53 protein-coding genes (2 of these 53 cut by a window edge) are annotated in these 55,592 nt (G+C 62.4%); 29 read left to right on the top strand and 24 right to left on the bottom strand.

All coding sequences use genetic code 11. The annotated features are described in order from the left end of the window. The 3 genes in view from ABXR19_RS04650 to ABXR19_RS04640 are tightly spaced (at most 11 nt apart) and all read left to right on the top strand, a layout consistent with a single transcriptional unit that may run on beyond the window. Positions 1–131 carry the final stretch of a CapA family protein gene (locus ABXR19_RS04650; protein WP_354599927.1) on the top strand. The gene continues 826 nt to the left of window position 1, outside the view, so 131 of the gene's 957 nt are visible here — the last part of the coding sequence; the start codon falls outside the window, past its left edge; its stop codon occupies positions 129–131. Between the two features lie 11 nt (positions 132–142). Then, positions 143–622 carry a hypothetical protein gene (locus ABXR19_RS04645; protein ID WP_354599926.1) on the top strand — a complete coding sequence of 160 codons (480 nt, stop codon included), beginning with the start codon at positions 143–145 and terminating at the stop codon, positions 620–622. Next, on the top strand, positions 612–1,028 hold the full coding sequence (locus tag ABXR19_RS04640; RefSeq protein WP_354599925.1) for a hypothetical protein: 417 nt from the start codon (positions 612–614) through the stop codon (positions 1,026–1,028). The genes ABXR19_RS04645 and ABXR19_RS04640 overlap by 11 nt, the downstream gene beginning before the upstream one ends. 125 nt (positions 1,029–1,153) lie before the next feature. Here ABXR19_RS04640 and ABXR19_RS04635 read toward each other — a convergent pair whose 3' ends face one another. Beyond that, positions 1,154–1,810 carry a hypothetical protein gene (locus tag ABXR19_RS04635; protein WP_354599924.1) on the bottom strand — a complete coding sequence of 219 codons (657 nt, stop codon included), beginning with the start codon at positions 1,808–1,810 and terminating at the stop codon, positions 1,154–1,156. 124 nt (positions 1,811–1,934) lie between these two features. Here ABXR19_RS04635 and ABXR19_RS04630 point away from each other — a divergent pair, with 124 nt between their 5' ends. Then, on the top strand, positions 1,935–2,660 hold the full coding sequence (locus tag ABXR19_RS04630; protein ID WP_354599923.1) for a YebC/PmpR family DNA-binding transcriptional regulator: 726 nt from the start codon (positions 1,935–1,937) through the stop codon (positions 2,658–2,660). 64 nt (positions 2,661–2,724) lie between these two features. Further along, complete coding sequence (locus ABXR19_RS04625; RefSeq protein ID WP_354599922.1) at positions 2,725–3,588, top strand: DMT family transporter; 864 nt, start codon at positions 2,725–2,727, stop codon at positions 3,586–3,588. Positions 3,589–3,701: 113 nt separating this feature from the next. Here the strand turns inward: ABXR19_RS04625 and ABXR19_RS04620 are convergent, their stop codons facing one another. From ABXR19_RS04620 to ABXR19_RS04595, 6 genes are all read right to left on the bottom strand, one after another. Beyond that, the gene (locus ABXR19_RS04620) at positions 3,702–5,081 is read right to left on the bottom strand and encodes an exonuclease domain-containing protein (RefSeq protein ID WP_354599921.1); all 1,380 of its coding nucleotides are present in this window, start codon (positions 5,079–5,081) and stop codon (positions 3,702–3,704) included. A 96-nt stretch (positions 5,082–5,177) separates the two neighbouring features. After that, positions 5,178–5,360: a DUF3460 family protein gene (locus ABXR19_RS04615; RefSeq protein WP_354599920.1), complete on the bottom strand. Its 183-nt coding sequence runs from the start codon at positions 5,358–5,360 to the stop codon at positions 5,178–5,180. A 24-nt stretch (positions 5,361–5,384) separates the two neighbouring features. Continuing rightward, entirely contained in the window at positions 5,385–7,664 is a 2,280-nt protein-coding gene (locus ABXR19_RS04610; RefSeq protein WP_354599919.1) for a RelA/SpoT family protein, read from the bottom strand. A 36-nt stretch (positions 7,665–7,700) separates the two neighbouring features. Further along, a complete protein-coding gene (rpoZ, locus tag ABXR19_RS04605) occupies positions 7,701–7,907 on the bottom strand; it encodes a DNA-directed RNA polymerase subunit omega (protein ID WP_435594295.1) in 207 nt (68 codons plus the stop codon). A gap of 20 nt (positions 7,908–7,927) precedes the next feature. Continuing rightward, positions 7,928–8,536 (bottom strand): guanylate kinase, encoded by a 609-nt coding sequence (gmk, locus tag ABXR19_RS04600; RefSeq protein WP_354599918.1) that lies wholly within the window; start codon positions 8,534–8,536, stop codon positions 7,928–7,930. A 3-nt stretch (positions 8,537–8,539) separates the two neighbouring features. After that, positions 8,540–9,406 carry a YicC/YloC family endoribonuclease gene (locus tag ABXR19_RS04595; RefSeq protein ID WP_354599917.1) on the bottom strand — a complete coding sequence of 289 codons (867 nt, stop codon included), beginning with the start codon at positions 9,404–9,406 and terminating at the stop codon, positions 8,540–8,542. A 92-nt stretch (positions 9,407–9,498) separates the two neighbouring features. Between ABXR19_RS04595 and ABXR19_RS04590 the strand changes: the two genes are divergently transcribed. The 4 genes from ABXR19_RS04590 (at position 9,499) to ABXR19_RS04575 (ending at position 13,615) form a co-directional block, all read left to right on the top strand. Further along, entirely contained in the window at positions 9,499–10,452 is a 954-nt protein-coding gene (locus ABXR19_RS04590) for a serine/threonine protein kinase (protein ID WP_354599916.1), read from the top strand. Further along, on the top strand, positions 10,449–11,375 hold the full coding sequence (locus tag ABXR19_RS04585) for a PP2C family protein-serine/threonine phosphatase (protein WP_354599915.1): 927 nt from the start codon (positions 10,449–10,451) through the stop codon (positions 11,373–11,375). The genes ABXR19_RS04590 and ABXR19_RS04585 overlap by 4 nt, the downstream gene beginning before the upstream one ends. 73 nt (positions 11,376–11,448) lie before the next feature. Continuing rightward, positions 11,449–12,168, top strand: a complete 720-nt coding sequence (gene rph / locus ABXR19_RS04580) for a ribonuclease PH (RefSeq protein WP_354599914.1) — start codon at positions 11,449–11,451, stop codon at positions 12,166–12,168. Between the two features lie 253 nt (positions 12,169–12,421). After that, the gene (locus ABXR19_RS04575) at positions 12,422–13,615 is read left to right on the top strand and encodes an MFS transporter (RefSeq protein ID WP_354599913.1); all 1,194 of its coding nucleotides are present in this window, start codon (positions 12,422–12,424) and stop codon (positions 13,613–13,615) included. 150 nt (positions 13,616–13,765) lie between these two features. On the opposite strand, the gene ABXR19_RS04570 is transcribed toward ABXR19_RS04575, so the two are convergent. From ABXR19_RS04570 to ABXR19_RS04545, 6 genes are all read right to left on the bottom strand, one after another. After that, positions 13,766–14,275: a hypothetical protein gene (locus ABXR19_RS04570; protein WP_354599912.1), complete on the bottom strand. Its 510-nt coding sequence runs from the start codon at positions 14,273–14,275 to the stop codon at positions 13,766–13,768. A 121-nt stretch (positions 14,276–14,396) separates the two neighbouring features. Continuing rightward, positions 14,397–15,794 (bottom strand): NAD(P)/FAD-dependent oxidoreductase, encoded by a 1,398-nt coding sequence (locus ABXR19_RS04565; RefSeq protein WP_354599911.1) that lies wholly within the window; start codon positions 15,792–15,794, stop codon positions 14,397–14,399. 101 nt (positions 15,795–15,895) lie between these two features. Then, the gene (locus ABXR19_RS04560) at positions 15,896–16,312 is read right to left on the bottom strand and encodes a hypothetical protein (protein WP_354599910.1); all 417 of its coding nucleotides are present in this window, start codon (positions 16,310–16,312) and stop codon (positions 15,896–15,898) included. Then, positions 16,305–16,985, bottom strand: coding sequence for a 7-cyano-7-deazaguanine synthase QueC (gene queC, locus ABXR19_RS04555; protein ID WP_354599909.1), 681 nt, complete (start codon positions 16,983–16,985; stop codon positions 16,305–16,307). Before queC ends, ABXR19_RS04560 begins: the two co-directional genes overlap by 8 nt. Positions 16,986–17,141: 156 nt before the next feature. Next, positions 17,142–18,218 (bottom strand): AI-2E family transporter YdiK, encoded by a 1,077-nt coding sequence (gene ydiK, locus ABXR19_RS04550; protein ID WP_354599908.1) that lies wholly within the window; start codon positions 18,216–18,218, stop codon positions 17,142–17,144. A gap of 161 nt (positions 18,219–18,379) precedes the next feature. Continuing rightward, positions 18,380–18,664, bottom strand: a complete 285-nt coding sequence (locus tag ABXR19_RS04545) for a hypothetical protein (RefSeq protein WP_354599907.1) — start codon at positions 18,662–18,664, stop codon at positions 18,380–18,382. 241 nt (positions 18,665–18,905) lie between these two features. Here ABXR19_RS04545 and ABXR19_RS04540 point away from each other — a divergent pair, with 241 nt between their 5' ends. From ABXR19_RS04540 to ABXR19_RS04515, 6 genes are all read left to right on the top strand, one after another. Beyond that, positions 18,906–19,508 carry a hypothetical protein gene (locus ABXR19_RS04540; RefSeq protein ID WP_354599906.1) on the top strand — a complete coding sequence of 201 codons (603 nt, stop codon included), beginning with the start codon at positions 18,906–18,908 and terminating at the stop codon, positions 19,506–19,508. A gap of 107 nt (positions 19,509–19,615) precedes the next feature. Then, a complete protein-coding gene (locus tag ABXR19_RS04535; protein ID WP_354599905.1) occupies positions 19,616–20,299 on the top strand; it encodes a protein-L-isoaspartate(D-aspartate) O-methyltransferase in 684 nt (227 codons plus the stop codon). A gap of 87 nt (positions 20,300–20,386) precedes the next feature. Continuing rightward, positions 20,387–21,082 carry an ATP-binding cassette domain-containing protein gene (locus ABXR19_RS04530; protein WP_354599904.1) on the top strand — a complete coding sequence of 232 codons (696 nt, stop codon included), beginning with the start codon at positions 20,387–20,389 and terminating at the stop codon, positions 21,080–21,082. Positions 21,083–21,097: 15 nt separating this feature from the next. Beyond that, positions 21,098–22,027 carry a SufB/SufD family protein gene (locus ABXR19_RS04525; protein ID WP_354599903.1) on the top strand — a complete coding sequence of 310 codons (930 nt, stop codon included), beginning with the start codon at positions 21,098–21,100 and terminating at the stop codon, positions 22,025–22,027. A gap of 40 nt (positions 22,028–22,067) precedes the next feature. Beyond that, positions 22,068–23,657, top strand: coding sequence for a bifunctional aminoglycoside phosphotransferase/ATP-binding protein (locus ABXR19_RS04520; protein WP_354599902.1), 1,590 nt, complete (start codon positions 22,068–22,070; stop codon positions 23,655–23,657). Between the two features lie 17 nt (positions 23,658–23,674). After that, positions 23,675–26,134 (top strand): Lon protease family protein, encoded by a 2,460-nt coding sequence (locus tag ABXR19_RS04515; protein ID WP_354599901.1) that lies wholly within the window; start codon positions 23,675–23,677, stop codon positions 26,132–26,134. 89 nt (positions 26,135–26,223) lie between these two features. Here ABXR19_RS04515 and ABXR19_RS04510 read toward each other — a convergent pair whose 3' ends face one another. Then, positions 26,224–27,261 carry a hypothetical protein gene (locus ABXR19_RS04510; RefSeq protein ID WP_354599900.1) on the bottom strand — a complete coding sequence of 346 codons (1,038 nt, stop codon included), beginning with the start codon at positions 27,259–27,261 and terminating at the stop codon, positions 26,224–26,226. A 96-nt stretch (positions 27,262–27,357) separates the two neighbouring features. Here ABXR19_RS04510 and ruvB point away from each other — a divergent pair, with 96 nt between their 5' ends. Next, entirely contained in the window at positions 27,358–28,407 is a 1,050-nt protein-coding gene (gene ruvB, locus ABXR19_RS04505) for a Holliday junction branch migration DNA helicase RuvB (protein WP_354599899.1), read from the top strand. Positions 28,408–28,478: 71 nt separating this feature from the next. Beyond that, on the top strand, positions 28,479–29,192 hold the full coding sequence (locus tag ABXR19_RS04500) for a UPF0149 family protein (RefSeq protein ID WP_354599898.1): 714 nt from the start codon (positions 28,479–28,481) through the stop codon (positions 29,190–29,192). A 177-nt stretch (positions 29,193–29,369) separates the two neighbouring features. Here ABXR19_RS04500 and ABXR19_RS04495 read toward each other — a convergent pair whose 3' ends face one another. Further along, the gene (locus ABXR19_RS04495) at positions 29,370–31,994 is read right to left on the bottom strand and encodes a M16 family metallopeptidase (RefSeq protein ID WP_354599897.1); all 2,625 of its coding nucleotides are present in this window, start codon (positions 31,992–31,994) and stop codon (positions 29,370–29,372) included. A gap of 274 nt (positions 31,995–32,268) precedes the next feature. Here ABXR19_RS04495 and ABXR19_RS04490 point away from each other — a divergent pair, with 274 nt between their 5' ends. The 8 genes from ABXR19_RS04490 (at position 32,269) to ABXR19_RS04455 (ending at position 43,837) form a co-directional block, all read left to right on the top strand. Next, on the top strand, positions 32,269–32,394 hold the full coding sequence (locus ABXR19_RS04490) for an SEC-C metal-binding domain-containing protein (protein ID WP_354599896.1): 126 nt from the start codon (positions 32,269–32,271) through the stop codon (positions 32,392–32,394). Positions 32,395–32,510: 116 nt separating this feature from the next. Then, positions 32,511–33,965: a sensor histidine kinase gene (locus tag ABXR19_RS04485; RefSeq protein ID WP_354599895.1), complete on the top strand. Its 1,455-nt coding sequence runs from the start codon at positions 32,511–32,513 to the stop codon at positions 33,963–33,965. Beyond that, positions 33,962–34,597: a response regulator transcription factor gene (locus tag ABXR19_RS04480; RefSeq protein WP_354599894.1), complete on the top strand. Its 636-nt coding sequence runs from the start codon at positions 33,962–33,964 to the stop codon at positions 34,595–34,597. The genes ABXR19_RS04485 and ABXR19_RS04480 overlap by 4 nt, the downstream gene beginning before the upstream one ends. Before the next feature lie 111 nt (positions 34,598–34,708). Next, entirely contained in the window at positions 34,709–35,206 is a 498-nt protein-coding gene (locus ABXR19_RS04475; RefSeq protein WP_354599893.1) for a GlcG/HbpS family heme-binding protein, read from the top strand. Between the two features lie 56 nt (positions 35,207–35,262). Further along, positions 35,263–35,988 (top strand): ankyrin repeat domain-containing protein, encoded by a 726-nt coding sequence (locus tag ABXR19_RS04470; protein ID WP_354599892.1) that lies wholly within the window; start codon positions 35,263–35,265, stop codon positions 35,986–35,988. Between the two features lie 254 nt (positions 35,989–36,242). Continuing rightward, positions 36,243–39,563, top strand: a complete 3,321-nt coding sequence (locus tag ABXR19_RS04465; RefSeq protein ID WP_354599891.1) for a DEAD/DEAH box helicase — start codon at positions 36,243–36,245, stop codon at positions 39,561–39,563. Between the two features lie 324 nt (positions 39,564–39,887). Next, positions 39,888–41,066, top strand: a complete 1,179-nt coding sequence (locus ABXR19_RS04460; RefSeq protein WP_354599890.1) for a BaiN/RdsA family NAD(P)/FAD-dependent oxidoreductase — start codon at positions 39,888–39,890, stop codon at positions 41,064–41,066. 422 nt (positions 41,067–41,488) lie between these two features. Next, on the top strand, positions 41,489–43,837 hold the full coding sequence (locus ABXR19_RS04455) for a DUF6600 domain-containing protein (protein ID WP_354599889.1): 2,349 nt from the start codon (positions 41,489–41,491) through the stop codon (positions 43,835–43,837). A gap of 200 nt (positions 43,838–44,037) precedes the next feature. On the opposite strand, the gene ABXR19_RS04450 is transcribed toward ABXR19_RS04455, so the two are convergent. From ABXR19_RS04450 to dusA, 4 genes are all read right to left on the bottom strand, one after another. Further along, positions 44,038–44,376 carry a zinc ribbon domain-containing protein YjdM gene (locus tag ABXR19_RS04450; RefSeq protein ID WP_354599888.1) on the bottom strand — a complete coding sequence of 113 codons (339 nt, stop codon included), beginning with the start codon at positions 44,374–44,376 and terminating at the stop codon, positions 44,038–44,040. A gap of 196 nt (positions 44,377–44,572) precedes the next feature. Beyond that, complete coding sequence (locus ABXR19_RS04445; protein WP_354599887.1) at positions 44,573–45,790, bottom strand: exo-beta-N-acetylmuramidase NamZ family protein; 1,218 nt, start codon at positions 45,788–45,790, stop codon at positions 44,573–44,575. Beyond that, positions 45,787–46,335 (bottom strand): DOMON-like domain-containing protein, encoded by a 549-nt coding sequence (locus tag ABXR19_RS04440; RefSeq protein ID WP_354599886.1) that lies wholly within the window; start codon positions 46,333–46,335, stop codon positions 45,787–45,789. Before ABXR19_RS04440 ends, ABXR19_RS04445 begins: the two co-directional genes overlap by 4 nt. After that, positions 46,332–47,339 (bottom strand): tRNA dihydrouridine(20/20a) synthase DusA, encoded by a 1,008-nt coding sequence (gene dusA, locus ABXR19_RS04435; protein WP_354599885.1) that lies wholly within the window; start codon positions 47,337–47,339, stop codon positions 46,332–46,334. The genes ABXR19_RS04440 and dusA overlap by 4 nt, the downstream gene beginning before the upstream one ends. A gap of 78 nt (positions 47,340–47,417) precedes the next feature. On the opposite strand from dusA, the gene ABXR19_RS04430 reads away from it, so the two are divergent. Continuing rightward, positions 47,418–47,903, top strand: coding sequence for a hypothetical protein (locus ABXR19_RS04430; protein WP_354599884.1), 486 nt, complete (start codon positions 47,418–47,420; stop codon positions 47,901–47,903). Next, positions 47,903–49,033 (top strand): methyltransferase, encoded by a 1,131-nt coding sequence (locus tag ABXR19_RS04425; protein WP_354599883.1) that lies wholly within the window; start codon positions 47,903–47,905, stop codon positions 49,031–49,033. The genes ABXR19_RS04430 and ABXR19_RS04425 overlap by 1 nt, the downstream gene beginning before the upstream one ends. A gap of 131 nt (positions 49,034–49,164) precedes the next feature. Here ABXR19_RS04425 and ABXR19_RS04420 read toward each other — a convergent pair whose 3' ends face one another. The 5 genes from ABXR19_RS04420 to ABXR19_RS04400 form a co-directional block, all read right to left on the bottom strand. Beyond that, positions 49,165–50,538, bottom strand: a complete 1,374-nt coding sequence (locus ABXR19_RS04420; protein WP_354599882.1) for a DcaP family trimeric outer membrane transporter — start codon at positions 50,536–50,538, stop codon at positions 49,165–49,167. 48 nt (positions 50,539–50,586) lie between these two features. Beyond that, positions 50,587–51,339: an amino acid ABC transporter ATP-binding protein gene (locus ABXR19_RS04415; protein ID WP_354599881.1), complete on the bottom strand. Its 753-nt coding sequence runs from the start codon at positions 51,337–51,339 to the stop codon at positions 50,587–50,589. A 5-nt stretch (positions 51,340–51,344) separates the two neighbouring features. Then, a complete protein-coding gene (locus ABXR19_RS04410) occupies positions 51,345–52,100 on the bottom strand; it encodes an amino acid ABC transporter permease (protein WP_354599880.1) in 756 nt (251 codons plus the stop codon). Positions 52,101–52,164: 64 nt separating this feature from the next. After that, positions 52,165–52,932, bottom strand: coding sequence for an ABC transporter substrate-binding protein (locus ABXR19_RS04405; RefSeq protein WP_354599879.1), 768 nt, complete (start codon positions 52,930–52,932; stop codon positions 52,165–52,167). Positions 52,933–53,140: 208 nt separating this feature from the next. Then, the gene (locus ABXR19_RS04400; protein WP_354599878.1) at positions 53,141–53,287 is read right to left on the bottom strand and encodes a hypothetical protein; all 147 of its coding nucleotides are present in this window, start codon (positions 53,285–53,287) and stop codon (positions 53,141–53,143) included. Between the two features lie 315 nt (positions 53,288–53,602). Here ABXR19_RS04400 and ABXR19_RS04395 point away from each other — a divergent pair, with 315 nt between their 5' ends. Together ABXR19_RS04395 and ABXR19_RS04390 are read left to right on the top strand one after the other, a co-directional pair. Then, on the top strand, positions 53,603–54,523 hold the full coding sequence (locus ABXR19_RS04395) for a LysR substrate-binding domain-containing protein (RefSeq protein WP_354599877.1): 921 nt from the start codon (positions 53,603–53,605) through the stop codon (positions 54,521–54,523). Between the two features lie 160 nt (positions 54,524–54,683). Further along, positions 54,684–55,592 carry the 5' end (the start) of an EAL domain-containing protein gene (locus ABXR19_RS04390; RefSeq protein ID WP_354599876.1) on the top strand. The gene runs 1,653 nt beyond the window's last position, so only the first 909 of its 2,562 coding nucleotides appear in the window; its start codon is at positions 54,684–54,686; its stop codon lies off the right edge, out of view.

Here is a 55,592-nt window from a genome sequence, read left to right as displayed (position 1 = left end):
AGGGCGTGGCCCACTGGGACACGGTCGAAGCGCGCATGAATGACGAGGGCGTGCCGCATCCAGCCCTCGATGCGCAGACGCCTTGCGGCAAGCGCGGGGACAAGGCTGTGAGCCTCTGCGCCATTCGCTAGCAAGGATGCGAATGAATCTTCTCAGCTCAATTCTGACTCTGGAAAATCGTAGTAACGATGGAGAGCGGACACTCGGCTCTGCGCTTGAACTCGCGGTTGCCGAGTGGGGCTCAGGCTCCTGCGACAGAGAGTTGCGGCTTCATCTGGCCTTCCTGAGTTGGTACTGCATGCTGGAACCTCCGCACCTTACGGGTTTTGATGAAACCCTCGCGCCCTTCGCCGATCTACCCGGACTGTTTGTCGAGGTCTACACAACATTCGAACAGGGAATCCTGGACGACCCTGAATGTCTCTATGCTTTTGGACTGATGGCCACGCTCAGCCCTTGGCTGTTGGGTGAAAACGAAGCCACTTGGAAAACACGCAGTACTGCATTTAGAACGCGTTATCGACAACTCTGCCCTGACGGTTTGAATCCTGTTGTTTTTAACGGAAGAGGGGCTTATGGCGCATATTTCCGACATCAGCTGAAGACGCCCGGTGGCTTTTGACTCTCGTAGCCTTCTTCTCGAATCCCCAAACGAACTGCGCCGCCCATGGAAACTCATCACGCTGGCCATCGGCCTCGGCTGGCTGATCTACGGCGCACTGTTTTACGAGATCGGCGACTGGGACGTCGGCGTCAGTCTGATCATGGCGGGGCTGACTTACCTCACCGCCGCCCCCTCGGCCCGCGCCCTGTGGCGACGCGAGTGGACGAAGCTGCCGCTGATTCTCTTCTGCTACTGGTTCGCCGTGGATGGCAGCTACCTGCTGTGGCACACGGTGCTGGGCAATCCGATCTATCGCGAGGCGAATTTTTACGCTTCCAGCGCCTTGTACTGGTTGTGCGGCTTCATCTGGCTGCCACGCTGCAGTCTGGCCGAGCTGAAGAATTTCAAGAGCATCCCCTTGTAGAGCCGCACCCAGCCTTGCTTTACAGACAGGCTCATCGCTCCGGCAAGCGGGGCGCAGCTCTTCAAGCAATCATGCGAAAAAAACGGGCGCGGTTAACGCGCCCGAATGAGGAGTGCTGCAGAAAACTATTTGCTGCCGCAAGCCGCCGTGCATTGATTGAAGCTGGCATTGCAGCCGTCACCACGGCCACAGCTGTACAGGCGATTGCCGCAGCCTTGCATGCAGGTGTTCCAGGCCGGGCTGGCCGTGGCGGCATCCGTATTGATGACATTGCCTTTGCCCTTGGCAGACGGACGCGACAGGGCTCGGCCGCCGGCACAGGAGGCAAGCTTCAGCTCACGCGCCGGGCCAGGCAGTTGCGAGGCGCTGTCGGCGACCATCGCCAGGTCCATTTCGATGCCTTCGAGCGCGCCGGCCTTGAGGATTTTCGACCGGGTCAGCGTATCCACCGCCCAGCAATCGGCGCGACGGGCGTTCTCGGCGCTGCGCTCGCGATCAATCGGCAGGCCCAGACGCGTCCACGCGCATTCGTGGGCGTACAGAAAGGCGCGAGTTTCCGGCAGCAATTGCGGCAGGCGGGTCGGGTTGTAGAAAATCACCCGATTGCCTTCGACCAGACGGGTTTCGACGATCACCGGCAGGGCCGGATCCGCTTGGCTGACGATGGCCTTTTCACGCGAATCGATGCAGCCGCCGAAATTGAAACTCACCGTATCGGCCGCCATGGCGGTCTGGGCAAACAGGGAACACGCGCAGATCAGGGCGCCAAGCAGTCGGGTCATGGTCAATCTCCAATTTTGGTGGGGCTAATCTAGCAGGCATGGATGATCGGCCTGCGGGCCGGCTGATCGGCGGTTGTATAATCCGGACCTTTGTACCTTAGCTGAATTTTTAACAGGGGAAATCATGGCGGGTCATTCCAAATGGGCCAATATCCAGCACCGCAAGGGGCGTCAAGACGCGCGCCGGGGCAAGGTCTTCACCAAACTGATCAAGGAAGTCACCGTAGCCGCCAAACTGGGCGGCGGTGACATGAGCTGCAACCCGCGCCTGCGTCTGGCGGTGGAAAAGGCCAAGGCCGAGTCCATGCCCAAGGACAACATCGAAAACGCGATCAAACGCGGCACCGGCCAGCTCGACGGCGTGGTGTACGAGGAAGTGCGCTACGAGGGTTACGGCATCGGCGGCGCGGCGGTGATGGTCGACTGCCTGACCGACAACAAAGTGCGCACGGTGGCTGATGTGCGCCACGCCTTCAACAAGTATGGCGGCAACATGGGCACCGACGGCAGCGTGGCCTTCCAGTTCAAGCACTGCGGCTCGCTGATTTTTGCGCCTGGCACGAATGAAGACGCATTGGTGGAAGCCGGCCTCGAAGCCGGTGCCGACGACGTGGTGAGCAACGACGATGGCAGCTTCGAAGTCATTACCGGGCCCTGGGAATTCACCAACGTGAAGGAAGCCCTCGAAGCCGCGGGCTTCAAAGCCGAGTTCGGCGAAGTGACGATGAAGGCGCTGAACGAGACCGAACTGGCCGGTGAAGATGCCGAGCGCATGCAGAAGCTGATCGACATGCTGGAAATTCTGGACGACGTGCAGGATGTGTACACCTCGGCGGTGATGGACGCGTGATTGGCTTGTCGCGGATGAAAAAAGGCGACGCGCGGCGTCGCCTTTTTACTTTGTCGGATTCCTGATGCTCGAACGCCTCCTCGCCCCCGTCTTCGTCTTGCTCTGGAGCACCGGTTTCATCGGCGCCAAGTACGGCCTGCCCTATGCCGATGCCCTGCACTTCCTGAGCGCGCGCTATGTGCTGGTGATCGCGCTGATGGGTCTGGCGGCGCTGATCTTCCGTGCGCCCTGGCCAAAGGATACGCGCAGCGTCGCGCATATCGCAGTGGCCGGCGTGCTGATACAGGCGAGCTATCTGGGCGGCGTGTTCCTGGCGATCCAGCTGGGTTTGCCGGCGGCGCTGACGGCCCTGATCGTCGGCCTGCAGCCCATCCTTACCGCGCTGGCGGCGGGCGGGCTGCTGGGCGAGCGGGTTACGCCGCGCCAGTGGCAGGGTCTGGCGCTGGGCTTCGTCGGCGTGACGCTGGTGGTGACGCACAGCCGTGCGCCGGGACTGGCCAGTCAGTGGTCAGCCGTCGCAATGGTGTCGGCGGTTGTGGCCCTGCTCGGGATTACGCTGGGCACGCTGTACCAGAAACGTTTCTGCCCGCGCTTCGACTTGCGCACGGGCGCGGTGATCCAGTTTTCCGCGAGCTTGCTGGTCACGCTGCCGCTGGCTCTGCACTTCGAACCGCGCGCCATTGTGTGGAGCGGCTCTTTCGTGTTCGCGCTGCTGTGGCTGGTGCTGATGCTCTCGCTCGGCGCCATCAGCCTGCTCAACATCCTGATCCGGCGTGGTTCGGCGGTGAAGGTGACGAGTCTTTTCTACTTGACACCCAGTGTCACGGCGGTGTGCGCCTGGGCCTTGTTTGACGAATACATGTCGCTGCTGGCCGTGCTGGGCATGGCATTGGGCGCATTCGGCGTATGGCTGGCACGTGCCCGCTGAGCCGCACCGCGCTTACCTCTACAGCATGCCTGCCTGAAGAGGTTTTCTGGCAGGGCCTGAGCAGCACGACAGGCTGAAGAAGTCCGCTGCATGCGGCTCTTCAGCCTGATTCCTTACAGGGCCTGAACTTGCGTCAGGTGTTCAGGCGCCGCCAGCCAGCGGCTGATGATCCGGTAGATGTCAGCGTCGAAGCGCCGCGCCGGCGGCTTCTCCAGCAGACTGGCGAGTGCGCTTTCGCTCTGTGCGCTACCCAGCAAACACCATTGATCGACGACGTGAGTTTCGCTGCGCGCGCTGCCGGCATGATGTTCGCGCACGAGGATGGCGCCAGGGAACGGCCAGGGCTTCATGCGCAGCGCTGCCAGTGCGGTAGCCAGGCGCGCATCATGGATTTCCGGCGCCTCACGCCCCACGCACACCCCATTGCAGCGCCCCAGATGCACGGCCTGACAAGGGCCACCACCGCGCTCCAGGCCGAGCCGGCTAGCGCACAGCTTGTGTTGCCGGGATAGTTCCTGCAGGGCAATCGTGGCTTCGCGCTCGCCGCGCAGGCAGCCGAAAATATCCTGCCAGTCGGCCGGATCACTGCCGGCCAGATCGTCCAGCACCAGCACCGGCGCCTGCGTGGCGCGGCGCATCCAGCGCCAGCCCAGCGCGCGGGTGCGGGCCTGATCGCGCAGACTACGCAGCAATTGCAGTTCCTTGAGCTGGGCACCCAGCTCGCCGGCACAAGGCCAGGTTTCCACATCAGCGACAGCGGCGGCGACTTTCTTGTTCTTCAGGCTGTGGCGGGTGTTGGTGAAGAAACCCAGCACCTGCGAGCGCAGATCGCGCGCATAACCAATGTCCAGCAACTGGCCGGTAGCACTGCGATAGACCCAGGCGCCGGGGGAATCGGGCAGCGCTTCCAGATCACCACGCGGCAGGCGCGGCATGTCATTGCCGATGGAGTGCGCCTTGTCCCAGGCCTTTTGCAAACGCTCCCGGTCGGCACGTTTGAGTGAGTCGCCGAGAAAACGCCAGACGATCTGGGCATCATCCAGCGCACGGTGGCGCGCATCGATGGTGTAGCCGTGGCGCTCGATCAGGGCGTCGAGGCCGTGACGCGGAAACTCCGGGTCGAGCGCGCGCGAAAATTTCACTGTGCATAGCACTGGCGCGGTCCACACCAACCCCATGCGATCAAAGGCGGCGCGCAGGAAGTTGTAGTCAAAGCGGGCATTGTGAGCCACGAAGACCACATCGGAGAGCCGCGCCAGTACTTGCTCTGCGAGCATCTCGAAGGGCGGCGCAGCGGCCACCATCTCGTCCGTGATGCCGATCAGATCCTGAATGCGCTGCGGGATCGGCATGCCGGGATTGACCAGCGAGGTCCAGGTCTCGATGAGCTGATCGCCCTCGGTAATCAGGATGGCGATTTCGGTGATGCGATCCCGGCTCGGGTCGGCGCCGGTGGTTTCGAGATCGACGATGGCGAGGCGGGGAAGGTGCATGAGGACGGGAAATTTAGAACGGGAATCCGGGGGTTGAAAAGGATTGGGCTGGACACCGGCACTGTCCGGCCCAGCCCAAAACTTGCAGAGCCCGCCTTAATCCGCCTGATACGGATAAGGCTTCTGCGCGACTTTCGACGCCAGGTTGGCCTGCTGCTCGGCCGGGGTCTGCGGCTTGTCCCACCAAAGGGCACGACCCTTCTTCTGCTCTTCAAGCTCTTCGGGATGCTCGGCCATCCAGGCGTTGATGAATTTGGTGAAATCGGACACGTAGGCCATTTTGTTTTCTCTCTGGGGTGATATTCAGCGTTTGTCAGCGGGCTTGTCGCCACTGCGTTCGCGCACGATGCGCACCACGTCGGGGATGTGGCGCACGGCACGCATGATGCGGGCGAGGTGCGGGCGGTTTTTGACCTGGATGGTGAAGTGAATGATGGTCTCAGCACCACGATCACTTTCCATGTTTACATTCTGGATATTGGCTTCCTGATCGGCAATCGAGGCGGCAACACGGGCCAGCACGCCGCGGCGGTGGTGAATCAGCACGCGGATGCCGACGTCAAACAGGCGTTCGGTACCGGCTTCCCATTCGACATCGATCCAGCGGTCGCGCTCGGAGGAATGATTGCGCGTGAGGATGGGGCAGTCGTTGAGGTGCACTTCCAGCCCCTGGCCCTTCTTCAGCAGGCCGACAATCGGGTCGCCGGGAATCGGGCGACAGCAACGCGCCATCTGCACCGCCATGCCTTCACCGCCCTGGATCAGGATCGGCGTCGGAGTGCGCGGTTTGCTGGCGCTGGCCTCGCCGTTGGCAGCCGCCTGCTCATCCTGCAGGTCGGCGAGGCGACGCGCAACCACGGCAGCGAGACGTTTGCCCAGGCCGATATCGGTGTGGATGTCTTCGCGTGCCTTGGCAGAAAACTCTTTGAGAAAGCGATCCCACGCGATGCTGCCGATATCCGCCATGTGCAGGCCGAGGTGCCGGATGGATTGCGACAGCAGGCGCTCGCCCAGATGGGTGGCCTCTTCCTGCTGGACGGTCTTGAGGAAGTGGCGGATCTCGGCGCGGGCCTTGCCGGTGCGCACATACGATAGCCAAGCCGGGTTCGGGTGCGCATGCTGGGCGGTGGTGATTTCGACCTGATCGCCGTTTTTCAATTCGGTGCGCAGCGGGCGCATTTCGCCATTGATCTTGCAGGCCACGCAGCGGTTGCCGACATCGGTGTGCACCGCGTAGGCAAAATCGACCGGGGTAGCGCCGCGCGGCAGGTTGCGGATCTGACCCTTGGGGGTGAACACGAAGACATCGCCGGGAAACAGGTCAATCTTGACGTGCTCCAGAAACTCGGAGGAATCACCGGAGGAGGACTGCAACTCCAGCAGGGATTGCAGCCAGTTGTGCGTTTTGCGCTGCAGATCGGTCAGCGATTCGGCGTTGTCTTCCTTGTACATCCAGTGCGAGGCGACGCCAGACTCGGCCACGGAATGCATTTCGCTGGTGCGGATCTGGACTTCGACCGGCATACCCTGCGGGCCGATCACGGTAGTGTGCAGAGATTGATAGCCGTTGGCCTTAGGCAGGGCGATGTAATCCTTCATCTTGCCCGGCACGGGTTTATACAGCTCGTGCAACGCGCCCAGCGCCAGATAGCAGCTGGCAATGTCTTTCACCAGAATGCGGAAGCCATAAATATCCAGCACCTGTTCGAAGCCCAGGCGCTTTTCGATCATCTTGCGGTAGATGCCGAACAGATGTTTCTCGCGCCCGTACACCTCGGCATCCACGCCCCAGGCGGGCAGGCGCTCGCGCATGTTGGTCATCAGCTTGGCAACCAGTTCGCGCCGGTCGCCGCGTACGGTGCGTAGCGCCTTGGCCAGCACGCGGTAGCGCAGCGGATAGGTGTTCTTGAACGAGAGTTCCTGCAGCTCGCGATACAGCGTATTCAGGCCGAGGCGGTTGGCAATCGGCGCGAAGATTTCCAGCGTCTCGCGGGCAATGCGCCGGCGCTTGTCCGGGCGCACCGCGTCCAGCGTGCGCATGTTGTGCAGGCGATCCGCCAGCTTGATCAGGATGACGCGCACGTCACGCGCCATGGCGAGGAACATCTTGCGATAGTTCTCGGCCTGCGCTTCCTGATAGGTCTTGAATTCGATGCGGTCGAGTTTGGAGACGCCATCGACCAGCTCGGCCGCGATCTTGCCAAACTGCGCCTCGATATCGGCCTTGGTGACGTCCGAATCTTCCATCACGTCGTGGAGCAAACCGCCGATCAGGGCCTGCGCATCCAGATGCCATTGCGACAGGATTTCAGCCACCGCCAGCGGATGCGAGACGTAAGGCTCGCCACTGATGCGGAATTGACCGGCGTGCGCCTGGGTGGCCAGCGCGTAGGCGGCTTCGAGGCGTTCGAGGTCTTCAGGCTTGAGGTAGCGTGCGGCTTGCGCACGCAGGCGGGCGAATTCGACGGCTTCTACGAATTCACTCGCAGCAAGCGCACTGCCCACATGATTTGCAGACAGGGTCGAATCAGGCGGCGTAGCGGCGGGGCTGGCAATGGGGCTGGCAACAGGGCTGGGCTCCATTGTGCTCTCCGGCAGGCTGCGCGCGCCCGGTACGGATCAGGACTGGCTGCGGGTGAGCATCTCGCGGCCGATCTTGCCGGCAGCGATTTCACGCAGGGCGACGACGGTGGGCTTGTCACGATCATTCTCGACCAGTGGGGTGCTGCCGGCCGTGAGCTGGCGCGCACGATAGGTCGCGGCCAGGGTCAGCTCGAAGCGGTTGGGGATCATGTACAGGCATTCGTCGACAGTGATACGGGCCATGATGGCGTTCCTTATAATTTTCAGACAGCAGGGAGAAAACTTGCCGGGTTGCGCAGCCGCATCAGCGGGGTACGCAATCGTGCGGCACGGACGACGGTGGAGAGCTCGTCCAGCGCGACTTGCAAGTCATTGTTAATTATAACGTAGTCGAAGCGATCCACCTGACGCATTTCGTCACGGGCACCGGTCAGGCGCAGAGCAATCACCTCTTCACTGTCGGTGCCGCGCCCGCGCAAGCGCTTTTCCAGCACCTCGAAGCTGGGCGGCAGAATGAAGATGCTGACCGCCTGCGGGAAGATCTGGCGCACCTGCTCGGCGCCCTGACAGTCGATTTCCAGCAGCACATCATGGCCGCCAGCGAGCTGATCTTCCAGCCACTGACGCGAGGTGGCGTAAAAATTTCCGTGCACCTCGGCCCACTCCAGAAACTCACCCCGATCCCGCCGGGCCTGGAAATCAGTGGCATCGGTGAAGTTGTAAGCGACGCCATTGACCTCGCCATCGCGCGGCGCGCGCGTCGTGTAGGACACCGACAGGCGCACCGCCGCATCACGCGACAGCAGGCCGCGTACCAGAGTGGTCTTGCCAGCACCCGAAGGTGCAGCGACGATGAAAAGAGAGCCGGCCATGGATTACTCCAGATTCTGCACTTGTTCGCGCATCTGCTCGATATAGACCTTCAGATCGACCGAAATTTCCGTCAATTTGGGCGAAACGGCCTTGGAACCGAGCGTGTTGGCTTCGCGATTGAGTTCCTGCATCAGGAAATCCAGACGCTTGCCGACCGCGCCACCCTTGTTCAGTACGCGTTCGACTTCGTCCAGATGGGCAGACAGGCGCGTCACTTCTTCGGCCACGTCGGCGCGCTGGGCGAACAAGGTCACCTCCTGCCGGATGCGGTCTTCATCCAGGCTGGCGACGGCTTCGCGCAGCTTGGCGGTAAGGCGCTCGCGGTATTCGGCCACGGCAGCGGGCACGATGGGTGCGGCGACGGCAACACGTTCGCGCATCAGGGCGACACGCTCACGCAGTGAAGTCACCAGTTTTTCGCCTTCACGGGCGCGGGAAGCACGCAATTCTTCAATCGCCGCCTTGGCAATCGCCTGCACTTCCGCCGCCAGTTTGTCGTTTTCCAGCCCGTTTTCGGCCAGTACGCCTGGGTAGCGCAGGATTTCACCAGCGGACATCGGGGCAGCTTCCGGCAAGATCGCGCGCACGCTGGCCTGAGCCGTTTTGAGCTGCTCCAGCATGGCAGTATTGATCGTGAGGCCTGTTGTAGCGGCGCCTACCGCCTGCAAACTCATGCGACATTCCAGCTTGCCGCGTGATACGCTGGCGTTGATCTGCTCGCGCACTAGGGGCTCTGCAAAGCGGAGTTCTTCGACGATGCGGAAGGCCAGATCCAGGTAGCGCGAATTCACGCTGCGCAGTTCGATCTGCAGGGAGGCGTTGCCTACATTACGCGACAATGTCGCGTAGCCGGTCATGCTGAATACCATCGGGATTCTTTCCTGGTACAGGTGTATCCGCCTTTACAGTGTGCGGACAAAGCCTGAAAATCGATTGAACTCGGATAATAACGCCCGGACACATGTCGTCTCAAGTTAATAGCGCCCTGCCACCCGGCTTTCAGCTGGAGCAATACCGCATCGAACAGCAGCTCAGTCTGGGCGGGTTTTCGATCGTGTATCTGGCTACGGATCAGGAAGGCAAGCCGGTCGCGATCAAGGAATATCTGCCGAACTCGCTGTCGCTACGCAAGGCGGGCGAGATCGAGCCGCAGATCGACGAGGAGCATCAGGCCGCGTTCCGTTACGGCATGAAGTGTTTTTTCGAAGAAGGCCGCTCGCTGGCCAAGCTGCTGCATCCGAATGTCGTGCGCGTGCTGAATTTTTTCCGCGCCAACGGCACTGTCTACATGGTCATGCAGTTCGAGCGCGGCCGTACCCTGCAGGATTTCATCCAGCGCAATAAAGGCCATATCAAGGAGCGTTTCATTCGCGGCGTGTTCACCCGCATGCTCAATGGCCTGCGCGAGGTGCATACACACAAGCTGCTGCATCTGGATATCAAGCCGTCCAACATCTACCTGCGCAACGACGGCACACCTGTCTTGCTGGATTTCGGCGCGGCCCGCCAGACCTTGGCGCAGGACCAGCCGATGCTCAAGCCGATGTACACGCCCGGCTTCGCCCCGCCCGAGCAATTCACGGATCGCGACAACCTCGGCCCGTGGAGCGACATCTACAGCACTGGCGCGGCGATGTATGCTTGTCTGGCTGGCGTGGCACCGCAGCGCTCGGATGAGCGCATCAAGAAGGACCTGCTGGAGCCGGCAGTGAAGCGCTGGGCCGGGCAGTACTCGCCGCACCTGCTGGAGACCATCGACTGGTGTCTGGCAATCAACCCGCTGGAACGACCGCAGAGCGTTTACGCCCTGCAAAAAGAACTGCTCACCCGCACCCGCTTCGTCGCGCAGGTGGCGCCTACCTCTCTGCTGGGCAAGACAACCCAGTACTTGCGAACCTTGTTGGGTAAATCATGAAGTTTACGATCTACCAGGAAAGCCGTCCCGGCGCCCGCCCGAATAATCAGGATCGGGTGGCCTACAGCTACACGCGCGAAGCCCTGCTGCTGGTGGTGGCCGATGGCATGGGCGGCCACCTGCATGGCGAAATCGCCGCGCAGATCGCCGTGCAATACATCATCGAATCCTTCCAGCGCGCGGCCAAGCCGCAGATCGCGGACGAGCTGATGTTCCTGTCGCGCTGTCTGGGCAACGCCCATGCTGCAATTCAGGATTACGCCTTCGACAAGAGCCTGCCCGAGGCGCCGCGCACCACCATCGTCGCCTGCCTGATCCAGAACAGCGTGGCCTACTGGGCACACGCAGGCGATTCGCGCCTGTACCTGATCCGCCGTGGCCGCATTGCACAGCAGACCAAGGATCACTCGCGCCTGCAGATGATGCTCGACCAAGGCCTGATCGATGAAGAAGCCGCCGCCCGCCACCCCGCGCGCAACCGCATCTTCAGCTGCCTGGGCGGCACACATTCACCACAGATCGAATTCTCCTCGCCCGTACCTTTGTTCGCCAACGATCTGATCGCGATCTGCAGCGATGGCGTGTGGGGCAACCTCACCAATGAAGACTTCACCGAACGCCTCGGCGAAGCCAACGTCCTTGACGCCTCGCCACGTCTGCTGGATCTGGCCGAAGCCCACGGCGGGCTGACCTGCGACAACCTGTCGATGCTGGCCATGCGCTGGCATGACGACTATGCCGAAGGTCAGGCCTCGACCATCTCCACCGACACCATGCCCATGGACGGAATCACCACCAAGATGGAAGGCTTCAACCGCACCCGCCCCGAAGCCGCGAATCTGAGCGATTCCGACATCGAAAAGGCGATCAACGAGATCAACCTGGCGATTCAAAAGTATTCCAAATTCGACCCGGGCAAATAACTTCGCCGTGACATCAGGAACGGGGCGCTGCGGCGCCCCGTTCCTTTACCCTTCTTCCTTCTCCGTACTCGCCATGACCCGACCCTCAAACCGCCTCCCCGCCCAACTGCGCGATGTGCGCATTACCCGCAATTACACCTGCCATGCCGAAGGTTCAGTGCTGATCGAATTCGGCAACACCAAGGTGCTGTGCACGGCCAGTGTTGAAGAAAACGTGCCGCCGTTCTTGCGTGGCAAGGGCGAAGGCTGGGTCACGGCTGAATACGGCATGCTGCCGCGTTCCACGCATACGCGCATGGCGCGTGAGGCGGCCAAGGGCAAGCAGAGCGGGCGCACCCAGGAAATCCAGCGCCTGATCGGCCGCAGCCTGCGTGCCGTGGTGGACATGAAGGCGCTGGGTGAGCGCCAGATCACCATTGATTGCGACGTGCTGCAGGCCGATGGCGGCACGCGCACCGCGTCGATCACCGGTGCCTGCGTGGCCCTGCACGATGCACTGCAAGGCCTGATCGCGGCCGGCAAGCTGTCGGCCTCGCCGCTCAAGGATTGGGTCGCCGCCGTGTCGGTGGGCATGTTCGAAGGCACGCCGGTGCTGGATCTGGATTACCCGGAAGATTCGGCCTGCGATACCGACATGAACGTGGTGATAACCGGTAGCGGCGGCTTCGTTGAAGTGCAGGGCACGGCCGAGGGCGCGCCGTTTGCCCGCAGCGAACTCGACAGCCTGCTGGCGCTGGCCGATCAGGGCATCCAGCAGCTGGTCGCCTTGCAGAAGCAGGCCGTGGCTGGCTGAAGAATCGCGCTGCGCCTGCCTGTTCAGACAGGCAGGCTGAAGAGGCAGGCTGGGTGAGGCTCTTGGGCACAGTGGTACACAAGCCCACGAACGCCGCCCGGCATGCAGTCCTTCGACCTCAGGATAAGCCGGGCTTCGCCCAGCGGAATCAGGGGCTTTTGCGGGAGATAAGGGGCGGTCGTCCCGGATTCCGCTACGCTGCATCCAGGCTACACAACCAGACTTCATCAGCCCGCCTCTATAGAATCCTGTCATGCAGTTCTCGCGTAACCAGATCCAGATTTTTTCCCTGATCGCCGTATCCATGCTGGCCCACGTCACCATGGGTGGCGGGCGAGTGGCCGCGTCGCTGTTCATGCTCAAGTACAACGGCTCGGAAGCGCTGGCCGGCGTGGCTTACAGCAGTTTCAGTCTGCTGCCGGCAATCCTCTCGCTCCACATGGGGCGCTGGATCGACAAAGTCGGCCCGCGCCGGGTCATGCGTATCAGCCAGATGCTGATGATTGCCGGCCTGTTTACGCCAGCCCTGGCACCCGGGCTGTTCACCGTGCTGGGTGCGGCGATTGTCTGCGGTCTGGGTTTTGCCAGCTACATGCTGGCGGCCAATGTGGCGGTCAGTATCATGCCCTTCGAACGCGAGGGCGAGCGTGTCGGCATGCTCGGCTGGCTGGCCATGGGCAATTCCGTGGCGGCGGTGGGCGGCCCCAGTATCGCCGGCTTCATGATCGATCACGGCGGCTTCGCCTCCGCCTATCTGACCCTGGCCGTGATTGTCTGCGGCAGCCTGCTGGTGTCCTTCTGTGTCGACGTGCCCGGCGGGGTCGGTGCGCAGCGCAAAGCCCAGAGTGGTGGCGGCAGCATCGTGCGGATGGTTTTCAGCAATCCGCGCCTGTTGCGCATCTATCTGCTGACCATGGCCATCTCGCTGGCCTATGACGGTTTTGCTTTCATGACGCCGGTGCTGGGCAATGAGCGCGGCCTCTCCGCCACCACCATCGGCATGATTCTGTCCTGCTTTGCGGTCGGCACTTTCGCGGTGCGCGCCCTGCTGCCCTGGTTGTCGCGGCGCCTGTCGGAATGGCGCATGCTGAGTCTGGCCTTCGCCCTCACCGCCGCGACCTTCTGCCTGCTTCCGCTGGTGCACAATGTCTATCTGCAAGCTGCGCTGGGCTTCATTTTCGGCCTCGCCGCGGGTGTCGGTCAGCCCAACATCCTGAGTCTGATCTACCGCGCCATGCCGCCGGGCAAAGCCGGCGAAGGCGCCGGCCTGCGCGCAATGATGGGCAATTTCATGGGCCTCACCGGCCCGTCCTGTTTCGGCGCGCTGGCCGGCCTGTTCGGCGCCGCGCCAGTCTTCCTGATCATCGGCAGCATTGCCGGCTATTCCGGCTGGCAGGCGCGGCGCGGTTACAGGCTGAGTCAGGAAGAGCCTGAACGGGACGTCTGACTCGCCTTAGATGCTGAATATTTTTCGACAAGCTGACAATTTCAGACAATTTTCGTCTGTCGGAACCCCGTAGGAGCTAGCGAAGCCGGCGATGGTGTTGTGCCCCAATTCACGCCTGAATCGTCAGCTTCGCTAGCTCCTACAAAAATCTCAATCACCACCCGGCCGGCGGAAATCCGCCTCGATCCAGGCGGTGGCATTGGCGATGCTGAACTTGAATTCCGGCCCCACACGCACCTGCGCCAGCTGCTCGCCCGCCGCATTTCGGGCGCTGAGCACCGCATAGGGATCGTCCTCGTCGGGCACGATGTCCAGATTCACATCGATACGCCCGTCGTCCGTGTTGATCGACAGGCTTTTGTGGAGCATCGCGTGCGCGTGCTGTTCGCTGCGCCGGAGCACTTCCGAAGCGGTCTTGACCAGGGTGCTGAAGGCCGATGAATCCAGCGGTTTGGGATTCTTCTTGTCGCGACCCATGGTCCACGGGCCGACCAGCGCGGGCTCCGGTTCGCCGTCCAGAATCATCTCGACGGCCCAGCCGTCGTCATCCTGATTCTTGATCACGCGGGCGGTCCAGCCCTTGTCGCGCCACAGTCGCGGCTCATTGATGGTGGCGGGGGTTTCAGGCTCGAAAGCCTCGTTCGTGCTGTTTGATGTCATGGCCCGGATTGTAGCGTCCGGCGCGCCTTTTCAAGCATACATTGCGCACAGCCAAGCGCAGCGGGTATCTTCAAGGCATCAGCCTGAAGATGCCCGTCAGGCGGGGCTCTTCAGGCAGGCATCAGTCCACAGCCTCCGCTGCGACAGCCGCCAGCGACTCCTTGTGATTGCGCCGACGCCAGGCCCAGGTCTTGATGGCTTGCGGCAGCAAGGTCAGGCAGGAGCAGTAGTAGATGAACTTGAAGCCGAGCAGGCGCGGGCCGACGGGGGTGTTGCGGAAGATGTCGCCAGCCAGGATCGAGACGACGGCCTCCTGCATGCGCCAGACGTTCTGCGGCTGCATGAAGATCTTGCGGATCGCCGGCGAGGTGATGCGATAGATGAACCAGGAGAACATTTTCGGGCCGTGGCCCATGACGCGCTCGAACTGGCGGAAGGCTTTTTCGGCCAGCTTCTTCTCGCCACGCAACCAGAAATCCACCGCCGTGGCGGCTTCGAAGGCGCTGTTCATGGCGAGGAAGACACCGGAAGAAAACATCGGATCAACGAAGGCATACGCGTCGCCGATCATGGCAAAACGCTCACCCCGGCAATAGGCCGAGTTGTAGGAAAAATTGCCGGTGGCGGTGGCCGGCTCGACCATCGTCGCGTCCTTCAGGCGATCCGCCAGACGCGGCACCAGCGCGATGGTTTCCATCAGGAAGTTCGAGGGATCGCTCTTGCGGTTCTTGAAGTAGGCTGGCGAAGCCACCGCGCCGACGCTGACCGTGCCGTCACGCAGCGGGATGTACCAGAACCAGCCATGATCAAACCAGAAAATCGTGATGTTCCCTTCGCGTCGACCCTTGCCGCGCACCGCGCCGGTGAAGTGGCCAAACAGCGCGGCGCTGCTGTGATCCGGGTTACGCTGCTTGATGCCGAACTGGTTGGAAAGCAGCGTATCGCGGCCGCTGGCGTCGATCACGAAGCGCGGGCGCCATTCGGTTTCGCTGCCGTCACTGGCCTTGACCTTGACCAGCGCGCGCTCGTCGCCGCCCTTGCCAGCGTCCATGTCGACGTGGGTGGCGCGCTGGCCTTCAAAGGTGCGCACACCCCGCTTGGCTGCGTGACGGAACAGCACTTCGTCGAATTCCGAACGGCGCACATGAAAGGAAAACGGAAAGGACTTGTCCATCGCATCGGCAAAGACCAGATCGCTGGTGTGATCGTGCCAGGGCGACACGAACTCGACGCCGTACTTGGTGATGCCGATCTTCTCGATCTCGGCGCGCACACCGAGTCGGTCGAACAAGGGCATATTCATCGGCAGCAGCGATTCACCGATGTGAAAGCGCGGGTGCTGCGCCTTTTCCAGCATCACCACGTCATGGCCGCGCTCGGCCAGTATCGTCGCAGCGGCCGAACCAGCCGGCCCGCCGCCGATGATCAGCACATCCGGAGACTGGCTGTTGAAACTCTGTGGCATATCGTTTGGGGAGGCGCTCGTAGCGGCGCTTGATCCCGGCATTGGCTTATCCATGTTCTCTCCTGAAGCTTGGGGCGAAACCCTATTATCAGTCAAAAATCACGGCGGCCTGCGTCCAGGAATGTGCCGCACGGCACAGACACTCGGCATGCGCGTTACGCGCCGGTCCGGGGCAAACTTTCCCGCTTCAGCCGCACCTGCTCGCGCTCCGCTTCGGTCAAGGCCTTGTAGCCACGCCCCAAGGGCCAGCCATAGCCCCAGCGAAAACGTGTCGGCCAGAACGGTGAGCCGCCCACGCGCACCCCAGCCAGCATCAAGGTGGCAATCGCCGGCTCGCCGACGGCGCCGACACAGCGTTCCATCTCACGATCCGCCGCCAGCCGTTCCGCATACGAGCCGCCGGCCCAATAGCTCAGGTCGTGCGCCACACAGCAGTCGCGCCACAGAGTCTTCTGGCTCAGCGTGCCGTCCGGAAACTCGCTGCAGCCATCACTGCTGAATGGCGCAATTTCATCGGCGTGGGCGCCGGCGCAGCTCAGCGCCAGCAAGACCGCCATCCAGAACTCAGGCATAGCGCGTCGGATCGCTCAGCCCGGCTGCTTCAAAGCCGGCACGGCGCAGACGACAGGCGTCACACTGGCCGCAGGCATGGCCTTGGTCATCAGCCTGATAGCAGGAAACCGTCATGGCGTAATCCACGCCCAGCGCCATGCCGCGCTGCACGATCTGGGCCTTGGTCAGATCAATCAGGGGCGCCCGGATGCGCAGACGTGCACCTTCCACGCCAACCTTGGTAGCCAGATTGGCCATCGCCTCGAAGGCTTCGATGAAGGCCGGGCGGCAGTCCGGATAGCCGGAATAATCCACCGCATTCACGCCCACGAAAATGGCATTGGCCTTGAGCACTTCGGCCCAGCCCAGTGCCAGTGAGAGCATTACGGTATTGCGCGCCGGCACGTAGGTGACCGGGATGCCGCCATCCTCGACGCCCGCCGTCGGCACGGCAATACTGGCATCGGTGAGGGCCGAGCCGCCAAATTGACCGAGATCGACATGGCCGACGCGATGCTCTTTCGCCCCCAGCGCAGCCGCCACGCGCGTGGCCGCGTTCAGCTCGGCCGCATGACGCTGGCCATAGGCCACCGACAAAGCATAGGTTTCAAAGCCTTCGGCGCGGGCGATGGCAAGGCAGGTGGCGGAATCGAGTCCGCCGGAGAGCAGGACGACGGCGCGGGGAGCTGACATGAGATGACTTTCGGGAGAACACGCAACAGGGCGCAATTATCCACCTTTCGCGGGGTGGCTTGCTATGAACAGGCCACCTGAAGAGCCGCACCCAGTGGGCCTGTCCGCACAGGCCTGCTGTAGACGCCCGCTGGGCGCGGCTTTACAGCCTACTCCTTACTTGTCGGCGTTGGCGCCGCCCGCCGTCTCGTCATCCTGCAGCCAGGAGCCCATCAGCTTGTAGCTCACCGCCAGCAGCAGCGGGCCGAGAAAGATCCCGAGCAAGCCGAAACTGATCAATCCACCGATCACGCCGGCAAGGATCAACAGCAGAGGCAGATTCGCCCCACGCCGGATCAGCCAGGGGCGCAGGAAGTTATCCAGGTTCACCACGATCAGCATCCAGATAAGCAGGAAAGTTCCCCAGGCTGGCTGATCGCTCCAGTACAGCCAGACGATAGCCGGCACCAACACCGGAACGACGCCGATCTGGGCAATGCACAACATGAACATCAGCGCGGTGAGTACAGCGGTAAAGGGAATGCCGGTCAAAGCCAGCCCGACACCACCGAGCAAGGCCTGCACCAGCGCCGTGACCCCCACGCCGAGCGCCACGCCCCGGATGGCGCCCGCCGCAAGAATGATCATCTCATCGCCACGCCGCCCGCCCAGCTTGCGCGCGAAGCGTTGCAACGCCCCGGCGGCCACTTCGCCGCGCATGTACAGAATGGCCGAGATCGCAATCGCCAGCGCAATTTGCAGCATGATCATGCCCAGACTGCCGACCCGGGTAGCGAACCATTTGGTCATGTCGCCAGCGTAGGGCGCTGCCTTCGCCGTCAAGCCCTGGACACCCATGGAGACACCCTGCGCCCACAGCTCAGCGGCTTTGCTGCCGACATAGGGCAGACCGGCAAGCCAGGCCGGCGCTTGCGGCGCAGCCAGTAATTTCAGCGATCCCGCCAGGGTGATGATCTCGTCGCTGTTATGAATCAGAGTGCTGATGGCCAGCACGAAGGGTAAAAACAGCGCGAGCCACAGCCCCACAATCAGGATGGTTGCGGCCAGCCAGCGCCGCCCGCCAAGCCGGCGCTGCAGGATCAGCAACAGTGGCCAGGACGCCACCACGATCATCGTCGCCCAGGTGATCGCCATCAAAAACGGCGATAGCACCCACAAGGAAGCCAGCAGCAAAACGCCGGTCAGGCAAATGCTGAGCAAGGTGCGGGCAAGGTCGGGGCGAGATGTCGGCATGGCAAAGGCTCGATCAGGAAAGAGAGCGGCCATGATAAGGGAATCTGCGTGCAGCGGTTGTACGCGCTGAAAAACGGACAAGGCCGCCCGTGGATGTCACGAGCGGCCTTGGGTTCAGACCTGCTGGAGGGGAGGAACAGGCCCGAACTTTTAGCGTGTGCTTACTTCTTCACAGCCGGTGCCGAAGCGGGAGCGGCGGGAGTTGCGACGGGAGCCGCCACTGGTGCGGCTTTGGCTGCCGGAGCGCTGGCTGCTGGAGCAGCTTCGGTCTTCGGCTCAGCCTTTACGACCTTCTTCGACGTGGCCTTGGCCGGCTTCACGCTCTTGGCCGGCTGCGTGGCAGTCACCGAGGTAGCGGCAGCGTTGGTGCCGACAGGCACGTCAGCGGCGAACACCGAAGCGGCAGCAATGGAAGCGATCAGGGCGGCAATCAGGGTCTTGGTCATTTCATAACTCCTTGGATGATTTGAGGGGCGGACGAGAACTTGTTTGCTTGTCCGACGAGTTCATCTTATGAGAGCAAGCTGACCGAAGCCTGAGGCGAAACTTGCGCGAAGCTGACGGCAGCATTTCGGCGAACTAGACTGAAGCGGCAGGGGGCGACAGACCCCCGACTCTTCAGACGGCGTCCGATCCCTCTGGCGATGAGCGAAATTCCCGCACATCCACCCGGCCAAAGGCAGCGCCATGAACCCGAAAATCATCGAACTGCTGGAGCGCATCCACGCCATCGAGGAAGAGCTGGAGCGGGAGGTTCAGCTGCGCCGCGCCGAACTCAACGCCAGCTTCGAGCAGCGCCGCATCTGCTTTGACGAGGCCGTGCTGGCGCAGCAGCGCCGCTTCAGGCAGGGGACGCTGCGCTACCTGCTGGACGGCAGGTTGAGCCACTACCTGACCGCGCCCATCATTTTTTCCGCCATCTTCCCGATGCTGTTGATGGATCTGATGGTGAGCCTCTATCAGTGGCTGTGCTTCCCGGTGTATGGCATTCCACATGTGCGCCGGCGCGATTATCTGATCTTCGACCACACACACCTGGCCTATCTGAACCTGATCGAGATGATCAACTGCGGTTACTGTTCGTATGCCAACGGGCTGGCCTCCTACGTCAAGGAGGTCTTTGCCCGCACCGAACAGTACTGGTGCCCGATCAAGCATGCGCGGCGGGTGTTGCAGGCCCATCCCTATTACGAGAATTTTGTAGATTTCGGCGACGCGGAGAGCTATCGCCGGGAGCTCGAAGCCTTGCGTCTGGCGCTGAGCTTGATCGATGCGCAGGACGGAAAGTGAAACCGCAAACGAGGCCGCCTGAAGAGCCGCTCCCGGCGGGCCTGTTCAGGCTGGCATGCCGCAGAACGAGGCGCCGAAGGGTTGTGCAGACATGATCCGGAGGTGTGATGGATGACGGAAAACTGGCCCGGATGCGGCAATGGATGCTGACGGAAATTGCCGTGGAAACCGCCTGCGTGCGCGAGCAGATCGGCAAGGCGCAGCTTGATCCGCAGGTGATGGACGTGATGGGCGAAGTGCCGCGCCACGTCTTCGTTCCGGCGGCATTTCAGGCCGAGGCCTACCTCAACCAACCGGTGCCGATCGGTTGTGGCAAGACGATTTCGCAGCCCTTCATCGTGGCGCTGATGACCGATCTACTGGACATTCATTCGACGGATAGCGTGCTTGAGATCGGCACCGGGCTGGGTTACCAGACTGCCGTGCTGTCGCGCCTTGCCCGTCAGGTCTATAGCGTGGAACGGCTGGCGGGGCTGGCCCGCGAGGCCCGCCAACGCCTCGACAGCCTGGGCTACGCCAACATCCAGACCCGCGTGGGCGATGGCTACCTGGGCTGGCCAGAGCACGCACCCTTCGATCGGATCATGGTCACCGCCGCCCCGCCGCAACTGCCACCAGCGCTGCTTGATCAGCTCAGGAACGGCGGGCGCATGGTCCTGCCCGTGGGGCCACATGATCATCAGGCCCTGATGCTGGTGCGCAAGGATGCGCAAGGGCAGAGCAGCACGCGCGTAGTCCTGCCCGTGCGCTTTTCGGCGCTGGAGGAGGGCGAAGCCGCTGATTTATTTTGAGCTGTTATTGCGGGCGGCCCGGAAGGGCTCTTGCGAGGCCTGCCTGCGCAACTACGCTCCAATGAGAAGAGCAAGCGGGCCTCTGCGATGGAACCTCTCCTGAAGCTTGTCGGGGTACAGCTGACCCTGCAGGGAAGGCGGGTGCTGGAGGATGTGGATCTGAGCCTGGACGCAGGGCAGATTCATGCCTTGCTGGGGGCTAATGCCGCCGGCAAGTCCAGCCTGGCGTATGCCGTAATGGGCTGCGAGGGCTATCAGCCGGATGCCGGCCAGATCATGTTTGACGGGCTGTGCATTGACGCCCTGCCCGTGCACGAACGCGCCCGTCTGGGCATCACGCTGGCCTGGCAGGAGCCGGCGCGCTTTGAAGGTTTGAGTGTGCGTGATTATCTGCGGATCGGAGCGCACGGGGCATCGGTTGAGGAATGCCTGCTCAAAGTGGGACTGGAGCCGACGGAATATGCCTTGCGGGCCGTCGACAAGACCTTGAGTGGCGGCGAACGCAAGCGCATTGAACTGGCCGCCGTGCTGGCGATGTGCCCGCGTCTGGTGATTCTGGATGAGCCCACGGCGGGGATTGATCTGCTCTCGCTCGATGCGCTGATCGATCTGATTGAAGCTTTGAAAGCGGGCGGCAGCAGCGTCTTGTTGATCACCCATCAGTCCGAAGTTGCGGCACACGCAGATCAGGCGTCCTTGCTGAGTGAGGGCCGCATTGTCTGCCAGGGAAAAACGCCCGACATGCTTGAAATCTACCGCAGGCGCAAACCTTTGCGGTGCTGAAAAAGGGGGATCGAAATGCCTGACTTCCAACCCATCCTGACGCTCTTCAATCTCGCCGGGCAACATCCGCCCGCTATTCCCCAGGCCGCACATCTGGTGGCCTACGGGCAGCAACTGAGCAGCCTGCGCTCGCTGCCGGGCGTAAAGATCGAGGCCGAGAGCAGTGAGGTCTGCATCGCCGCGCACATCACGATTGCGGCCGGCGTGCGCCTGGATCAGCCCGTACACCTGTGTTTCGGCATGTTCGAGCAACACGGCGAACAAGATGTGCACCTGACGCTGACCCTGGAGCCCGGCGCGCAGGCCGAGCTGTGGTCGCACTGCCTGTTCGCCACACCGCAAGCGGCACGCCACGCCATGCATGGGGAATTCCGCTTGATGGAAGGCGCGGTGCTGCGCTATCAGGAAGCCCATTTCCACGGAACCTCCGGCAACATTGAGGTCATCCCGTGCGCGCAAGTGTTGCTGGAAAAAGCGGCGCGCTTCCATGCCGATTTCAGTCTGATCCGCGGCCGTGTCGGCCTTCTGGACATGGATTACCGCGTCGATGTCGGCGAGGCCGGCGTGGCCGAACTACTCAGCCGGGCCTACGGTTTTGCCACGGATGCCATCCGCATCCGTGAGCAGGTCGAACTCAACGGCCCCGGCGCGCGCGGTCTGCTCAAGACCCGCGTCGCCGTGCGCGGACACGCCCACGCCGATGTGTGCGGCATCATGGAAGGCAATGCCGCCGGCGCACGCGGCCATATTGATTGCATGGAGGTTGTGCGCGATCAGGCCACCGCCAGCGCCGAACCGCAGGTGCGGGTGTGTCATCCGCAAGCCAAGATTACTCACGAGGCGGCCATTGGCAGCGTCGACAGCAAGCAGCTCGAAACCCTGATGGCACGTGGGGTGACGCCCGATGAAGCAGTCGATCTGATCGTCCGGGGCATGCTCGCCTGAGTACCGGGCAAGCGCAAGCGATCCTTGCAGGGAGGACGACATGACCATCGAGGCAAGTCTGGCGATGCAACGGAAAATCGTGGAAGCCTTGCACGACCCTCGGCGCTACCCACACCCGGTGAGTAATTTCACGCTGATTGAAACGCACATCTCCTTCGTACTGCTGACTGGCGAGTTCGCCTACAAGATCAAGAAAGCCGTCGATCTGGGCTTTGTCGATTACACGACGCTCGCGCAACGTCGCTTCTGCTGCGAAGAGGAGTTGCGCCTGAACCGGCGCCTTGCGTCGCAACTTTATCTGGAGGTCGTTGCGCTCGGCGGTAGCCCCGACAATCCTCATCTCGCAGCCGAAGACTGGGCTATCGAATATGCCGTCAAGATGCGTCAGTTCGAACAGACAGATTTGCTGGACCAAGTGCTGGCCCGGAACAGTCTGCTAGCCGGGCATATCGACAAGCTGGCGGCAATGCTGGGGGCGTTTCACCGCAACGCCCCTGCGTGTGCCGCCGACCAGAGCTATGGCAGCGCGGCCCTGATCCGGAGCCAGCTGGAAGCCTTGCTTCCCCCTTTCGAGCCCCCGACCGATGCCCGGGACCGCGACTATGGAGCGCTGGAGGTGTGGTGTCGCAAAGAGTATGCGCGCCTGTACGAGGTTTTTGCTCTGCGCAAGAGCTGCGGATTCGTGCGCGAAGGCCATGGCGATCTGCACTTGGGCAACATGGTCCTGCTGGATCGTGAAGTCCTGATCTTCGACTGCATCGAGTTTAATCCGGCGCTGCGCTGGGTCGACATCGCCAGTGACATTGCCTTCCTGAGCATGGATCTGGCTGCGCACGGACGATCCGATTTTGCCTGGCGCCTGCTCAACGCCTGGCTCGAAACCACCGGCGATTATGCCGCGCTGGAACTGTTGCGTTTCTATCAAGCGTATCGCGCACTGGTGCGTACCAAGGTCGCCAGCCTGCGCCTGGCCGACCCAGCCCTGTCCAGCGACGCGCGCCATGCCGCAAAGGCTTCCCATGCCGCCTATATGAATTACGCCTGCACCCTGACGAACCCAGGCGCACGCGCCGTGATCATCACCCATGGCCTGTCGGGCTCCGGCAAAAGCACGCTGGCACGGTCAATCGCCGCTTCGTTGGGCGCGCTGTGCCTGCGCTCGGACGTGGAGCGCAAGCGCCTCAGGCGTCTGCCGTCGATGGCGCACGACGGCAGCAACGTCGGCACCGGCCTGTATGCCGAATCGGTCACGCAAGCCACCTATGATCGGCTGCTGGCTCTGGCCTCCACCGTGCTCGCTGCGGATTACCCGGTGGTGGTGGACGCTACCTTCCTGCGCCGCCCGCAACGCGAGCGTTTCGCCGAACTGGCACGCACCGTGGGCGTACCGTTCATGATTCTCGACTGTCATGCCCCGCGAGGGGTCCTACAACAGCGCATCGCGGCCCGGGCCGAACGGGGGGGCGACGCCTCCGACGCCGATCTCGCAGTGCTCGACTGGCAAATCAGCCATGCCGAGACCTTGGGTCAGGACGAACAGGCGGCCACCGTCACTATTGATACCCTGATGAAAGATCACGGCGGCTCGACAGCAGCCGTCCGCGAGCACCTCAGGCCGAACCTGCCATGACCTCCGGTGTTGCCATCATGAGTCTCCCAGCTCCCCTGCCGTGCCAACAACTCTATCAGGCTTGCGATCCACTGCTGTTCAGCTTCCAGACCACCGCCGAGCTCGAAAGCCTGAGCGAGGTCGTTGGTCAGCTGCGTGCCATGAGCGCCGTGCGTTTTGGCGCTGGCATCCGTCAGGAGGGCTATAACCTCTTCGTGCTGGGTCCCTCCGGCATGGGCAAGCGCACCCTGGTGAACCAGTTCCTGAAAAACAAGAGTCATGGCGAGCCGGACCCCGTCGACTGGTGCTACATCAACAATTTCACCGAGCCGCACAAGCCACAGGCGCTGTGCCTGCCGACCGGGCGCGGTGCCGATCTGCGCCGCGACATGGAACGCCTGCTGGCGGATCTGCGCAGCAGCGTGCCCAACGTATTTGAAGGCAAGGACTATCGCGGGAAGCTGGCCGCCATCCAGAATGAATTCAGCAAGCGTCAGGATCAGGCCTTCAAGGAGCTGGGCGAAACAGCCGCGAAGCAGGGCATCAACTTGCAGCAAACGCAGGAGGGATTCACTTTTTCGCCGGCCCGCAAACAAGGCGACGGAGCCTCCGAGGGCTTCGAAAATCTTTCAGAAGATGAACGACAACGCCTGATCGAATCGATATCCGCCCTGCAGGCCTTGCTGCTGAAAATCCTCGGGCAAGTCCCCTTGTGGCGCAAGGAACGCAACGAAAAAATTCGCCAACTTGATCGGCAAACCATGCTGTCGACGGTCGAACTGCTGATCAAAGAGCTGCGTGCGCGCTATGTCGACCTGCCCGAGGTCCTCCGATATCTGGATATCGTGCAGCAGGACATGGTCGAACACGGCGACGAATTCCGCAAACAGGAGGAGGGGGCCGGAACCTCGGAGCTGGCCGCGCTGGCGCGTGCGAACTTTCACCGTTATCAGGTGAACGTGCTGGTCACCAACGGGCGCAAGCACGGCTCCGCCATTGTCAGCGAAGACAACCCGAGCTACGGCAACCTGCTCGGCCGCGTCGAACACATCTCCCAGTTCGGTGCGCTGGTCACCGATTTCACCCTGATCAAACCCGGCGCGCTGCATCAGGCCAATGGCGGCTATCTCCTGCTGGATATCCGCAAGCTGCTGATGCAGCCTTTTGCCTGGGAAGGACTCAAACGCGCGCTGCAATCGCGCGAAATCCGCATCGAATCACTGGGCCAGATCCTCAGCCTGGTCAGTACCGTCTCGCTGGAGCCGGAGCCCATCCCGCTGGACGTCAAGATCGTCCTTTTCGGCGACAGACTCTTCTACTACCTGCTGGCGCAGTACGATCCGGATTTTGAAGAACTGTTCAAGGTGGTCGCCGATTTCGAGGAACGCATCGAGCGCAATACCGACACCCACCAGCTCTATGCCCGCCTGATTGCCACGCTGGGTCGCAAGGAAGACCTGCAAGCCTGCGACCGTGGCGCCGTGGCTCGCGTCATCGAATATGGTGCGCGCCTGGTAGACGATGCCTCCCGGCTGAGCACCCACATGCGCAGCATCGCCGATCTGCTGCGCGAGGCCGACTACTGGGCCCGCGAGGCAGGCCATCCGGTGGTCGATGCGGCCGATGTTCAGCGCGCCATCGACACCCAGATCCATCGCCATGACCGGCTGCGCTCGCGCCTGCAGGAGGAAATCCTGCGCGGCAACCGGATGATAGACACCGAGGGGGCCGTGATCGGCCAGATCAATGCCCTGTCCGTCATCGATCTGGGCAACTTTGCCTTCGCCCTGCCCGTGCGCATCACCGCCACCACGCATCTGGGCGATGGCGAACTGATCAACATCGAACGCGAGGTCAAACTCTCCGGCGCCATTCACTCCAAGGGCGTGCTTATCCTGTCCTCCTTCCTCAGCGCCCGCTATGGCAAAGACATGCCGCTGGCTTTCTCCGCCAGTCTGGTCTTCGAGCAATCCTACGGCTTCGTCGAGGGTGACAGCGCCTCGCTGGCCGAGCTGTGCGTGCTGCTTTCCAATCTGGCCGGCGCGCCCATCCGCCAGTCGCTGGCGATCACCGGCTCGGTCAACCAGTTCGGGCAGGCGCAGGCCATTGGCGGTGTGAATGAAAAGATCGAAGGCTTCTTCGACATCTGCAACGCGCGCGGACTGAATGGCGAACACGGCGTACTGATCCCAGCCGCCAACATCAAGCAACTGATGCTGCGCTGGGATGTAGTTCTCGCCGCCCAGGCCGGAAAATTCCACATTTACGCCGTGAATCACGTCGACCAGGCCATCGCCTTGCTGACCGGCCTGTCCGCCGGAGAAGCCGATGCGCACAAGGTCTGGCCGCCCGGCAGCCTGAACGGCCGCGTCGCTGCACGCCTGGCTGAGCTGAGCACGCTGCGCAAAACTTTCGCCACACCTGTCGCAAAAAAGCGCAAGCGCCCGCCGAGCAAGACGGACACAAGCCCATCTGTAAAAAATTCAAGTACTGGCTGAAGAGCCGCGCCCGCACAAGGTCTTCAGCAAGCACACCTGTAGAAGCAGGTCTGGTGTGGCTCTGCGGGCATATTCACCGCTGTAGATGCTTACAGCCAGCGCTCGGCGTTATCCAGCTTGAGCTTGCGCGCTTCGCCAAGCAGGGCGCGATCCACCCGCACAGGGAGGAAGGCGCGGCGCTGCGGCGGGTGACGATCAAAGGTGACGAGGTTGTACTCGATCTGCTCGCCACTGGCTGTCTCACTATTGCCGCTGAGCACCACGTTCATGCTGTCCAGGTGGGGTTGGCAACGCTCCAGCTGGATGAAGCGCATTGGCTCGGCCAACACTTCGGCCAGATAGTCGAGCTGGCGGTCGAGCATTTCGGTCGGGCAGCCCAGCTCTTCGAGGCGTGCTTCATTTTCTTCGAGCTTGTGCAGCAAGTCCGCCGATTCCTGCGGGCTGACTTGCGTGCCGGCTTCACTCAGGAAGGAGTCGATACCCGCGCCGCGCCGGGTAAAGGTGGCCAGGCGAGCGGAGAGCAGGTCGCGGTGTTCGGCAAGCTCCTTGCGCAAGGATTGCTCAGCCTGCATGTGTTCGAGGGCGATAAGCGAGAGTTCATCGAGCATGCGTCGACTCACCGATTGCCACAGTCCGGCTTCACTGTTGGCGAACAGGCGCAGGCGATGATGGCTGAAGCTGAGCGTCACATGTGCGACATCCCGCACCATCATCTCGCCCTGCAGACCCACGCCGAAACGCTGTTGCTCGTCGATCTCCATGGCCAGGATGGCGAAGATGGGGTCGAGCGGCACGCTCTGTGCGGCGTAGTTCAGCAAGGGCGGGCAGTGCCCGAAGGTGTCGAGCAGATCGGCCGGCTGCGCAAAGAAGGCGCGCATGCTCGGATCAATCGACCAGGCCAGCGGCCCGACTTCATGCACGGCAGGCAGATTGCTGCGCTGGGCGGCAAGGAATTCCAGGCTACGCTTCACCGGGCCGCTAAGGCGCGCACGATACTGATTGACCAGCGCAAGGCGCGCGTCAGTCATCTTCACCACGTAATCAATGGTGGAATCTACCAGCGCATCGGAAACCCGTTCCTGATCGAGCTGGGGCGTACTCTGGCGGAACCAGTCCAGCAAACCCATGTTGGCAACCCTGTTTTCTCTGAGTGATAAGGGTACACCTTCCCTTGCGGCTGTGCAGCAGGTGTTGCATCCGGCTCAGTGTGCTATGTTCTCTCGATGATCCAGACCGACCAGCTCCACAGCCCGCGCATCGTTTCCGCCGCCGCCACCACGCCGCAGGAAGACGTCATCGAACGGGCGCTCCGCCCCAAGCGTCTGGCCGAATACGTCGGCCAGCAGAAGATCCGCGAACAGCTCGAAATCTTCATCCACGCCGCCAAGAACCGCAAAGAAGCGCTCGACCACGTCCTGCTCTTCGGCCCGCCGGGCCTGGGCAAGACCACCCTGGCGCACATCATCGCCGCCGAGATGGGCGTGAATCTGCGCCAGACTTCCGGTCCGGTGCTGGAGCGCGCCGGCGATCTGGCCGCGCTGCTGACCAATCTCGAACCGCACGACGTACTCTTCATCGACGAGATCCATCGCCTCTCGCCCGTGGTCGAGGAAATCCTCTACCCGGCGCTGGAGGATTACCAGATCGACATCATGATCGGTGAAGGCCCGGCCGCGCGCTCGGTCAAGCTGGATCTGCCGCCCTTCACCCTGATCGGCGCCACCACGCGCGCCGGCATGCTCACCAACCCGCTGCGCGACCGCTTCGGCATCAATGCGCGGCTGGAGTTCTACACACCCGAAGAGCTGGGCTTCATCGTCAGCCGCTCATCGCGCCTGCTCAATGTCGAGATCGAAGACGAAGGCGCGCTGGAGATCGCCCGCCGCGCCCGGGGCACCCCGCGTATCGCCAACCGCCTGCTGCGCCGCTGCCGCGACTACGCCGAGGTCAAGGCGGATGGCCGCATCACCAAATTAGTGGCCGATGCCGCGCTGACCATGCTCGACGTCGATCACCTCGGCCTCGACGTAATGGACCGCAAAATGCTCGGCGCGCTGCTGGAGAAATTCAACGGCGGCCCGGTCGGCCTGGACAATCTGGCCGCCGCCATTGGCGAAGCGCCGGACACCATCGAAGATGTGCTGGAGCCCTATCTGATCCAGCAGGGCTATCTGCAGCGCACCCCGCGTGGGCGCGTCGCCACCCCGGCGATCTGGCGCCACTTCGGGCTGGCCATGCCGAAAGTCAGCGGCGGCGATCTTTTTGAGCTGTAATCGAAACTGGAAAATTGGAAAGCGCCCGCTTCTGGGCGACAATACCCACACGCAACAACGCAGCCACTGCCATGAATCCTGATCTCGAAATCCCCCTGTCTGACGCCGACTTTGCCGAACTCGATACCCTGCTCGACCGCTACCCCGGCTCCTGTGCGCTCGAAGAACTGGACGGCCTGTTCTGCGCCCTGATCATCGGCCCCGAAGCCATCATGCCCAGCGAGTGGCTGCCGGTGGTGCTGGGCGAAGAAGAAGCGGATGAAGTCAGTGAAGAAGACACCCGCCGCGTCTTCGAACTGCTGCTGCGCCACTGGAACGGCGTGGAAAAAGGTTTCCGCGAAGACTGGTCCGGCCTGTCCGCCGAAGAGGGTTCCGAAGCGATGTACTTCCCCTTCCTCGACGACCCGGCCGACAGCGGCTGCCCGCTGGCCGAAGGCTGGGCACGCGGCTTCCGCGACGGCTTGGACTGGCTCGAAGAGCATTACTGGGAGGCGCTGGAACAGGATGAAGAGTGCGTCACCATCCTCAACCTGATCGCCGCTTTCGACACGGGCGAGAAATCGCCCGGCCATCCACTGACCGAACTTGAACGCGACGAGGTGATCAGCCTGCTGGTGGCAGGTCTGCAATACCTCTACGTGTTCTGGCGCCGTTACATGCGCGTGATGGAAGCCCCGCGCACCCCGATCCGCGCCGAAGACGTCCCCGGCCGCAACGAAGAATGCCCGTGTGGCAGTGGCAAGAAATACAAGAAGTGCTGCGGCGCACCGGAGAAGTTGCACTGATTCAGGGCGAGAGCCCTTGTAGGAGCGGCTTTAGCCGCGAAAGCTTTCGCGGCTAAAGCCGCTCCTACGCAAGACAGACCGCGCCGGCTTTTGCCGGCGTTTTTTTGTCAAAGCCAGTCGTAATCACTCAAATAGAAAATCACAAATTCAACGACACGCCTACAACCCAGCACGCACTCAACCCGGTGTTTTTCCGTCGTAGAACGACCCTGCAAACACGAGGCTCAACTTTCCAGGATCGCAGTATTTGCGTACTACCGCATTTAATTCATCCAAGGTCATCCCCGCAATGCGTTCGTCCACAATTGCTGCGAACGAAAAATCGCGCTTGAACCGCAAATTACGCACTAGGCCGGTCCCAAGAGCTCTGTCTTCCGTAAGCGCGAGACGACGAGCTTGCAACAATGCCTTTCGACCGTTCTCCAACTCCAGAACCGAAAACCCGTCAGCAAACATACGTTGCATCTCTTCAAGCACGGCCTGCTCGACCCTTGCACGGTTTTGCGGAGCGTAGATGGCAGACAGATTCAAGGTTGATTTGGACGCGCTTGCACTGCTGGATAAGGACGCGCTGACGCTATACGACAAACCCTCTTTTTGACGCAGACGCATGGCAAGGCGCGAGCTTAAAAAGCCGCCACCGAAAAGATGTGTCGCAACCAGCAGTGCCGGATAGTCGTGATCCTTTTCGCCCACAGGGATGTGCAGACCGCCGAGTAACTGTGCGTTCTTTTTGTCACGAACTTCTATCAAGCGCGTTTTCGCAGGGACGTCCTGGTAAGGGTCCGCAATCGACCTGTAGGCTTGTGCGCTGTACCAACCCGAAAAGGCATCTTGTAGCAGGCGGCTCATTTCATCAGGATCGAAGTCACCCACGGCGCTAGCCCAGGCATGGTCGGCACCGGGAAAACTACGCCAGAACTCGACTAGATCTGTGCGCGAAAGCGCATTGACGCGCGTTTCAAACTCTTTCTCGTCGAGCACATAACGCACATCTCCAGCCTCGCGTGGCGTGAGGTAGCGAGACAAGGCCAAGGAAGCTTGCGTCGATGGTTCCAACGCAGCCGTGCGTACTGCGCCAATGCGGCTGCGTTTTATGCGCTCAAATTCATCTTGCGGGAAAGTCGATTTCCGTAAAATCTCACTCAGCAGCACAACAGCTTCCGCAAAATGTCGGCGGCGCGTGTTTAACGTTACGGTCATGGATTGACCGGTTGCATTGAACGCAACACCGGAATCTAGCTGCTCGAATTTTTTGGCGAGCTGAGTGCGCCCATATTTCTCAGTGCCGCTCAGCATCATATTGCTGATCAGACTAATCAAAGCTCCTTTGCTGGCAAGACTCTCGCTATCTCCCCAGCGCAGATTGAATTCCAGAACCACGCGCTCTCCACGCGTTTTCTTGGGCAACATTGCCAGTTGCAGGCCATTTTTTAGGCTGGCGCGTATGGTGCGCCCATCGATGTTGGCAGGAGTTGAGTCAAAATCTTCGCCAACAGCCACACTAGACTGGGTGGGCAAGGCATCCAGCATAGCGGTCAGATCTGCGCGGCCTGGTACAACCACGGGCGATGAAGCGGGCATTGGAACGAACTCGCCCAGTGTTCGGTTGGCTGGCTTGAAATAGGTTTGCGCTACACGCGTCACATCGGCGGTACTAACCTTGGCAACTTGCTCGCGGAACCAGAAAAACGAACGCCAGTCACCCACGGCGATCGACTGCGACAGGCCAACACCAAAACTGGCCGGATCGTCGAGTTGCCGGTCCAGTCCGGAACGAATTGCCTGCTGCGCACGCGCAATCTCCTCATCGGTAATCGGCTGTTCTGTGATTTCCTCAAGCGCCTGAAGCAGTCGCCGCGTGGCTTCGGCAGGATCATCGTCCCGCCTCAACTGGGCCCCAAACATGGCATAACCAGGATCGTAGGTTTTTGAAATTGACCCCCAAACCGAAGTCGCCTTGCGCTGCTTGACCAAGGCCTCTTGTAGACGTCCGCCCGTAGAAGTAAGCACCTGGCGCAGCACCTCCAGCGCGGGCTGATCGGGGTGCATGGCGGGAGGGACGTGATAAAGCACACTGACCAGCCGGTTTTCACCAACACGCGCCAGTTCGACACGTCGCGGCCCTTCTTGGGGAGGCTCAACCGTGTAGGAAGGCCGCAAGTGACGTGTTGGCTTTAGAATCGCACCAAAGTAGCGATTGATCAAATCCAGCGTTTGTTGTGGCTCAAAATAGCCAGCAACCACCAGCACCGCGTTGTCCGGCTGGTAGTACTTGCGGTAAAAGGCCTGCAAATTCTCAATTGAAACGTTCTCGACATCCGAACGTGCGCCGATTGTCGGTTTGCCATAGGCATGCCAGCGAAAAGCTGTGGCTTCCATAAGCTGCGCAAGCATTCCGCCAACATTATTGTCGCCTCGTTCCATTTCGTTACGCACGACGGTCATCTCAGAGTCGAGATCTTTTTTGGCAATAACGGAGTTGACCATGCGGTCGGCCTCCATGCTCAGAACCCATTCGAGATCCTCGGGAATTGCTGCGAAGGTTTCGAAGTAGTTCGTCCGGTCATACCAAGTGGTGCCATTGGGCCGCATGCCACGCCGAGTCAGCTCTTGGAAAATCTGCGGATTGCTTGGCGTCCCCTTAAAGACAAGATGTTCGAGCAAGTGGGCCATACCCGTTTCACCGGCGCTCTCCATCCGTGAGCCAACGAGATAGGTGACATTCACGCTAATCGTCGGCTTCGACTTATCTGGAGCCAAGACAACGCGAAGCCCATTTTCGAGGCGATATTCGACCATTCCCTCCACTTCCGTCACTCGAGTGACGGAAGCAAGGGCAAGCTCTTGCATAAGGCATATAACCAGAATGCAGCACGCACGAAAAATCATGGGTCCATCCTCGCAACAGGTGGGGAAAACCATACCAGGCTATCCAGATATCTGAAATTCAGAGCGGAGCTGGCCTAGTCTTCCGAAAAGCGATAGGCGATTTTGTCATATTTCATGAAACCGCATTGGTTCTAAGTCAAACGCAGCGATCATCGGAACAAATGCATCAAATCGAGGACTAGCCTTGCTGAGCGAGGCGTCCTACACTCCGATCCGCGCCGAAGACGTCCCCGATCGGAATGAAGATTGCCCTTGTGGCAGCGGCAAGAAATACAAGAAGTGCTGCGGCGCGCCGGAGAAGTTGCACTGATTTGGAGTGCCGCGCACTGAAGACTGAGTGAGTGAACGCCGGCTTTTGCCGGCGTTTTGCTGCAAGCACTCTGCTCGCATGGCTGCACGCGATTTTTCTCGTGCCACAATGCCTGTATGCATCCAATTTTCCTTCGCTTCCGCTGGTGGCTGCTTGTCTGGTGTGTTCTGTCCCTGGCCGGCAGCCTGCTGATCGGGCATGCCCGCCTGAACAGCTTGCGGGAGGCCTTCGAGACCGACTCGCGCATCGTGCACCGCGTACTCAGCCAGCGCGTGTTGCAGCATGAGGCCATCCTCGCCACGCTGTCGCTGCTGCAGACCGCACAGGGCGCCGAGCATGAACAGCGCCTGCCTGCGGTGTATTCGCAGATTCTGACAGTACGCCGCCGCACTGCCGGCGAAGTCTGGCCAAACGCCCGGCTGGCGGCGGCCGAAGCGGCCTCACGCCTCAGCAAACGCCCTGAACTGGTCGAACAGGACTTTGACGTCGGCCGCTACACACTGGTGCTGGCCGGCTTGCCGGCCAGTCACGCCATCAGCATCGGCCTGCGCGAAATGCTGCCCTGGGCGGAATGGCCGGTCGATCCGCAAGGCAGCCCGATGCGTGTGGAATTGCAATACGCCGGCCAGGGTTTCGTGATTCAGCCCGGGCGTCTGCAGACGGGCGGCTGGCAGTTCGATTTCGAGAAGCATCTGGCCGCCGTCAGCCAGCCCTTTGACGTCATCACCGGGCGCAGTGTCGGCTGGGGCGAGCTGCCCTGGCTCGGCATCCTCGGCTGGACCTTGCTGGTGAGTCTGGCGCAGATAGTCGGCTACCACGTGCAGCAACAGCAAGTGGCGCATAAACGCGCCGAGGAACTCCTGCGCATGGGTCAGGTGGCACGTCTGAACTCACTGGGAGAGCTGGCGGCCGGCATGGCCCATGAACTCAATCAGCCACTGACCGCAGTGCTGGCCAATACCCAGGCCGCCAAGCGCCTGCTGGCCGAGGAACCTCCGGAGCTCGACACCGTCCGCGAAGCCATGGCACAGGCGGTGCAACAGGCGCGCCGTGCCAGCGAGGTGGTCAGCCGGCTGCGCCGCGTGGTAGAACGCCCCGGGTCGGCGGACTTGCTGACGACCGTGGATCTGGTCGCCAGCCTGCGCGGCGTGCTTGATCTGCTGGAGCCGGAATGCCGCCGCCGTGGCGTGCGCCTGAACATCGACGCCGATGCGGTCTGTCTGGCACAGGCCGAACCGGTGGCGCTGGAGCAGATCCTCCACAACCTGCTCATGAATGCCTTGCAAGCACTCGGCAATGTGCCGGCAGCGCAGCGCACGCTGCACATCCATATCGGCACTGTGAACGGGCTGGCCACGCTGAGCCTCGCCGACAGCGGACCGGGCATCGCGCCAGACATCCTGCCGCACATTTTCGAGCCTTTCTTTTCCACCCGCACGGACGGCCTCGGTCTTGGCCTGAGCCTGTGCGAGAGCCTGGTGCTGGGCATGGGCGGCAGCTTGCACGCTGGCCATAACAACCCACAGGGCGCGATCTTCACCCTGAGTCTGCCCGTAGGTGTACCGGCATGAGCACGCCTCTTTCGCCCCTGATCCAGCTGATCGACGATGACGCGGCGGTGCGCAGCAGTCTGGCCCTGCTGATCGGAACAGTAGGCCTGCGGGTTGAGACCTGGGCCGAGCCACAGGCCTTCCTTGATGGCTTTGCCCGTGACAGTATCGGCGCCATTCTGCTGGACGTGCGCATGCCCGGCATCAGCGGCCTGAGCGTGCTGGACACGCTCATTGCGCAAGGTGTCGATCAACCCGTCATCATGCTCACCGGCCACGGCACAGTTGATATGTGCCGCCGCGCGTTCAAGGCCGGTGCGGCGGAATTCCTCGAAAAGCCGGTGGATGACGAACTCTTGCTGGAGACCCTGCAGAACGCCGTGCGCCAGCACGTGCAGTCGCGCCAGCGCCACGCGGCCGACCGCGTTGCCCTTGAACGCTACGCCCAGCTCTCGGAGCGCGAACGCGAAGTGCTCGGACTGATCGTAGCCGGCCTGACCAACAAGGAAATCGGGCGCGCCCTGACGCTGTCGCCCCGCACCGTCGAAACCCATCGTGGCAATCTCTTCGCCAAGCTGCAGGCGGAATCCCTGGCCCAGCTGATCCGCCAGTACGCCACCCTGGTGGATGCGGCCGACGGCGCCACTCCGTAGTTGTACGGAGGCTCGCGCGTAGCCCTACGAATGGGCAGCGCAAGTGCAGATCCTTAAAGTGCTCCTCATGGCCTGCGCATCAGCGCGAGTCGAAACCCCGAGGAGAACTCCATGCGCACCATCAAGTCCCTGAGCATCATCGCCCTGCTGACGGCTTCGTCATTCGCCACCGCCCAGACCAGCGTCATCCGCAGCGAGAAAAACATGTCGCTGGAACTGGCCAACCAGATCGCGACCGCCAGTGTCGCCGCCTGCGCGGCCAATGGCTATGCCGTGACCGCCACCGTGGTCGATCGCGCCGGCAGCACCCGCGCCGTGCAGCGCGCCGACAACGCCGGCCCGCACACGCTGGCGGCGAGTCTGCAGAAGGCCTGGACGTCGGCTTCGGCCAAGAATACGACCCTGGCCATGATGGAAGGCGCGCAGAAGAATCCGGCCGCCGCCAACCTGGTGAATATCCCCGGCTACCTGCTGCTGGGCGGCGGCGTACCGGTCAAGGTCGGCAATGAAGTAATCGGCGCGGTCGGTGTCGGCGGAGCCCCCGGTGGCAACCTCGACGAGCAATGCGCCATGACGGCACTGGACAAGGTCAAGGAACTGCTGAAGTAAGCCAAGCCTGCGCAGGAGCGACGCCCTCGCTCCTGCAGCGTCCCCGCAAAGGATCAATGATGAACACGCCCCCGATGATGAAACCCCTGTGTCAGCTGATGCTTGCCGCCGCCTGCGTATCTGGCCTGTGGGCAAGCCCGCCTGCAAACGCCCAGCTTGCACCGGGCGCCGCCGAAGCCGCGCACTACAGCGGCCTGCATCTGGCGGCACACAAGGGTGACCTGGTCAGCCTGCAGAAACTCATTGCCAGTGGCGTCGATCTCAACGCCCGCGATGCCTATGGCCGCACGCCGCTGCACGTAGCCAGCTTCGCCCGCCAACGCGAGGTCATCCGGCTGCTGAGCCAGGCCGGCGCGAATCTTGATCTGCTGGAAAATGATCGCTATGACGCGGTGACCATCGCCGCCGTTGCCGACGACGAGGACAGCTTGCGCCTGCTCCTGACACTGGGCGCCAGCGCCAGACAGGTGACCAGCCGCTACGACGGAACCGCGCTGATTGCCGCCGCCCACCTCGGGCACGCCGGCGTCGTGAAGCAGCTGATTGTGGCCGGCGCGCCGCTGGACCACGTTAACAACTTGCACTGGACCGCCGTGATCGAAGCCATCGTGCTGGGCGACGGTGGGCCGCGCCACCAGGACAGCCTGCGCGCGCTGCTCAAGGCCGGTGCCTCGCTCAAGCTCACCGACCGTCAGGGCTTCACGCCACTGGAGCTGGCACGGGCGCGCGAGTATCGCGAGATGGTGCAGATGCTGACGCAGGCCACGCGCAGCGCGCCCTGAGCCGCAGGGACTCCCCGCCAAGGTCCGGTAGACCTCAATTCTGCAGCCCCTCAGCGGCTCGCGGATTTCGCCGTGCAGCAGGCCAGCTTCATGAGCTGGCCTGCTGCACCGCGCCCCTCCTGCCTCTGCCATCAGCCTGCCCGCACAAGCCCGCCCAGCGAGCTTCTTCAGGCTGCCTGCGTTTCAATCTACGCCCCGGCCTCCCGGACCTGTAGAATTCGTCCTTCGTTTTTTCAGCACCGCATCTCAGCTACATGAATCCTTCTGCACCAGCCCGCATTTTCAAGCGTGAAGACATCCGCAAATGGATCGACGAACGCACGGTTTTGCGAGCCGCCGGCTACCTGAGCGCGGTCAGCCAGCTGCATGTGAGCGATCACGAGGTCAGCGCGCTGGTACAGGGCACCGAGAAGCGGCCTTACACGGTGCGCGTGGCCTTTCATCAGGAAACGCGCAGCCTGAAAGTGAACATGCAATGCAGCTGCCCGGTCGGTGGTTTCTGCAAGCATTGTGCGGCCACGCTGCAGGCGGCGATTGATCAGCGCAGCGAATCCCGCGTGCTGCCGAATCCGGAAGTGCTGGCCTGGATGAAGGATTTCCGCGAGCTGATCGGTGAGCCCGCCCAGAAGGCCGCGGCGAAGAAGACCGATCAGCTGTATTACATCCTGGAGCCGAACGCACACACGGGCGGCCTGGGCGTGGAGGTCCGCAAAGGGCGCCCGCGCAACGATGGCTCCATGCCCGAGGCGGCCGCCAGCTGGAACAACATCGAACGCGCCCTGATCAACCCGCCCAGCTTCGTCAATGACGAGGATCTGACGATCCTGCGCATGCTCTGGCTGATGCGTGATCGCGACGGTTACACCGTCACCTTGCGTCTGGACGGACGCAAGGTGGCAGACGTCCTGCCGCGCATGCTGGCGAGCGGCCGCTGCCTGTTTGATGACGCGCTACGCCTGCCCCTGCATGCCGGGCCGGATCTGATCGCGCGCCTGGCCTGGCGCATCGGCGAGGACGGCCTGACCCACGCTCTGGCTGAAATTTCCGGACGCGGCGCAGCCCGCGTCCTGCCCACCGAGCCGCCCTGGTATGTCGACCCGGATACCGGCGAATGCGGCCCGCTGGATTTGGGCATTGATGCACGCGTGGCCTCCAGCCTGCTCGGCGCGCCGGCCTTGCGCCCGGTGGATGCAGCCATGGTGGCGCGCGAGCTGGGCGAGCTGGCCCCGGCCGTGCCGCGCCCGGACACCAAGGCCGCCGACAGCCTGCGCCAGATCGGCGGCCCGCCGCAGCCGCGCCTCAAGCTGCTGAGCGAGCCGGTCGACCTTGGCCGGCGCTGGCGCGAATACCCGACGATGTATCGCGAATGGATGGATTTCGCCCAGCCCTCGTTCACCTACGAAGGCCTGGAAGTCATGCTCGGCGACCAGCGCGAATACCGTCTGCTCGGCGAAGAGCCGGTGCATCTGGTGCGTGACGTAGCCGCCGAAGTGGCGGCAATGCGCGCGCTCGCCGCGCAGGGCTTCGAAGCCGTACCGCAGGGCGTTTTCCAGTACTGGGCAGTGCCCAAGGAAAAGAACCTGCACGGGCTGGACAGTGAACAGGCCTGGTCGCGCTGGATGAAGCAGATCGCGCCGGCCTTGCGCGCGGCCGGCTGGGTGCTGGAGATCGATCAGAGCTTCCGCCATCACGTGCTGGAAATCGGCGCGCTGTATACCGAAGTCTTCGACGCCGACGCCGGCTGGTTCGACGTCAGCATGGGCTTCGAGCTGGATGGCAAACGCATGGCGCTGGCGCCGGTGCTGGCCACGCTGCTACGCACCCAGCCGCACCTGACCGAGCCCGGCGCGCTCGAACGCCTGGACGACGAGGCGCAGCTGCAGGTGGTCTTGCCTGAAGGCCAGCGTGTGCTGATCACTCTGGCACGGATCCGCCCGGTGCTGCGCACTTTCATCGACCTGTTCGATGGTCAGGAAAGCCTGCGCGTGTCCAAGCTGGATGCGCCGCGCCTCGATGCCCTTGCGGAGATCGGCGACCAGAGCGGCTTGCAGGCCGTACTGGCTGCAAAGCAGCGTCTGGCGGCCCTCTCCAGCATGCCGCCCGTAGAATCCCCGGCTGGCCTGGGTGTCGAGCTGCGCGCCTATCAGCTCGAAGGCCTCAGCTGGCTGCAAACCCTGCGCGAAGCGGGTCTGGCCGGCATCCTCGCCGATGATATGGGACTGGGCAAAACCGCCCAGGCGCTGGCCCATCTGCTCACTGAAAAACTCGCCGGCCGCCTCGACAAGCCTGCGCTGGTGGTGCTGCCGACTTCGCTGGTCTTCAACTGGAAACGCGAAGCGGAAAACGTCGCCCCGGCCCTCTCGGTGCTCGCACTGCACGGCCCGCAACGCGATTTTTCGGCCATCCCGAAACATGACGTGGTGCTGACGACCTATCCGCTGGTGTGGCGCGATGCCGAGGAACTCAAGCAGCACGAATTCCACATCCTGATTCTGGACGAAGCGCAGACCGTCAAGAACGCCGCCAGCAAGGCCGCTGGCGTGGTGCGCCTGCTCAACGCGCGGCATCGCCTGTGCCTGACCGGCACGCCGATGGAAAACCATCTGGGCGAGCTGTGGGCGCAATTCGATTTCCTGCTGCCCGGCTTCCTCGGCGACAGCAAGGATTTCACCAAACGCTGGCGCACACCGATCGAGAAAGGCGGCGATACCGAACGCCGCGAACTGCTGTCCAAACGCATCAAGCCCTTCATCCTGCGCCGGCGCAAGGACGAGGTAGCCAAGGAATTGCCGCCCAAGAGCATCGTGCTGCGCACCGTGGAACTGCAGGGCGGGCAGCGCGACCTGTACGAAATCGTGCGCGCCGCGATGGACGAGAAAGTGCGCGCCGAAGTTGCTGCCAAGGGTTTCAAGCGCAGCCAGATCATCATCCTCGACGCCCTGCTCAAACTCCGTCAGGTGTGCTGCGACCCGCGCCTGCTCTCGCTGGAGAGCGCCAAGAAGGTCAAGGAAAGCGCCAAGCTCGACCTGCTCATGGAAATGCTCCCGGAATTGATCGAAGAAGGCCGCCGCGTCCTGCTCTTCTCGCAATTCACGAGCATGCTCGACCTGATCGTCGAGGCCGTGGAGAAGGCGAAGATTCCCTATGTGCTGCTCACCGGCCAGACTCGTGATCGCGAAACCGCCGTGCGCCGCTTCCAGGATCTGGAAGTACCGCTCTTCCTGATCAGCCTGAAAGCCGGCGGCGTCGGCCTGAACCTGACCGCCGCCGACACCGTGATCCACTTCGACCCCTGGTGGAACCCGGCCGCCGAAGATCAGGCTACCGACCGCGCCCACCGCATCGGCCAGACCAAGCCGGTCTTCGTCTACAAACTGATCGCGGCCGGCAGCATCGAAGAACGCATCGTCGCCCTGCAGGAAAAGAAAGCTGCGCTCGCCGCCGCCGTGCTGAGTGGCGACGCCGAAGGCGATCTGAAATTCACCGAAACCGATCTGGCCAGCCTGTTCGCCCCACTGCCGGATTTGCCGGCCAATCTTGAGAAGCCGGGGCGGCGGGGTAAGGCGGCGTTATAACTCTGAAAAGTCTGCCCTGACCGCAACATCGGCAGGCCCGAACATTCCCTCCCCTTTTAGGGGCGAAGCAAGGAATTCGGGAGGCACGCCTCCCGCTTGCGTAGCCGGCCGGCAGTGCAATGCCGGCAGTGGGGCGCAGAGCGCGGGCGAGGGTGGGGGTAAAAGTCTCAAATCAAGGACGGTCCTCATTGAAAGAGCACACCCCCATCCCAGCCTTCCCCCTAAGAAGGGGAAGGAGCCGATTGGGCCCGGCTTCAACATGAGCGATTCCCGGACAGGCAACGCCCCGCCACCGCTATCATGCAAAACCCTCAGGAGATCAGCGTGACCGAGACTTACGATGTGGTGGTAATTGGCGCGGGCGCGGCCGGCCTGATGTGTGCGGGCGTGGCCGGGCAGCGCGGGCGGCGCGTGCTGGTGATCGACCATGCCGAGGCGCTGGCCGAGAAGATCCGCATCTCCGGCGGCGGGCGCTGCAATTTCACCAATCTGCAGGCAGGCCCGGCGAATTTTCACTCCAGCAATCCGCATTTCTGCCGCTCCGCCTTGTCACGCTACAGCCCCCAGGATTTCCTCGGCCTGATGAAGCGTTACGGCATCAGCTGGAACGAGAAGCACAAGGGCCAACTGTTCTGCGACAACTCCGCGCAGGATGTCATCAACATGTTGGTGGCCGAATGCAATGCCGGCAACGTCGCCTGGCGCCGCCCCTGCAAGGTCGAGGCCCTGCAGCGCGAAGGCGAGGCCTGGCGCGTGGACACCAGTCTCGGCCCGGTCCTCGCCCAATCCGTCGTCATCGCCACCGGCGGCCTGTCGATTCCCAAGATCGGCGCCACCGATTTCGGCCACCGCATCGCACGCCAGTTCGACATCCCGGTGATCACGCCGCGCCCCGGTCTGGTGCCGCTGACTTTTGACGCGGGCAGCGCGCCCTTCGCCGAACTCGCCGGTATCGCGCTGGAGGTCGAGCTGAGCTGCGGCGACGGATTCTTCCGCGAGGATCTGCTGTTCACCCACCGTGGCCTGTCCGGCCCCGCGATCCTGCAGATCTCGTCCTACTGGCATCCCGGCGACGCGCTGCGCATCAAGCTGCTGCCCGATCTGGACGTGGAGGCCGAGCTGCTCGCCGCCAAACGCGGCGCACGCCAGCACGTCGTCAGCGTGGTGGCGCAATGGCTGCCCCGACGCATGGCCGAGTTGCTGGTCGCGCGTGCCGGGCTAGAAGCACAGCCGATTGCCGAAGCCAGCGACAAGGCCTTGCGTGCCTTGGCCGCGAGCATCAATCAATGGGAACTCAAACCCTCAGGCTCCGAAGGCTATCGCAAGGCCGAGGTGACGCTGGGCGGCGTGGATACGCGCGCGCTGGACCAGAAAACCATGATGGCGCGCAGCCAGCTCGGCCTGCACTTCGTCGGCGAAGTCATGGACGTCACCGGCTGGCTCGGAGGCTACAACTTCCAGTGGGCCTGGGCCAGCGGCTATGCGGCAGGGATGGCAGTTTAGGTCTGCCTGCAGAGCCGCATCTGGCTTGGTTCTTCGAGCACGCTTGCCTGAAGAGGTTGGCGTGGAGCGGGTTTCCGGCAGATGTATGGGAGCTAATTACGAACTGTTACATCTGCACGCCAACCAAAATGGTGTTGCCGCGTTAACTTGGAAACCGTAGTTGGACGCGCCCGAGTGGGCTGAGATGCGGTGCGTTGGCAAGGTGTGCCGACGCGGCGGGCCTTTACCCGCCAGGAGAAGCAACGCAGCCAGCGTGCGGCAGCGTGGTTCAATCGGACACGTAGCGCCTTCATCAAATTGGTGAGCGCTGTCAGGTCACTAGAATCTCGCACCCGCCCGGACTTCGCCGACAATCGGAGCGGTCAACTGCGGTTTCCAAGTTCATAGTCAGACACGGCCCGCAGTGGCCAAAGGAGACTTGTATGTGGCTTGCCCGTTTTTCATCGCCTTGCCGGTTCGTGCTGGCCGGATTCTTGTCCTTGCTGTGTCTGCTGGCGCTGCCGGCGCGGGCGGCGGATCGTGACGAACTCGTCGATCCACCCTCACGCGCCTTGCGTCTGAACTATCTCTCGGGTACAGCGAGTTTCGCACCGGCGGACAGCGATGACTGGGAGGCTGCGACGATCAACCGGCCGCTGACTCAGGGAGATCGTCTGTGGGTGGAAAAGGGCGAGCGGGCTGAGCTGCATGTGGGCTCGACGGTGATTCGTCTGGCCGGAGCGACGGGGCTGGAAGTCCTTGAACTGGGCGATGCCGATCTGAAGCTCAAGCTTACTCAGGGCAGCCTGTCGCTGCGCGTGCGCGATTATCCGGATGATGAAGTCATTGAGATCGACACCCCGAATCTGGCTTTTGAAGTTGGCAATCCGGGCGAGTACCGTTTCGACGTCAATCCGGATCGCGATACGACGACGGTGAGTGCGCGGCGCGGCTCAGGCTCGGCCTATAGCGATGATGAGGCGCGGCCGCCGGTGCGTGTGAATACCGGGCAACGCCTGCGTTTTGATGGGCGTGACCTGTTTGTGTTGGAATCTGCCAGCGTCGGCCCGCGTGATGAGTTTGATCGCTGGGTGGCGCAACGGGATGATCGTGAGGACGCTTCGCTGAGCGCCCGCTACGTCTCGCGCGAGATGACCGGTTACGAAGATCTGGATGCTCATGGCGACTGGCGCGATGAGCCGGGTTACGGTGCGGTGTGGGTGCCGCGCATCACGATCAGCAACTGGGCGCCCTATCACCACGGCCATTGGGCCTGGGTGCTGCCGTGGGGCTGGACCTGGGTGGATGACGCGCCCTGGGGGTTTGCACCTTTCCATTACGGGCGTTGGGCCTACTTCGGGAGTCGCTGGTGCTGGGTGCCGGGGCCGATGGTGCGGCGTCCGGTGTATGCGCCAGCGCTGGTGGCCTTCGTCGGTGGGCGTAGCGGGGGCGTGAGCATTTCACTGTCGACCGGCTTGCCCGGCGTGGCCTGGTTCGCGCTGGGCCCGAACGAGCCTTATCGCCCGGCTTACCGGCATCGACCGGAATATCTGGGGCGAGTCAATCCGCATATCACGGTCAATCGCACGGTGAATGTTTACGTCAATCAGCGCGCGCCGCATGCGGTGGCGGTGATGCCGGAGCGAGATTTTGTGCGGGGCGCTGCGACGCGCCCCGGCCAGGTAACGCCGCAGCGCGACCACGATCTGACACGACTGCCGGTCCGCGAAAGCGTATCCATTGCGCCGGTGCGCGAGCGCTCGCGGGACGCGGTGCCGACGCGCAATGTGCCAGAACGGGTTTTTCGTCGGAGTGTTGTCGGCCAGCAGCGGATCTCGCAAGATCGCCTGCGCAGCCCGGCAGAGCGCCAAGGCAACGCCCCCGGTATGAGAGAGGAGCGTTCGCGCGAGAGTGGCGCGCCGCGGTCCGGACCTGAGCGTCGCGAGAATCCGTCAGAGCGACTCCCGGCCATGCGCAGTGAAGGGCCGTCGTCAGAGCGCCAGCCCGTGCGTGAAAGTCGCGAGGAGCGCCGCCTGCCCGGCAGCGATCCCGCAGAGCGTCGTGATGGGCGTCGCAATGATGGGCCGCGTGCCGAGGACAGGAATCCGGCTCGTACGGATCCGCGCCAGCCGGATCAGCCGCGTTCGTCGCAGGACGTTGAGCGCCGGCGTCAACAGCAGGATCAGCAGCAAGAGTCGCAGCGCCAGCAAGGTCAACAGCAGGAGCAACAACGCCAGCAGGAACAAGCTCAGCAGCGTCAGCGCCAGGAGCAAGATCAGCGGCAGCAAGAGCAAGGCCGACGCCAGCAGCAGGAGCAGGAACAGCGACGTCAACAGGAACTGCAGGGCCAGCAGCGGCAACAGCAGGAACAGGAGCAGCAACGTCGCCAGCAAGAGCAGCAGGCCCAGCAGCGTCAGCGGCAGGAGCAAGACCTGCAACGCCAGCGCCAAGAGCAGGAGCAGCGGCAGCAAGAGCAAGGCCGGCGCCAGCAGCAGGAGCAGGAACAGCGACGCCAGCAGGAACTACAGGGCCAGCAGCGGCAACAGCAGGAACAGGAGCAGCAACGCCGCCAGCAAGAGCAACAGGCTCAGCAACGTCAGCGGCAAGAGCAAGACCTGCAGCGCCAGCAGGAACAGCAGCAGCGCCAGCAGGAACAACTGCGGCGTCAGCAGGAGGCGCAGCGGCGTGAGAGTCGTCAGCCTGAAGCTCGGCAGCCCGAGCGGCGACCGGACAAGCGCGGTGATGAGGACGAGGAACGCAAGCGAGGTGGCGGGCGCGGGGAGCGGCGCTAAGCTTGCTCGCAAGTCGCGCCCAGCATCGTCATTCCGGGCTTGACCCGGAACGCAAATCGCAAATCGCAAGTCGCAAGTCGGGGCGATTGCGTTTCTGCTGAGGCCTGCCTGAAGAAGTTCGCTGTGCTTGGTTCTTCAGGCAGGCTGCCGCAACAGGTAGGCTGGGTGCGGCTCTTCGGGTGTGTCGACCGAAAGGTGGATCAGACCTTCTTCAGGAAGCAGGCCTTGAGCATGAATTTGCCTTCGTCCAGCTTGCAGTCGACTTCATGATCGCCGTCACCGACGATGCGGATGCTCTTGACCTTGCTGCCCTGCTTGAGGGTGATGGACGAGCCCTTGACCTTCAGATCCTTGATCAGCACGACGGCGTCGCCATCCTGCAGCACGGTGCCGTTCGAATCGCGCACGATGCGGTCGCCTTCTTCTGCCGCGGCAACGGTTTGCGGAAACTCGTGGCCGCAATCGGCACAGACGTAGTTCTCACCGTCCGGGTAGGTGTTTTCCATGGAACAGACGGGGCAGGCGGGAATGGCGGACATGGCTTCGACTCGTGATGCGTGAAAGAGGCGCGCAGTATACCCGCCTTGCACTCGGGGGCTTTGATCTCAGCAGCCTGGGCCGGACAGGCGCTCTGCGCCTGCTTGTACAGAGAGCCTGTCTGGAGAAGCTCATGCAAACGGCCTCTCCGCGCTATTTGCTTGCAGAGCAAGGCGGAGTGCGGCTCTTCAGGCCGGCTTACTTGTAGAGCAGGAAAGCCTCGCGCTCGGCGGCCCAGCTTTGTTCATCCGGAATCGTGATGGCGTCCAGATCGGCCGGCGTGCTGGACGGGTCGTCGACCCATTCGCGCAGTAGTGGTGAGCCGTTGATGAGATCAATCGCCAGACGCTTGAATTCGTATTCGTAAGGGAAGTCGCGCCACAGCGGATAGTCAGGATAAAGGTTGCGGATGCCCTTGAAGGCCAGTGCCTGCAAGCGCCAGGGACGGAAGGCGGCGTGATCGTAGGCGCCGTCTTCGACGTGGATCTGGAGGCCATTGCACTGCAGGCCGGCGTGCTTGTGAAAGGTCGGCTCGAACCAGCATTCGCGCAGGCGGCAGCCCTGCAACCAGTGCGGGGCGAGACGTTGCATCTCGGTGAGTACGGCGCGGGCTTCGATGTCCGGCGCGCCGAAGAGTTCCAGCGGGCGCGTGGTGCCGCGTCCTTCGGAGAGCGTGGCGCCTTCGAGCATCACGGTGCCGGCGTAGGCGCGGGCCATCGACAGATTCGCCGCGTTGGGACTGGGATTGACCCAGCAGCGCTCGCCCAGCGGCCAGCCGTAGCCGGGCGCCGCTTCGGGTTGCCAGTTCGTCATTTCGATCACGCGATATTCCAGTTGCAGGCCAAGCCGGGCGATGAACCAGTGGCCCAGTTCGCCCATGGTCAGGCCGTGGCGCATCGGCAGCGGGCCAGCGCCGACGAAGCTCTCCCAGCCTTCACGGAGTCTCAAGCCTTCGATGGGGCGGCCGGCCGGGTTGGGCCGGTCCAGCACCCACACCGCCTTGCCCAGCTTCGTCGCCTCTTCCAGCACGTATCTCAATGTGGTGATGAAAGTGTAGATGCGACAGCCCAGATCCTGCAGGTCGACGAGCAGCACGTCGAATGTCGTCATCATTGCCGGGGTGGGCCGCCGCACTTCGCCGTAGAGGCTGAAGACCGGAATGCCCAGCAGCGGATCGAGGTAGTCGGGCGACTCCATCATGTTGTCCTGCTTGTCCCCGCGCAGTCCGTGCTGCGGGCCGAAGGCGGCGGTCAGCGTGATCTCGGGCAGCCGCGCCAAAGCGTCGATGGCGTGGGTCAGGTCCGGGGTGACCGAGGCGGGATGCGCCAGCAGGGCCACGCGGCGACCGGCCAGCGGCGCGCGCAGGGCAGGTTCAGCAATGAGACGGTCGAGGCCGAAGAGGACGGGTTGGGTCATGGTTGTCTGGAGTCGTCTGGAAGTGTGAGTACGAAAGACTCACGGCGGTGGAAATCCGGCCGCTCGCCAGCATGATGCAGCGCCCAGTAGCTGAGTGCACCGTCCCGCGTTTCGATGACGGCGGTGGCACTCAAATGGAATTTTGTTGTGGTAGGCAGTAGTACGCCGGGCAGTTCCACTCGTAGTTCAATGCCCGCGGTGTTTGTGCTGCAGCGAATCTGCGGTGCGGCGGTGGGCTGCCAGGCTACTCGCTGGCGGTAGCCGGAAAAGGCATAGGCGGCCCATTCGCCGGAGGGCGAGAAGTTGAACTCGCGGTAGGCATCGCCTTCTTCGGTCACGAAGAGCTCGCAGCAACTGCGCTGCCACAGCCCGTCTGACGGGCCGGGAGAGGTGATGGGGGCGGGCAGGCGCAGGTCGGCGATTTCGCCCTCCAACCGGTAGCGCAGGCTCAGACTGCCGTCGGCCCGCTGCGTGCAGTCAAACTCGATCTGCAGGCCGCTCGGTGCGGCAACAGATGGATGGGGCTGCAGCACATGCGGCTTCATGCCGCGTCGTCCCTTGCGGAGGCGGGCTTGCCGATCAGGGCCCAAGCTTCGCGCAGCAGCTCGGGCTGCGCGTCGCGCAGATGGTTCGGGTCCGAGAGCATGCGGCGGAATCCGCGCGCGCCCGGCAAGCCATTGGCCAGCCCGAGGAGGTGGCGGCTGATCGCTCGCAGCGGGGTGCCGTGCTCCGTCGCTTCGCGTGCAGCGTAATCGACCATGCCGTCGATGATCGCTTCACGGCTCGGGTTCCAGGCAGGATCGCAGAAAGCGCGTTCCCATTCGATCAGCGCCCAGGGGTTTTGGTAGGCCTCGCGGCCGATCATCACGCCGTCGACATGTTGCAGCTGCTCGGCCATTGCCGCCGTAGTGGCGAGGCCGCCATTGAGCAGGATTTCGAGCTGCGGGAAGTCCTGTTTCAGCTGGTGGGCGACTTCGTAGCGCAGCGGCGGGATCTCGCGATTTTCCTTGGGCGACAAGCCTTTTAGCCAGGCATTGCGGGCGTGCACGATGAAAGTCGAGCAACCGGCCGCAGACACGGTTTCGATGAAACCATGCACAAAAGCGTAGTCCTCGATCTTGTCGATGCCGATGCGGTGCTTCACGGTGACCGGCAGTTTGGTGACTGCACGCATGGCCGCGACGCCCTCGGCGACCAGTTGCGGCTCGTGCATCAGGCAGGCTCCAAACGCCCCGCGCTGCACGCGTTCGCTCGGGCAGCCACAGTTCAGATTGATTTCGTCGTAGCCCCATTCCTCGGCCAGTTGCGCGCAGCGCGCCAGATCGGCCGGTTCGCTGCCGCCCAGCTGCAGGGCGACGGGATGTTCAGCCTCGCCGAAACGCAGGTGGCGCGGAATATCGCCATGCAACAGGGCGCCGGTGGTGACCATTTCGGTGTACAGCCAGGCGTGCGGCGCGAGCAGGCGGTGGAAGTGGCGGCAATGGCGGTCGGTCCAGTCCAGCATGGGGGCGACCGAAAGGCGGCGAGAAGAGAGGGCGGCGGTGTTCATGCCGGCATTTTACGATGGGCAGGCGGGCTCCGGGCGTGCCGGCCTGTTAGCATTGCGCCTTGGTCAAGGAGAATGGCAATGAGCGTGGCAAAGTGGATGGGTTTGGGAATGGCGTGTGTTGTGGTGACGGCTTGCGCCAGCTTGAAAAGCGTGGAGTCTTTCACTCCCGGGACAGTCAGCATCGAGCAGGTGCGCGCCAAAGAAAAACCGGCTGCTGAATGGAAGAACGCAGATGGCACGCTGACGCTGGAATACGACGCCCGACCTGATACCGAGCAGAACCTGATGCTGGACTTCGATGCCAAGGGCAAGTTGGCTGCGGTGCGCGAAGTCATTACGCTGGAGAACATGGCTTTGTTGCGTCCGGCGATGACGAAAATGGAGCTCAAACGCATTCTTGGCAATCCGCGCCATGTATCGAAAGATGGCGTGACCGGCGGCGAGATCTGGGAATGGCCGCTGGAGCCGGCAGACTCAAGCCTTCCGCAGAAGCAGATCACGGTGCTGCTGCATCCCACCGCGGATGGCGTGATGCGCGTTACTCTTTCGGTGCGTTACCCCTGATGCCCGCGAGCAGTGACGCCCCACAAATCCAGTGGCAGGAAGGCGAGCAGGCCTGTTCCGCGCTGTGGCGCTCCGAAAACGGTGCGCCGCCGCCCAAGCGGGTCGAAGTCGTCGATGACAGTCTTAGCGCCGACGCGGCTTATCGCATGGCTTGTGAAGGCACCGCCATGCTGTGGCGTGGCGACTTCCAGAATGCCCGTTTGCTGATCGATGCGCTGAAACGGCGCATTGACCGCAAGCCGCGCAAGATCACCGCCGCCATGCCCGAAGCCTTTCACCTGCACCGTCAGGCGCAGGCGCAGCGCGCCCGCACGCTGGGCATGTTGCTGGTGCCGCTGGCCGCCGATTATTCCTTGCCGCTGCGCCGCGCACCGGAAATCCAGCCGGCCTGCGTCGAAGCCTATGGGCCGGGCGTGGAAGATTCGGTGCTGTCTTTGCGCGAACTGCTGAGCCTGATCAGCGTGCATGAGTGGCGCAAGAAGGGGGTGATGGTGCTGCCATTGGGCTCGCGCATCCATCCGCATTACGGTGTGTTTTCACCGGTGCGTGGCGAGTATCTGGACTTGATCCAGCATGCAGATTTGCCGGAGACCGAGTTGGCTTTCGATATCGGCACCGGCACCGGCGTGATCGCCGCCTTGCTGGCCAAACGCGGCGTCGACTACGTGATTGCCACGGAGCTGGCACCACGGGCGCTGGCCTGTGCGCGGGACAACGTGGCGCGCCTGGGTTATGCCAAACGGATCGAAGTGGTCGAGGCGGATCTGTTTCCGCCAGGCCGTGCCTCGCTGATCGTGTGCAATCCGCCCTGGCTGCCGGCGCGGCCGAGTTCGGCCCTCGAAATGGCCGTCTACGACCCGGACAGTCAGATGTTGCGGGGCTTTCTGAATGGTCTGGCGGAACACCTGACGCCCAAGGGCGAGGGCTGGCTGATCCTGTCGGATCTGGCTGAGCATCTGGGTTTGCGCACACGTTCGCAACTGCTCGACTGGATTGCCGGCGCGGGTCTGCGTATCCAGGGGCGGCGCGATATCAAGCCGCAACACCCGCGCAGCAAGGATGTGGCTGATCCGCTGCATGTCGCCCGGGCCGCCGAGATGACTTCTTTGTGGCGCCTGGGAGTGCTCTGAAAGCCGCGCGCAGCTTGCCTCTTCAGGTAGGTGTCTGAAGAGGTCCGCCAGTCGCGGGTCTTCGAGCAGGTTTGAGTGGATATGAAAAAGCCGGCTTGCGCCGGCTTTTTCATTGCTGCGAACAGGCTTGATCAGTTGCCGAACGAGTAGGTCGCGGCAAAGTTCAGGCGCGGTTCGGTACCGCTGCGGCCATCCAGCGTTTCGCGATGCGACCACATGAATTCGCTGCCCAGTTCGACGTTGGCAATCGGCGCCCAGATCACGCCCACCGTGCCCGATTTCACCGAGCGGTTCGCATCGGCACTCGCGACGGTAATGTACTCGCCGCCGAGGGTGCGCTGCTGACCGTAGGTCACGCTGCCGCGCAGGGTGTCGGAGAACTTCTGCTGCACGCCGACGACCACGCCCAGTTCCTTGGGTAGATAGACTTTACCGTCGCTCACTGTCGAGCCGACCGACTCGTTGAAGAAGCGGCCCATGCCCTTGCCGTAGCTGGCGCTGGCCAGCAGCCAGGTGGTGTCGGTCAGGACGTAGTGACCGCCCAAGCCGATGCCGTAGCCGCGCTTGGATGCTGATACGCCAGACACCGGAGTTGTAATTTCGTTTACGACACCGTTGCCATCAGCTTCATAGTACGTGCTAGAGCTGTCTCCGCTCTTGATCCCGTTCTCAGTGGTCACGCCGCGCAGTGCAACGTGGCCCCAGTCGCTGGCTTTTTCCCAGCGCAGGACCAGGTCCGGCGTACGGGTCATTTCGTCGCCACTGGTGGCGCCGCCATTGGCCTTCATTTCGAGGGCGGCAATGAAGTTGCCGGCGTTCGGCGTCACGTAGGTGTAGCGGATCTGCGGCTGACGCAGCGAGGTGTTGCCGGTCGGGCCGTTGAAGTCGACAGTTTCCGGAGTGGAGTCCAGATCCATGAAGGTGGACCAGGTTTGACCGATCAGCCAGGAACCCAACTGACCGTAGGCGTGACGCAGACGGAACAGGCCGCTGCCGGTGGTGTTGTAGAAGTCGGCCTCGACCTTGGTGGTCAGCGAGCCGAGCTTGGTCGGCGTGAAGGCTTCGACGCCCAGGCGCGAGGCCTTGGTGAACATGTAGGACTCACCACGTTGTGCCGCTTCCGGTGAGCCGGTCAGTGCGATGCTGGGTTGATAGGCTGCGTAGTCGCCGATGCTGGCGTTGTTGCGGCCGCCGAAGTTATGCACGGCATCCAGACGGGCGAAACCGTAGACGCGAACCGAGGTTTCTTCACCAGGACGACGGACCGAACCCGGAATATCACCCTTGACGGCGACTTCCTTGCCCTGCGCTTCGACCTGATTGGCCAGTTCCTTGCGGGCATCGGCTTCTTTGACCTGCGTGGCCTTGAGTTCCTGGATCTGCTTCTGCAGTTCGGCAATCTGCTTTTCCAGCTTGTCGAGAACCGGGTCGGTTGCAGCGAATGCCGAGCAGCTCAGTGCTGCGGCGACAGCGGCGACCAGCGCGCGCTTGCTCATCGTCTTCATGGGTCGTACTCCCTTGCTAAGTCAGTGGTTGGGGTGGTGCAGTGGAACTCAGGCTGCGTGCTTGATCTGCTTCAGGAAAGCCTGGGCACGCGGATGATTCGGATTGCTGAAAAACGCTTGCGGGTCAGTACTCTCTTCAACGATGCTGCCGTGGTCGAAGAAAATCACGCGATCGGCCACTTCACGGGCAAAGCCCATTTCGTGGGTCACGATCAGCATGGTCATGCCGCTTTTGGCCAGGTCACGCATTACCAGCAGCACTTCATTGACCATTTCCGGGTCGAGCGCCGAGGTGGGTTCATCGAAGAGCATGACCTTCGGCTGCATGGCCAAGGCGCGGGCAATTGCCACGCGCTGCTGCTGGCCTCCGGAAAGCTGGTTGGGATATTTGTGGGCGTGGGCGGACAGGCCGACGCGCTCAAGCAGCTCCAGCGCGACCTGGGTGGCCTTGGCCTTTGACCATTTGCGCACGCGGCGTGGGGCGAGGGTGATGTTGTCCAGCACGGTCATGTGGGCGAACAGGTTGAAGCTCTGGAACACCATGCCGACCTCGGCGCGCACCGCGTCGATGTGCTTGATATCGTCATCCAGTTCAATACCGTCAACCACGATGCGGCCCGAGTCGTGCTTTTCCAGATGGTTGATGGTGCGCAACAAAGTGGATTTGCCTGATCCGGACGGGCCGATGATGCAGACAACTTCACCTTCCTTGAAGGTGATTGAGACGCCCTTGAGGGCGGTGAACGCACCCCAGGACTTGTGCACGTTTTCGACGTGAATGATGGGTTTGCCGTCGCGCATCGGGGTCACCGTTTGCCTGTTGCCAGCTTGCGCTCCAGCGCAGCGGCAAATTGGGTGAAGGTGGTGGTCAGCAGCAGGTAGATCGCTGCCACGGTGATGAAGACCGGCACCGGCTGGAAACTTTCGGCCTGAACGCGCGAGCTGATCATCAGCAGTTCGACCACGCCAATGGTGTAGGCCATCGAGGAATCCTTGAGCAGTGCCACCATGTTGTTGGCCAGCGGCGGCAGAGAAATGCGCACGGCCTGGGGAAGCACGATGTCCCAGAAGGTGTACAGCGAGCTCAGCCCGAGCGAACGGGCGGCTTCCACCTGGCCAACCGGCACGGCGTTGATGCCGGCGCGAATGACCTCGGCGTTGTAGGCGCCGACGTTCAGCGACAGTGCGATTACGGCCGTCCAGAATTCCGAAAGCTGAAGTTGCGGGGCAATCGCCGGCACAGCCAGAAAGAAAAACAGGATCTGCAGCAGTAGCGGGGTGCCTCGGATCACCCACACGAAGAGGTCGGCCAGCCAGCGCAGCGGCGGCAGGTGCGAGCGTTTGCCCAGTGCAGCGAGTACGCCGAGGATCAGGCCGAACACGCTGGACCACAGGGTCAGCTGGATCGTGGTCAGCGCACCATCGGAAAATTGTCGGGCGGCCGGGCCAATGGGTTCTGGCAGGGCTGCCAACGGCAGCGCCATCAGCCACAGGATCAGGCCCAGGCCAAGTACCGAACCGACGAGGATCAGCGCGTCGCGATCTTTAAGTTTATGGATCATGTATTTAACAAGTCGGCGGGCAGCACCAGGCTGCCCGCTGTTTCAGCAATGAGTTGTTTCCGGCTCAGTTGGAGCAGGAAATATCTTCCTGGAAGTACTTCTCGGAGATGGCCTTGAGCGTGCCGTCAGCCTTGATTTCGGCAAGACCCTTGTTGAGCTGCTCACGCAGCTCCTGATTTCCCTTGCGCAGAATCATCGCATCGCGTTCCACGAACACCATGTCGCCAGCCTTGAGGCCATCGGAGGCGTTTTTGGCGAGTGCGGATTTGGCCACGAAGCGGTCGGTGATCCAGGCATCCACGCGCCCGCCCAGCAGAGCTTGCAGGGCGTCGGTATCTTTCGGGTAAGTCTTCACTTCCTTGGCCCCGCTGACCTTGCGGGCTGCGTCGGCATAAGTGGTGGCGAGCTGGACGCCGAGGAGCTTGCCTGTCAGTTCACTTGCCTTGAGCGGGCCGCCGGCCTTGGCGACGATCTGACCGCCCGAGCAGTAGTGCGGGTTGGTGAAGTCCACCGACTTCTGACGTTCCTCGGTGATGCCATGGCTGGCGATGGCGACGTCGAAACGATCCTGACGGATGCTGGCGATGAGCGCATCAAATGCCAACGCACGCCATTCGACCTGCAGGCCGAGCTTCTTGGCGACAGCTTCCATTACATCAATCTCATAACCGGTCAGCTTGGCGCCGTGGAAATAATTGAATGGGGGGTAAGCGCCTTCGCTGGCGGCGATGATCGTGCCGGACTGTTTGATGGTTGCCCAGTCACGAGCCTGGGCGCTGCTGGCAGCACAGACGAGACTGACAGCAAGAGCGAGAGTATGAATGGCACGCATGAGGTTCGCTTCTCCGGAAAAGGTATGAAAATCAAACTAAAACAGATACGCAATGGTATGGAAAATGCGCATGCCTGTCCATGCGCAAATCTACTGCTTTGGTTTAATTCCGGGTATGCGGAAAAACGAATGAGAGCCTGTCTCTGCAAGGCCGCAGCAGCCTCTTGGGCGTACGTGATGTGCTCCCTGGAGCTGTGCGGTAAATGCGCTATTGTCCGTGGTAAGCGAACACTGCAATTGCCGCTACGGCATAGGGAATCAGGGTGCAGATGAGCGCGAAAAGCACGTTGCGCGTTTGTGTTGAAAGCTGGAGGCGCGGTTGTGCGGGGATTCGGGTGTGAAGAGCGAGTTTCATGATGGTTTCCTTGCAGAGGGACGTGCATAGCCGGTATGCAGCAAACTGCACGGCATCGCGGAAGTCCTGGATATGGGTAGATTCAGTGCGAGAGGCGGTAACGCGACGGCTCAGGGCACATCGCAGCGTCGCGAAAAGACAGCTCGCGGGGAATCGAGGCAAGGAAACTGTAAACTGCCGTCAGGCGCCTTGCGCTTATCCCGCAGGAAGTGCGGTTGGACATGGGGTCACCTCAGTGGTGTGAAGCTATGTGCTTGAACTATAGGCGTGCTTCTGATCGAATGGGGCTAATTCATTGTTCGGAAATACAAGACAATGCCGGCTCCTCAGAACTATTCAGAGTTGCAGACGTTTCTGGCTGCAGCCGAGCTTGCTTCGTTCTCGCTCGCGGCCAAGCGTCTGGGCTTGGCGCGTTCGACGGTGAGCGCGCAGATCCAGTCGCTGGAACGCGCTCTGGGTCTGCCGTTGTTTCACCGTACGACGCGGCACGTGTCACTGACGGCGGAGGGTGAGCGCTATGCCGCGCGCGCGGCGGTGCTGGTCAGTGGGCTGGAGGAGCTGAATGCCGAATTCTCGCAACGCGCTGGTCGGGTGGCGGGGCGCCTGCATGTGCAGATGACCGAGTCGATTGCCAATACCCTGGTGTTGCCGCGCATGGCTGAGTTCCTGCGCGCTTATCCAGATCTCGCGTTACGTATCTCACTCTCGGAGCGGGCACCGGATCTCGCCGAAGAGGGGATCGATGTGGCCCTGCGCCTGTCGGACAACAAGGATTCTGCCTATCGCTACAAGCGTTTCGGCCAAGTCAGTTTCGTCATGGCTGCTAGCCCGGCCTATCTGGCGCGGTTTGGGGTGCCGCGTCACCCGAATGATCTGTTACGTCACCAGACCATCGATTTCTTTGATGCCGACGCCGGGCGGCCAATTGATTACGTGCTGGTCAAGGGGCGCGAGAAAATCACGGTGACAGCCGATGGGGACCTGGCCGTGGATAACGCGCGTGCCGGTTTGACCTGCGCGCTGGCGGGGTTGGGGATCTACGAGGATTTCGATTTCCTGCTGCGCCCGCATCTGCAGGAAGGCAAGCTGCTGCGGGTGCTGCCGGACTGGAAGCGCCCCGGCCCGGCGGTGCTCGCCTTGTATCCGAGCGGGCGGCAGAACTCGGCTCCGGTTCGGGCTTTTCTGCGCTTCCTGGATGGCGTACTGGGGCCGGCGCTGAGGCCGGTCCGTGAATAGGCGTGTCGCAAGCGGGCATCGCCCGGACAGGTTTTTGATCGCGATCATCGCAGAACGTTTGAGTTTTCGCGGAAATACGGCATTGTTCTAGCTATTCTTCGCTGCCTGAACTATTTGCATGCCGCTTATCTCGCGCCGCACTCTCCTCATTTTTCTGGCTATGGCCGCTTTCGTTGTGCTCGGCTTGGGCGGGATGGTTGCGTGGACGGGCATGCGCACCGATGTGGATGCGATGAATCAGCGTTCCGTACCGGCTTTAATGGCGGTCAGTGATCTCAATGCCAGCTTCAAGGGCGTGCGCTCTTTGTTGCTGGCGATGGCGATTGAGAAGGACCCCGGGGTGCGGGCTCTCCTGAATGAGCAGGTGGGCGCACATGTTGGTCGTTTGTCGGCGGCGGTCAGTGGTCTGCGTGGTTTGGGGCTGGCATCTGCTTCGCTTGATGAAGTCTCGGGCGCGTTTTTCAATGCAGTAAGGGAAACCGCCATCGTCGCGCGAAACGGGGAGCGCGATGCAGCGGCCGCATTGCTCTACTCGTCGGTGATTCCGGCCGAGCAAAACATGGCAGCGTATGTCGATGGGGTCCGCCGAGACTTGCTGGCGCAGCAGAAGGCGCTGGATAAGAGCCTCAGTTACGGCGGCATGACACTGTTTGCGTATTGTCTGATTGGCATAGCCATGGGCCTGGCGTTGCGCCATATCCTGTTGCCTTCGGTGGCTGCGCTGATGCCGGCACATGAAGATGAGCTGGTGTCGCGGGAAATCGCCTTGATGATGCACACCTATACCGGCAGTGTGATCATGGCCTCGCTGGTGACCTCGGTCGCGCTGGTCGCGGTGTTTCTCGGCCATCCGGATCGTTTGGCTCTGTATTGCTGGTGGGCCGTATCCTTGGGCGTGCTGGCAACGCGTCTGGCCGGCTATCTGCGCTGGTTCCGGATGCGGGACACCGATTTCAGCGGGATTGCGGCGATCCGGAATTTTGGTGCCGGCAGCGTTGCCTCGGCCTTGACCTGGGCGGTGTTCCCTTTCCTGTTTTTTGCTGAGGCAACTCAGGTCCAGCGCATGGCG

Origin of the sequence: Uliginosibacterium flavum (assembly GCF_040566545.1) — a bacterium.
GTDB lineage: Bacteria > Pseudomonadota > Gammaproteobacteria > Burkholderiales > Rhodocyclaceae > Uliginosibacterium > Uliginosibacterium flavum.
This window is presented reverse-complemented; position numbering and strand designations above follow the sequence as displayed.

What these genes read in the sequence shown, in the direction of transcription:
- ABXR19_RS04645 (WP_354599926.1), top strand. Translation starts at nt 143, where the DNA reads ATGAATCTTCTCAGCTCAATTCTGACTCTGGAAAATCGTAGTAACGAT.
- ABXR19_RS04400 (WP_354599878.1), bottom strand. Translation starts at nt 53,287, where the DNA reads ATGAAACTCGCTCTTCACACCCGAATCCCCGCACAACCGCGCCTCCAG.
- rph (WP_354599914.1), top strand. Translation starts at nt 11,449, where the DNA reads ATGACCCGACCCTCAAACCGCCTCCCCGCCCAACTGCGCGATGTGCGC.
- ABXR19_RS04590 (WP_354599916.1), top strand. Translation starts at nt 9,499, where the DNA reads ATGTCGTCTCAAGTTAATAGCGCCCTGCCACCCGGCTTTCAGCTGGAG.
- ABXR19_RS04450 (WP_354599888.1), bottom strand. Translation starts at nt 44,376, where the DNA reads ATGTCCGCCATTCCCGCCTGCCCCGTCTGTTCCATGGAAAACACCTAC.
- ABXR19_RS04515 (WP_354599901.1), top strand. Translation starts at nt 23,675, where the DNA reads ATGAGTCTCCCAGCTCCCCTGCCGTGCCAACAACTCTATCAGGCTTGC.
- gmk (WP_354599918.1), bottom strand. Translation starts at nt 8,536, where the DNA reads ATGGCCGGCTCTCTTTTCATCGTCGCTGCACCTTCGGGTGCTGGCAAG.
- rpoZ (WP_435594295.1), bottom strand. Translation starts at nt 7,907, where the DNA reads ATGGCCCGTATCACTGTCGACGAATGCCTGTACATGATCCCCAACCGC.
- ABXR19_RS04545 (WP_354599907.1), bottom strand. Translation starts at nt 18,664, where the DNA reads ATGACCAAGACCCTGATTGCCGCCCTGATCGCTTCCATTGCTGCCGCT.
- ABXR19_RS04635 (WP_354599924.1), bottom strand. Translation starts at nt 1,810, where the DNA reads ATGACCCGACTGCTTGGCGCCCTGATCTGCGCGTGTTCCCTGTTTGCC.
- ABXR19_RS04540 (WP_354599906.1), top strand. Translation starts at nt 18,906, where the DNA reads ATGAACCCGAAAATCATCGAACTGCTGGAGCGCATCCACGCCATCGAG.
- ABXR19_RS04585 (WP_354599915.1), top strand. Translation starts at nt 10,449, where the DNA reads ATGAAGTTTACGATCTACCAGGAAAGCCGTCCCGGCGCCCGCCCGAAT.
- ABXR19_RS04535 (WP_354599905.1), top strand. Translation starts at nt 19,616, where the DNA reads ATGGATGACGGAAAACTGGCCCGGATGCGGCAATGGATGCTGACGGAA.
- ABXR19_RS04455 (WP_354599889.1), top strand. Translation starts at nt 41,489, where the DNA reads ATGTGGCTTGCCCGTTTTTCATCGCCTTGCCGGTTCGTGCTGGCCGGA.
- ABXR19_RS04410 (WP_354599880.1), bottom strand. Translation starts at nt 52,100, where the DNA reads ATGATCCATAAACTTAAAGATCGCGACGCGCTGATCCTCGTCGGTTCG.
- ABXR19_RS04510 (WP_354599900.1), bottom strand. Translation starts at nt 27,261, where the DNA reads ATGGGTTTGCTGGACTGGTTCCGCCAGAGTACGCCCCAGCTCGATCAG.
- ABXR19_RS04420 (WP_354599882.1), bottom strand. Translation starts at nt 50,538, where the DNA reads ATGAAGACGATGAGCAAGCGCGCGCTGGTCGCCGCTGTCGCCGCAGCA.
- ABXR19_RS04565 (WP_354599911.1), bottom strand. Translation starts at nt 15,794, where the DNA reads ATGGATAAGCCAATGCCGGGATCAAGCGCCGCTACGAGCGCCTCCCCA.
- ABXR19_RS04475 (WP_354599893.1), top strand. Translation starts at nt 34,709, where the DNA reads ATGCGCACCATCAAGTCCCTGAGCATCATCGCCCTGCTGACGGCTTCG.
- ABXR19_RS04530 (WP_354599904.1), top strand. Translation starts at nt 20,387, where the DNA reads ATGGAACCTCTCCTGAAGCTTGTCGGGGTACAGCTGACCCTGCAGGGA.
- ABXR19_RS04440 (WP_354599886.1), bottom strand. Translation starts at nt 46,335, where the DNA reads ATGAAGCCGCATGTGCTGCAGCCCCATCCATCTGTTGCCGCACCGAGC.
- ABXR19_RS04615 (WP_354599920.1), bottom strand. Translation starts at nt 5,360, where the DNA reads ATGGCCTACGTGTCCGATTTCACCAAATTCATCAACGCCTGGATGGCC.
- ABXR19_RS04610 (WP_354599919.1), bottom strand. Translation starts at nt 7,664, where the DNA reads ATGGAGCCCAGCCCTGTTGCCAGCCCCATTGCCAGCCCCGCCGCTACG.
- ydiK (WP_354599908.1), bottom strand. Translation starts at nt 18,218, where the DNA reads ATGCCGACATCTCGCCCCGACCTTGCCCGCACCTTGCTCAGCATTTGC.
- ABXR19_RS04480 (WP_354599894.1), top strand. Translation starts at nt 33,962, where the DNA reads ATGAGCACGCCTCTTTCGCCCCTGATCCAGCTGATCGACGATGACGCG.
- ABXR19_RS04445 (WP_354599887.1), bottom strand. Translation starts at nt 45,790, where the DNA reads ATGACCCAACCCGTCCTCTTCGGCCTCGACCGTCTCATTGCTGAACCT.
- ABXR19_RS04415 (WP_354599881.1), bottom strand. Translation starts at nt 51,339, where the DNA reads ATGCGCGACGGCAAACCCATCATTCACGTCGAAAACGTGCACAAGTCC.
- ABXR19_RS04575 (WP_354599913.1), top strand. Translation starts at nt 12,422, where the DNA reads ATGCAGTTCTCGCGTAACCAGATCCAGATTTTTTCCCTGATCGCCGTA.
- ABXR19_RS04630 (WP_354599923.1), top strand. Translation starts at nt 1,935, where the DNA reads ATGGCGGGTCATTCCAAATGGGCCAATATCCAGCACCGCAAGGGGCGT.
- ABXR19_RS04395 (WP_354599877.1), top strand. Translation starts at nt 53,603, where the DNA reads ATGCCGGCTCCTCAGAACTATTCAGAGTTGCAGACGTTTCTGGCTGCA.
- ABXR19_RS04525 (WP_354599903.1), top strand. Translation starts at nt 21,098, where the DNA reads ATGCCTGACTTCCAACCCATCCTGACGCTCTTCAATCTCGCCGGGCAA.
- ABXR19_RS04485 (WP_354599895.1), top strand. Translation starts at nt 32,511, where the DNA reads ATGCATCCAATTTTCCTTCGCTTCCGCTGGTGGCTGCTTGTCTGGTGT.
- queC (WP_354599909.1), bottom strand. Translation starts at nt 16,985, where the DNA reads ATGTCAGCTCCCCGCGCCGTCGTCCTGCTCTCCGGCGGACTCGATTCC.
- ruvB (WP_354599899.1), top strand. Translation starts at nt 27,358, where the DNA reads ATGATCCAGACCGACCAGCTCCACAGCCCGCGCATCGTTTCCGCCGCC.
- ABXR19_RS04495 (WP_354599897.1), bottom strand. Translation starts at nt 31,994, where the DNA reads ATGGTCGAATATCGCCTCGAAAATGGGCTTCGCGTTGTCTTGGCTCCA.
- ABXR19_RS04425 (WP_354599883.1), top strand. Translation starts at nt 47,903, where the DNA reads ATGCCCGCGAGCAGTGACGCCCCACAAATCCAGTGGCAGGAAGGCGAG.
- dusA (WP_354599885.1), bottom strand. Translation starts at nt 47,339, where the DNA reads ATGAACACCGCCGCCCTCTCTTCTCGCCGCCTTTCGGTCGCCCCCATG.
- ABXR19_RS04465 (WP_354599891.1), top strand. Translation starts at nt 36,243, where the DNA reads ATGAATCCTTCTGCACCAGCCCGCATTTTCAAGCGTGAAGACATCCGC.
- ABXR19_RS04595 (WP_354599917.1), bottom strand. Translation starts at nt 9,406, where the DNA reads ATGGTATTCAGCATGACCGGCTACGCGACATTGTCGCGTAATGTAGGC.
- ABXR19_RS04620 (WP_354599921.1), bottom strand. Translation starts at nt 5,081, where the DNA reads ATGCACCTTCCCCGCCTCGCCATCGTCGATCTCGAAACCACCGGCGCC.
- ABXR19_RS04520 (WP_354599902.1), top strand. Translation starts at nt 22,068, where the DNA reads ATGACCATCGAGGCAAGTCTGGCGATGCAACGGAAAATCGTGGAAGCC.
- ABXR19_RS04500 (WP_354599898.1), top strand. Translation starts at nt 28,479, where the DNA reads ATGAATCCTGATCTCGAAATCCCCCTGTCTGACGCCGACTTTGCCGAA.
- ABXR19_RS04470 (WP_354599892.1), top strand. Translation starts at nt 35,263, where the DNA reads ATGATGAACACGCCCCCGATGATGAAACCCCTGTGTCAGCTGATGCTT.
- ABXR19_RS04430 (WP_354599884.1), top strand. Translation starts at nt 47,418, where the DNA reads ATGAGCGTGGCAAAGTGGATGGGTTTGGGAATGGCGTGTGTTGTGGTG.
- ABXR19_RS04560 (WP_354599910.1), bottom strand. Translation starts at nt 16,312, where the DNA reads ATGCCTGAGTTCTGGATGGCGGTCTTGCTGGCGCTGAGCTGCGCCGGC.
- ABXR19_RS04405 (WP_354599879.1), bottom strand. Translation starts at nt 52,932, where the DNA reads ATGCGTGCCATTCATACTCTCGCTCTTGCTGTCAGTCTCGTCTGTGCT.
- ABXR19_RS04625 (WP_354599922.1), top strand. Translation starts at nt 2,725, where the DNA reads ATGCTCGAACGCCTCCTCGCCCCCGTCTTCGTCTTGCTCTGGAGCACC.
- ABXR19_RS04570 (WP_354599912.1), bottom strand. Translation starts at nt 14,275, where the DNA reads ATGACATCAAACAGCACGAACGAGGCTTTCGAGCCTGAAACCCCCGCC.